56 protein-coding genes and 1 pseudogene (2 of these 57 running past the window's edge) are annotated in these 55,423 nt (G+C 70.2%); 30 read left to right on the top strand and 27 right to left on the bottom strand.

Annotated elements, in window-relative coordinates; genetic code table 11:
* Positions 1-467 carry the start of an APC family permease gene (locus tag LI336_RS06160; RefSeq protein ID WP_227131928.1) on the bottom strand. It extends 1,165 nt beyond the left edge of the window, so 467 of the gene's 1,632 nt are visible here — the first part of the coding sequence; it begins with the start codon at positions 465-467; its stop codon lies off the left edge, out of view.
* A 149-nt stretch (positions 468-616) separates the two neighbouring features.
* Between LI336_RS06160 and LI336_RS06155 the strand changes: the two genes are divergently transcribed.
* Entirely contained in the window at positions 617-1,675 is a 1,059-nt protein-coding gene (locus LI336_RS06155; protein ID WP_227131926.1) for an NAD(P)-dependent glycerol-1-phosphate dehydrogenase, read from the top strand.
* Between the two features lie 56 nt (positions 1,676-1,731).
* Here LI336_RS06155 and LI336_RS06150 read toward each other — a convergent pair whose 3' ends face one another.
* The 4 genes from LI336_RS06150 to LI336_RS06135 form a co-directional block, all read right to left on the bottom strand.
* Positions 1,732-2,610, bottom strand: a complete 879-nt coding sequence (locus tag LI336_RS06150; protein WP_227131923.1) for an ABC transporter permease — start codon at positions 2,608-2,610, stop codon at positions 1,732-1,734.
* Complete coding sequence (locus LI336_RS06145) at positions 2,610-3,566, bottom strand: ABC transporter ATP-binding protein (protein WP_227131922.1); 957 nt, start codon at positions 3,564-3,566, stop codon at positions 2,610-2,612. The genes LI336_RS06150 and LI336_RS06145 overlap by 1 nt, the downstream gene beginning before the upstream one ends.
* A 70-nt stretch (positions 3,567-3,636) precedes the next feature.
* Positions 3,637-5,460: a S9 family peptidase gene (locus LI336_RS06140; protein WP_227131920.1), complete on the bottom strand. Its 1,824-nt coding sequence runs from the start codon at positions 5,458-5,460 to the stop codon at positions 3,637-3,639.
* Positions 5,461-5,563: 103 nt separating this feature from the next.
* A complete protein-coding gene (locus tag LI336_RS06135; RefSeq protein ID WP_166040059.1) occupies positions 5,564-6,526 on the bottom strand; it encodes a transcription initiation factor IIB in 963 nt (320 codons plus the stop codon).
* Positions 6,527-6,705: 179 nt separating this feature from the next.
* Between LI336_RS06135 and rnhA the strand changes: the two genes are divergently transcribed.
* Positions 6,706-7,302, top strand: a complete 597-nt coding sequence (rnhA, locus tag LI336_RS06130) for a ribonuclease HI (RefSeq protein ID WP_227131918.1) — start codon at positions 6,706-6,708, stop codon at positions 7,300-7,302.
* Entirely contained in the window at positions 7,295-7,939 is a 645-nt protein-coding gene (locus LI336_RS06125) for a DUF7108 domain-containing protein (RefSeq protein ID WP_227131916.1), read from the top strand. The genes rnhA and LI336_RS06125 overlap by 8 nt, the downstream gene beginning before the upstream one ends.
* Positions 7,940-7,981: 42 nt before the next feature.
* Here LI336_RS06125 and LI336_RS06120 read toward each other — a convergent pair whose 3' ends face one another.
* Positions 7,982-8,341 carry a PadR family transcriptional regulator gene (locus LI336_RS06120; protein WP_227131914.1) on the bottom strand — a complete coding sequence of 120 codons (360 nt, stop codon included), beginning with the start codon at positions 8,339-8,341 and terminating at the stop codon, positions 7,982-7,984.
* A 322-nt stretch (positions 8,342-8,663) separates the two neighbouring features.
* On the opposite strand from LI336_RS06120, the gene LI336_RS06115 reads away from it, so the two are divergent.
* The 4 genes from LI336_RS06115 (at position 8,664) to LI336_RS06100 (ending at position 11,651) form a co-directional block, all read left to right on the top strand.
* Positions 8,664-9,194 (top strand): inorganic diphosphatase, encoded by a 531-nt coding sequence (locus LI336_RS06115; RefSeq protein WP_227131913.1) that lies wholly within the window; start codon positions 8,664-8,666, stop codon positions 9,192-9,194.
* A 177-nt stretch (positions 9,195-9,371) separates the two neighbouring features.
* Positions 9,372-9,521 (top strand): hypothetical protein, encoded by a 150-nt coding sequence (locus tag LI336_RS06110; RefSeq protein WP_227131911.1) that lies wholly within the window; start codon positions 9,372-9,374, stop codon positions 9,519-9,521.
* A gap of 91 nt (positions 9,522-9,612) precedes the next feature.
* Positions 9,613-10,956, top strand: coding sequence for an alkaline phosphatase family protein (locus tag LI336_RS06105; RefSeq protein ID WP_227131909.1), 1,344 nt, complete (start codon positions 9,613-9,615; stop codon positions 10,954-10,956).
* Positions 10,957-11,189: 233 nt separating this feature from the next.
* Positions 11,190-11,651, top strand: a complete 462-nt coding sequence (locus LI336_RS06100) for an SHOCT domain-containing protein (protein WP_227131907.1) — start codon at positions 11,190-11,192, stop codon at positions 11,649-11,651.
* Between the two features lie 226 nt (positions 11,652-11,877).
* On the opposite strand, the gene LI336_RS06095 is transcribed toward LI336_RS06100, so the two are convergent.
* Entirely contained in the window at positions 11,878-12,957 is a 1,080-nt protein-coding gene (locus tag LI336_RS06095; RefSeq protein WP_227131905.1) for a tubulin/FtsZ family protein, read from the bottom strand.
* A gap of 130 nt (positions 12,958-13,087) precedes the next feature.
* On the opposite strand from LI336_RS06095, the gene LI336_RS06090 reads away from it, so the two are divergent.
* From LI336_RS06090 to LI336_RS06045, 11 genes and pseudogenes are all read left to right on the top strand, one after another.
* Positions 13,088-13,714: a DUF7310 family coiled-coil domain-containing protein gene (locus LI336_RS06090; protein WP_227131904.1), complete on the top strand. Its 627-nt coding sequence runs from the start codon at positions 13,088-13,090 to the stop codon at positions 13,712-13,714.
* Positions 13,711-14,331, top strand: a complete 621-nt coding sequence (locus LI336_RS06085; protein ID WP_227131902.1) for a DUF7311 family protein — start codon at positions 13,711-13,713, stop codon at positions 14,329-14,331. Before LI336_RS06090 ends, LI336_RS06085 begins: the two co-directional genes overlap by 4 nt.
* The gene (locus tag LI336_RS06080; RefSeq protein ID WP_227131900.1) at positions 14,235-16,085 is read left to right on the top strand and encodes an ATPase, T2SS/T4P/T4SS family; all 1,851 of its coding nucleotides are present in this window, start codon (positions 14,235-14,237) and stop codon (positions 16,083-16,085) included. The genes LI336_RS06085 and LI336_RS06080 overlap by 97 nt, the downstream gene beginning before the upstream one ends.
* Positions 16,082-17,860 carry a type II secretion system protein gene (locus LI336_RS06075; protein WP_227131898.1) on the top strand — a complete coding sequence of 593 codons (1,779 nt, stop codon included), beginning with the start codon at positions 16,082-16,084 and terminating at the stop codon, positions 17,858-17,860. Before LI336_RS06080 ends, LI336_RS06075 begins: the two co-directional genes overlap by 4 nt.
* Before the next feature lie 60 nt (positions 17,861-17,920).
* Positions 17,921-18,397: a DUF7283 family protein gene (locus LI336_RS06070; protein ID WP_227131896.1), complete on the top strand. Its 477-nt coding sequence runs from the start codon at positions 17,921-17,923 to the stop codon at positions 18,395-18,397.
* Complete coding sequence (locus LI336_RS06065; RefSeq protein ID WP_227131894.1) at positions 18,375-18,806, top strand: DUF7285 family protein; 432 nt, start codon at positions 18,375-18,377, stop codon at positions 18,804-18,806. The genes LI336_RS06070 and LI336_RS06065 overlap by 23 nt, the downstream gene beginning before the upstream one ends.
* A complete protein-coding gene (locus LI336_RS06060; RefSeq protein WP_227131892.1) occupies positions 18,803-19,651 on the top strand; it encodes a DUF7284 family protein in 849 nt (282 codons plus the stop codon). Before LI336_RS06065 ends, LI336_RS06060 begins: the two co-directional genes overlap by 4 nt.
* A pseudogene (locus LI336_RS20495) lies at positions 19,639-22,686 on the top strand (DUF7286 family protein); the annotation flags it as partial. The gene LI336_RS06060 and the pseudogene LI336_RS20495, both read left to right, overlap by 13 nt.
* Before the next feature lie 159 nt (positions 22,687-22,845).
* On the top strand, positions 22,846-23,277 hold the full coding sequence (locus LI336_RS20085) for a DUF5791 family protein (RefSeq protein ID WP_264475315.1): 432 nt from the start codon (positions 22,846-22,848) through the stop codon (positions 23,275-23,277).
* Between the two features lie 84 nt (positions 23,278-23,361).
* Positions 23,362-24,261: an NAD-dependent epimerase/dehydratase family protein gene (locus LI336_RS06050; protein WP_227131889.1), complete on the top strand. Its 900-nt coding sequence runs from the start codon at positions 23,362-23,364 to the stop codon at positions 24,259-24,261.
* Between the two features lie 57 nt (positions 24,262-24,318).
* Positions 24,319-25,464: a DHH family phosphoesterase gene (locus tag LI336_RS06045; protein ID WP_227131887.1), complete on the top strand. Its 1,146-nt coding sequence runs from the start codon at positions 24,319-24,321 to the stop codon at positions 25,462-25,464.
* A 23-nt stretch (positions 25,465-25,487) separates the two neighbouring features.
* Here LI336_RS06045 and LI336_RS06040 read toward each other — a convergent pair whose 3' ends face one another.
* Positions 25,488-26,687: an MFS transporter gene (locus LI336_RS06040; protein WP_368408360.1), complete on the bottom strand. Its 1,200-nt coding sequence runs from the start codon at positions 26,685-26,687 to the stop codon at positions 25,488-25,490.
* 242 nt (positions 26,688-26,929) lie between these two features.
* On the opposite strand from LI336_RS06040, the gene LI336_RS06035 reads away from it, so the two are divergent.
* The gene (locus tag LI336_RS06035; protein ID WP_227131883.1) at positions 26,930-28,024 is read left to right on the top strand and encodes an aldo/keto reductase; all 1,095 of its coding nucleotides are present in this window, start codon (positions 26,930-26,932) and stop codon (positions 28,022-28,024) included.
* Between the two features lie 40 nt (positions 28,025-28,064).
* Here LI336_RS06035 and LI336_RS06030 read toward each other — a convergent pair whose 3' ends face one another.
* Positions 28,065-28,232, bottom strand: a complete 168-nt coding sequence (locus tag LI336_RS06030) for an HVO_0758 family zinc finger protein (protein WP_227131882.1) — start codon at positions 28,230-28,232, stop codon at positions 28,065-28,067.
* A 134-nt stretch (positions 28,233-28,366) separates the two neighbouring features.
* On the opposite strand from LI336_RS06030, the gene LI336_RS06025 reads away from it, so the two are divergent.
* Positions 28,367-29,578, top strand: a complete 1,212-nt coding sequence (locus tag LI336_RS06025; RefSeq protein ID WP_368408349.1) for an MFS transporter — start codon at positions 28,367-28,369, stop codon at positions 29,576-29,578.
* A gap of 95 nt (positions 29,579-29,673) precedes the next feature.
* The gene (locus LI336_RS06020; RefSeq protein WP_227131880.1) at positions 29,674-30,771 is read left to right on the top strand and encodes a glycosyltransferase family protein; all 1,098 of its coding nucleotides are present in this window, start codon (positions 29,674-29,676) and stop codon (positions 30,769-30,771) included.
* 9 nt (positions 30,772-30,780) lie between these two features.
* On the opposite strand, the gene LI336_RS06015 is transcribed toward LI336_RS06020, so the two are convergent.
* Positions 30,781-31,407, bottom strand: coding sequence for an AraC family transcriptional regulator (locus LI336_RS06015; protein ID WP_227131878.1), 627 nt, complete (start codon positions 31,405-31,407; stop codon positions 30,781-30,783).
* Positions 31,408-31,545: 138 nt separating this feature from the next.
* Here LI336_RS06015 and LI336_RS06010 point away from each other — a divergent pair, with 138 nt between their 5' ends.
* The 3 genes from LI336_RS06010 to LI336_RS06000 all read left to right on the top strand — a co-directional run bounded on the left by LI336_RS06010 (position 31,546) and on the right by LI336_RS06000 (position 33,367).
* Positions 31,546-31,839 (top strand): hypothetical protein, encoded by a 294-nt coding sequence (locus tag LI336_RS06010; protein WP_227131876.1) that lies wholly within the window; start codon positions 31,546-31,548, stop codon positions 31,837-31,839.
* Between the two features lie 143 nt (positions 31,840-31,982).
* Positions 31,983-32,519: a DUF7109 family protein gene (locus tag LI336_RS06005; RefSeq protein ID WP_227131874.1), complete on the top strand. Its 537-nt coding sequence runs from the start codon at positions 31,983-31,985 to the stop codon at positions 32,517-32,519.
* Positions 32,520-32,653: 134 nt separating this feature from the next.
* On the top strand, positions 32,654-33,367 hold the full coding sequence (locus LI336_RS06000; protein WP_227131872.1) for a phosphoribosyltransferase: 714 nt from the start codon (positions 32,654-32,656) through the stop codon (positions 33,365-33,367).
* Positions 33,368-33,422: 55 nt separating this feature from the next.
* Here LI336_RS06000 and LI336_RS05995 read toward each other — a convergent pair whose 3' ends face one another.
* Entirely contained in the window at positions 33,423-34,904 is a 1,482-nt protein-coding gene (locus LI336_RS05995) for an MATE family efflux transporter (protein ID WP_227131871.1), read from the bottom strand.
* A 125-nt stretch (positions 34,905-35,029) separates the two neighbouring features.
* Here LI336_RS05995 and LI336_RS05990 point away from each other — a divergent pair, with 125 nt between their 5' ends.
* Genes LI336_RS05990 through LI336_RS05980 form a run of 3 tightly spaced genes read left to right on the top strand, consistent with a single transcriptional unit; the run spans position 35,030 to position 36,826 of the window.
* Positions 35,030-35,440: a hypothetical protein gene (locus LI336_RS05990; protein WP_227131869.1), complete on the top strand. Its 411-nt coding sequence runs from the start codon at positions 35,030-35,032 to the stop codon at positions 35,438-35,440.
* Between the two features lie 55 nt (positions 35,441-35,495).
* Positions 35,496-36,350, top strand: coding sequence for an S-methyl-5'-thioadenosine phosphorylase (mtnP, locus tag LI336_RS05985; protein WP_227131867.1), 855 nt, complete (start codon positions 35,496-35,498; stop codon positions 36,348-36,350).
* Positions 36,351-36,361: 11 nt separating this feature from the next.
* Entirely contained in the window at positions 36,362-36,826 is a 465-nt protein-coding gene (locus LI336_RS05980) for a hypothetical protein (protein WP_227131866.1), read from the top strand.
* A gap of 14 nt (positions 36,827-36,840) precedes the next feature.
* Here the strand turns inward: LI336_RS05980 and LI336_RS05975 are convergent, their stop codons facing one another.
* From LI336_RS05975 to LI336_RS05940, 8 genes are all read right to left on the bottom strand, one after another.
* The gene (locus LI336_RS05975) at positions 36,841-37,125 is read right to left on the bottom strand and encodes a lipoyl domain-containing protein (RefSeq protein WP_227131865.1); all 285 of its coding nucleotides are present in this window, start codon (positions 37,123-37,125) and stop codon (positions 36,841-36,843) included.
* Positions 37,122-38,144 (bottom strand): alpha-ketoacid dehydrogenase subunit beta, encoded by a 1,023-nt coding sequence (locus LI336_RS05970; RefSeq protein WP_227131863.1) that lies wholly within the window; start codon positions 38,142-38,144, stop codon positions 37,122-37,124. The genes LI336_RS05975 and LI336_RS05970 overlap by 4 nt, the downstream gene beginning before the upstream one ends.
* The gene (locus tag LI336_RS05965) at positions 38,144-39,163 is read right to left on the bottom strand and encodes a thiamine pyrophosphate-dependent dehydrogenase E1 component subunit alpha (RefSeq protein WP_368408359.1); all 1,020 of its coding nucleotides are present in this window, start codon (positions 39,161-39,163) and stop codon (positions 38,144-38,146) included. Before LI336_RS05965 ends, LI336_RS05970 begins: the two co-directional genes overlap by 1 nt.
* A 438-nt stretch (positions 39,164-39,601) precedes the next feature.
* On the bottom strand, positions 39,602-39,805 hold the full coding sequence (locus LI336_RS05960; protein ID WP_227131859.1) for an HVO_0649 family zinc finger protein: 204 nt from the start codon (positions 39,803-39,805) through the stop codon (positions 39,602-39,604).
* A 123-nt stretch (positions 39,806-39,928) separates the two neighbouring features.
* On the bottom strand, positions 39,929-41,005 hold the full coding sequence (locus LI336_RS05955) for a segregation and condensation protein A (RefSeq protein WP_227131858.1): 1,077 nt from the start codon (positions 41,003-41,005) through the stop codon (positions 39,929-39,931).
* Entirely contained in the window at positions 40,998-44,573 is a 3,576-nt protein-coding gene (gene smc, locus LI336_RS05950; RefSeq protein ID WP_227131856.1) for a chromosome segregation protein SMC, read from the bottom strand. Before smc ends, LI336_RS05955 begins: the two co-directional genes overlap by 8 nt.
* Before the next feature lie 33 nt (positions 44,574-44,606).
* Positions 44,607-44,990: a DUF7518 family protein gene (locus LI336_RS05945; RefSeq protein ID WP_227131854.1), complete on the bottom strand. Its 384-nt coding sequence runs from the start codon at positions 44,988-44,990 to the stop codon at positions 44,607-44,609.
* A 206-nt stretch (positions 44,991-45,196) separates the two neighbouring features.
* Positions 45,197-46,276 (bottom strand): glycosyltransferase family 4 protein, encoded by a 1,080-nt coding sequence (locus LI336_RS05940; protein ID WP_227131852.1) that lies wholly within the window; start codon positions 46,274-46,276, stop codon positions 45,197-45,199.
* Between the two features lie 152 nt (positions 46,277-46,428).
* Here LI336_RS05940 and nreA point away from each other — a divergent pair, with 152 nt between their 5' ends.
* Positions 46,429-47,709, top strand: coding sequence for a DNA repair protein NreA (gene nreA, locus LI336_RS05935; protein WP_227131850.1), 1,281 nt, complete (start codon positions 46,429-46,431; stop codon positions 47,707-47,709).
* A gap of 91 nt (positions 47,710-47,800) precedes the next feature.
* Entirely contained in the window at positions 47,801-48,010 is a 210-nt protein-coding gene (locus LI336_RS05930; RefSeq protein ID WP_227131848.1) for a hypothetical protein, read from the top strand.
* Positions 48,011-48,027: 17 nt separating this feature from the next.
* On the opposite strand, the gene LI336_RS05925 is transcribed toward LI336_RS05930, so the two are convergent.
* The 3 genes from LI336_RS05925 to LI336_RS05915 form a co-directional block, all read right to left on the bottom strand.
* Complete coding sequence (locus LI336_RS05925; RefSeq protein ID WP_227131846.1) at positions 48,028-48,492, bottom strand: DUF302 domain-containing protein; 465 nt, start codon at positions 48,490-48,492, stop codon at positions 48,028-48,030.
* Between the two features lie 99 nt (positions 48,493-48,591).
* The gene (locus LI336_RS05920) at positions 48,592-49,299 is read right to left on the bottom strand and encodes a CPBP family glutamic-type intramembrane protease (protein ID WP_227131844.1); all 708 of its coding nucleotides are present in this window, start codon (positions 49,297-49,299) and stop codon (positions 48,592-48,594) included.
* A gap of 78 nt (positions 49,300-49,377) precedes the next feature.
* Positions 49,378-49,662 (bottom strand): DUF5789 family protein, encoded by a 285-nt coding sequence (locus LI336_RS05915; protein ID WP_227131842.1) that lies wholly within the window; start codon positions 49,660-49,662, stop codon positions 49,378-49,380.
* 194 nt (positions 49,663-49,856) lie between these two features.
* On the opposite strand from LI336_RS05915, the gene LI336_RS05910 reads away from it, so the two are divergent.
* Entirely contained in the window at positions 49,857-50,885 is a 1,029-nt protein-coding gene (locus LI336_RS05910) for a cell division protein CdpA domain-containing protein (RefSeq protein WP_227131840.1), read from the top strand.
* Between the two features lie 186 nt (positions 50,886-51,071).
* Here the strand turns inward: LI336_RS05910 and LI336_RS05905 are convergent, their stop codons facing one another.
* The 5 genes from LI336_RS05905 to LI336_RS05885 form a co-directional block, all read right to left on the bottom strand.
* Positions 51,072-51,542: a DUF5615 family PIN-like protein gene (locus LI336_RS05905; RefSeq protein WP_227131839.1), complete on the bottom strand. Its 471-nt coding sequence runs from the start codon at positions 51,540-51,542 to the stop codon at positions 51,072-51,074.
* A gap of 15 nt (positions 51,543-51,557) precedes the next feature.
* Positions 51,558-53,309 carry a DNA polymerase/3'-5' exonuclease PolX gene (polX, locus tag LI336_RS05900; protein WP_227131837.1) on the bottom strand — a complete coding sequence of 584 codons (1,752 nt, stop codon included), beginning with the start codon at positions 53,307-53,309 and terminating at the stop codon, positions 51,558-51,560.
* Positions 53,310-53,327: 18 nt separating this feature from the next.
* Complete coding sequence (locus tag LI336_RS05895; protein ID WP_227131835.1) at positions 53,328-53,768, bottom strand: DUF5788 family protein; 441 nt, start codon at positions 53,766-53,768, stop codon at positions 53,328-53,330.
* A gap of 89 nt (positions 53,769-53,857) precedes the next feature.
* On the bottom strand, positions 53,858-55,303 hold the full coding sequence (locus tag LI336_RS05890; RefSeq protein ID WP_227131833.1) for a glycerate kinase type-2 family protein: 1,446 nt from the start codon (positions 55,301-55,303) through the stop codon (positions 53,858-53,860).
* 36 nt (positions 55,304-55,339) lie between these two features.
* Positions 55,340-55,423 carry the final stretch of an SDR family oxidoreductase gene (locus LI336_RS05885; protein ID WP_227131831.1) on the bottom strand. The gene runs 798 nt beyond the window's last position, so 84 of the gene's 882 nt are visible here — the last part of the coding sequence; its start codon lies off the right edge, out of view; the stop codon is at positions 55,340-55,342.

Here is a 55,423-nt window from a genome sequence, read left to right as displayed (position 1 = left end):
ACCGCGTTCAGGACGACGAGGAACCCGACGAGCCCGACCGCGTACAGCACCTTCCAGGTGATGGGGCCGGCGAGCGCGCCCGAGGGCAGTCCTTCCCAGTAGAAGTGCACGAACTCGAGGAAGTTCCCCGCGAACCCGAGCGCGTAGAGCGCGCCGGCGATCATGTACGCGAACCAGAGCATCCACCCCATCTGGAACGCTATCGAGTCCCTGAACACCTCCTCGACGAACGCGTACCCGCCGCCGCTCTTCGGGATGGCGGACGCGAGCTCCGCGTACGACAGTGCGGTGAACGACGTGACGACACCGTTCAGTCCGAACACGAGGATGGCGGCTGGCCCCGCGATGTCCGCGGCCAGTCCCGTGAGAACGAAGATGCCCGCGCCGATCATCGCACCCATCCCCACCATCGTCGCGTCGAGCAACCCGAGGCTCGCCGACGGCGACCGCCCTTCGTGCTGTGCCATTCGTCACTCGCGTACACGACCATCCGCCTTAATGTCTGGTCCCGACCCCATCGCGTGGGAACTCGTACCCGTTGCTATCCGACTGGCGTCGTCCCTGCGGGACGCGTCGAGGCGAAAGGTTTCTCCGCGCTAAGGGCGACGATGCGGGTATGTTCGACAAGTCGACGTGGATTCGACTCCCGCGGAACGTCGTCGTCGGTCACGACGTGCTCTCCCAGACCGTCGAGGTCGTCGATGACATCCACCTGACTGGGCGACCGCTCATCGTCACGAGCCCGACGCCGCGCGAGGTCGCCGCCGCGCCCATCGTCGCGCAGTACGAGGAACGCGGCATCGACCCGGAGGTCGTCACCGTCGAGAAGGCGCGCTTCGAGACCGTCGAGGCGGTCGCCGAAGCCGCGGGGAACGACGACATCGGGTACGTCGTCGGCGTCGGCGGCGGGAAACCGATCGACATCGCGAAGATGGCGAGCGACCACTGCGACAAGGGCTTCGTGAGCGTGCCGACGGCGGCGAGCCACGACGGTATCGTCTCCGGGCGCTCCTCGATCCCCGAGGGCGACACGCGCCATTCGGTCGCAGCGGACCCGCCGCTCGCGGTCGTCGCCGACACCGGCATCCTCGCGGACGCGCCGTGGGAGCTCACGACCGCGGGCTGTGCGGACATCATCTCGAACTACACCGCCGTGATGGACTGGCGGCTCGCGAACCGCCTCCAGGACGTCGAGTACAGCGAGTACGCCGCCGCGCTCTCGGAGATGACCGCGGAGATCCTCGTCGACAACGCCAGCATGGTCCGCCCCGGCCTCGAGGAGTCGGCGTGGGTCGTCACGAAGGCGCTGATGTCCTCGGGCGTCGCGATGAGTATCGCCGGGTCGTCGCGGCCCGCGTCCGGCGCCGAGCACCTGTTCAGTCACCAGCTCGACCGACTCACGCCGAACGCGGCACTCCACGGGCACCAGGTCGGCGTCGGCTCCATCATGACCGCGTACCTCCACGGCGGCGACCGCGGCATCTGGCGGGACATCCGCGACGCGCTCGCGGCCATCGACGCGCCCACGACCGCCGACGAACTCGGCATCGACCCCGACGTCGTCATCGAGTCGCTCACGACGTGCCACGCCATCCGCGACCGCTACACGATACTCGGCGACGGCATGAACGAGGACGCGGCGCGCGAGGTCGCGCGGAAGACCGGCGTCATCTGAGCGCGCTCGCGACGAGGGAGGAGGGAGAGCGGTCGAGGCGTCCGATTCTCGACTGCCTACCCGAGTTCCGCGTCCTTGAACCGCCAGTAGCCGACGGCGAGCGGGACGACGAGCCAGACGAGCAGGCTGGCGACCATGACCTCGGGCGCGAGGTACCACGCCTGGTCGTTGATCCGCTCCAGCGCGCTCGTCTTCGCCTCCGCACGGAGGTCGGTCGCGTACTGGTTCAGGTACATGCGCTGGGTCACGACCTGGAGGCCCTGCTGGTACGCCATCGCTGGCGAGATCGCGGCCTGGATGAACTGGAAGATGTCTCCCTCCAGCGCCATCCCGAGGAGGTCGTTCGTGACGTACCGGATGAGGCCCGGGATGGAGATGGAGGGGATGAGGTTGAACGGGATGGTGACGAAGTAGAACCCGACGGCGCCAGCCATCGCGCTCGACCGCGACCTCGTCATCGCGGAGATACCGACCGCGACCGAGACCATCACGAGCACGAGGAGCGCGGTGAACGCGAGCGTCGGCGCGAACAGCGCAAGTTGGGGGTCGGAGTACTGGGTGGCGGCGACGACGACGCCGATGACGAACACGAGCATCGTCGCGGCGAGCATCAACCCGCCGCGCGAGAGGAACTTCGCGAGCACGACCTCCTTGCGCGTGTTCGGGAGCCCGAGGAGGAAGTTGACGGTACCGCTCTCGCGCTCACCGGCGATGGCGAGGTAGCCGGCGACGAGCGCGATGAACGGCAGGAGGAACAGGCCGACCGAGGAGACGATACTGATGATACCGAACGAGTTGACGGTCTCGGAGACGAGCGTCGGGCCGACGAAGATGAGGAGCGCGATGATGCCGTAGAGACTGAACACGCCCCAGACGAGCTTCGACCGGCGCGCGTCGAGGAAGTCCCGGCGCGCGATCGCGGTGAGGTTCTCCATCAGGCGCTCACCTCCGCCTCCTGCTCGCGGTCGCTGCGGTCCACGCCGTCGCCGGACGTGTACTGGTTGAACAACTCCTCGAGGTCCGTCTCGTCGCTCACGATGTCCGTGACGGTCGTCTCCGCGTCGACGTGCTTCACGACGTCGACCTTCGCTCGCGGGTCGCTACACGTCACCTCGATGGCGTCACCGCGGCCGGTCGCGTGCTCGACGCCGTCGACCGCGGTGAGGTCGAGCGCGTCCACGGCCGGCATCGGGTCGACCTCGAGTTCGATGGTGGTCGCACCGCCGACGTCGTCCCGGAGGTTGTCGATGGTGTCGACCGCGGCCATCGAGCCCTCGCGCATGATGCCGACGCGGTCGCAGACCGCCTCGACCTGCGGGAGCTGGTGACTGGAGAAGAACACGGTCGTGCCGCGCTCGGCCTCCTCTCGGATGATGTCGCGCATCTCCTGGATACCCGTCGGGTCCAGGCCCGACGAGGGCTCGTCGAGCACGAGGAGGTCCGGGTCGTCGACGAGCGCCATCGCGAGCGCGAGCCGCTGGGTCATTCCCTTCGAGAACTCGCCAGCGCGGCGCTCCCACGCCTCCTCCTGGAGGTGGACGCGAGAGAGGAGGTCGCGAGGCGCGTCGGTTGCGTCCTTCGTCTCGATGGCGTACTCGACGTGCTCCATCGCGGTCAGGCGGTCGTACACGGAGAAGCCCTCGGGGAGGACGCCCGTGCGTTGCCGGATGGCGATGGGGTCGCGGTGCGTGTCGTACCCGAGGACCTCCGCGCGCCCTTCCGTCGGCCGGAGGAAGTCGAGGAGGACGTTGATGGTCGTCGACTTCCCGGCGCCGTTCGGGCCGAGGAACCCGAATATCTCGCCTTCCTCGACGTGGAGGTCGAGCGCGTCGACGGCCGTGAGGTCGCCGAACCGCTTCGTCAGGTTCTCTGTTCGTATGGCGGGGGCCATACGTCGCCAACGACAGCCGCGTGCTGTAAGTTTTCTCACTCGTCTCGCCGAGACCCGCCGCGCGCGCCGGTCAGACGTGCTCGTCGAGGAACTCGGCGACCGCCGAGTACGCCTCCACGCGGTTCTCGAGCTTGCTGAACCCGTGGCCTTCGTCGTCGAAGACGAGCTTCCGGACGGGGACGCCCTGCTCGCGTGCCTCCTCGACGATCTGCTCGGCCTCGCCGACGGGGACGCGCGGGTCGTTCTCGCCGTGCAGGACGAACAACGGCGCCGCTATCTTCTCGACGTTGTTGATGGGGCTGATGGACTCCAGGAACTCGCGGTCGTGCTCGAGGCTCCCGTACTCGGCCTCGCGGAGCTTCCGACGCCACTCGCCGGTGTTCTCGAGGAAGGATACGAAGTTCGCGATGCCGACGACGTCCACGCCGGCCGCCCACAGGTCGGGGTACTCGGTCATGCACGCGAGCACCATGAACCCGCCGTAGGACCCGCCCATGCACGCGATGCGGTCCGGGTCGACCGCGGGGTGGTCGTGGAGCCACTCGACGCACGCCTTCACGTCCGCGACCGAATCCATCCGCTTCTCGACGTCGTCCAACCTGGTGTAGGTCTCGCCGTACCCCGTCGACCCGCGGACGTTCGGCTCGAAGTACGCGTACCCGCGGTTCAGGAAGTACTGCTTCACGGGGTTGAACGACGGCCGTCGCTGGCTCTCCGGGCCACCGTGGATGCTCACGACGACCGGCGTGTCGCCGTCGCCGGCCGCGCCCTCACCGTCCGCGGCGTCCTCGGGGAGCGTCAGGAACCCCGGGACGTCGACGCCGTCGAAGCTCTCGACGTGCACGAGCTCGGGCTCCCTGAAGGAGTCCTCGGGGATGCCCGCGGTCGCCGCGTACGTCCACCGCTCGGTGTCGCCCGTCTCCGTCTCGACGACGTACACGTTCGTGTTCACGGCCGCGCCCGTCGCCGTGATCGCGTACCGGTCCGCGTCCGGCCCCCACGAGACCCCGCCGGCGATGCCGCCGGGGAGGTCCGGGCTCGGGAACGCGTCGTACTCGGTCTCGCCCGTGAACTCCGCGACCGTGAGGTCCGTGTAGCCGTCGACGTTCCGCGAGAACGCGAACCGCCCGGACTCGTGGTCGATGCTCACGCCGTCGACGTTCCACTCGCCGCCGTCCTCGACGACCTCGCGCTCCAGCGTCTCGAGGTCGATGCGCGCGAGGTACAGCGTGTCGCTCCCGTCGCCAGTACAGCAGTACACCGCGTCGTCCTCCGGCCCGAACGACGGGCTGTGAAACCGGATCTCGTCGTCGTGGGGCGTGATACACTCGAACTCGCCCGTCTCGAGGTCCAGCACGTACACGTCCTGGTCGACGTTCGAGTACGCCTCGTGGACGAGCAGGCGGTCGTCGCTCGGCGACCACCCCGCGGGCGTCAACCAGCCGGAGCCCTCGTGGACGAGCTCGGCGTCGTTCCCCGTCTCGTCGCGGCCCTGCACGTACACGTCGAAGACGCTCTCGTCGCGGCGGTTCGACGTGAACGCGAACCGCTCGCCGTCGTGACTCCACCCGCCCCAGCGGTGCTTCGCGTCCGGCCGCCCCGTGAGGTTCACGACCTCGCTCCCGTCCCCGCTGAGTCGATACAGCTGCGCGCGCTCGTTCCCGCCCTCGTCCATCCCGAACGCCAGCTCGTCGTGCTCGGGCGACCAGGACGCGAACGTCACGCGCTCCTCGTAGAACGTCCGCTGAACCGGCCACGAACCCGGCTCGTCGACCGTCCACACCTGCGACGTTCCCGTCGTGTCCATCATGAACGACAGCCGGTCGCCCTCGGGCCCGAACGACGCCCCGCTCGCCGACCGCACGTTCAGATACCGCTCGATATCGTACGACATGCCATCACGTCCACGGCGCGGGACCCTAAGGCGTTGGGTCACGGAATCGCGGTCGCTCGCGGGAGGAGACTACGAAAGAAGCGGCCGGGTCGCGGGAGCCGGGCTAGCTGTGGATGCCCATCGCTTCGATCTGCTCCTGGTAGCGGTTCCGGATGGTGACCTCGGTGACCTGCGCGACGTCGGCGACCTCGCGCTGGGTCTTCTTCTCGTTGCAGAGCAGGCTCGCGGCGTAGATGGCGGCGGCGGCGTAGCCGGTCGGGGACTTCCCCGAGAGCAGGCCCTTCTCGGCGGTCGTCTCGATTATCTCGTTGGCCTTCGTCTGCACCTCCTCGGAGAGTTCGAGCTCCGAGCAGAACCGCGGGACGTACTTCTTCGGGTCGACGGGCTTCATCTCCAGGCCGAGTTCCTGGCTGATGTAGCGGTACGTCCGACCGATCTCCTTGCGTTCGACGCGCGATACCTCGCTGATCTCCTCGAGACTTCGTGGAATCCCCTCCTTCCGGCAGGCGGCGTAGAGCGCCGAGGTGGCGACGCCCTCGATGGAGCGCCCGCGGATGAGGTCCTCCTTGAGTGCGCGTCGATAGATGACGGAGGCGACCTCCCGGACCGACCGTGGGACGCCGAGCGCGCTCGCCATCCGGTCGATCTCGCTGAGCGCGAACTGGAGGTTGCGTTCCCCCGCGTCCTTCGTGCGGATGCGCTCCTGCCACTTGCGCAGCCGATGCATCTGGCTGCGTTTCTTCGACGATATCGAACGCCCGTAGGCGTCCTTGTCCTTCCAGTCGATGGTGGTCGTGAGCCCCTTGTCGTGCATCGTCTGCGTTGTCGGGGCGCCGACCCTGGACTTCTCCTGTCGCTCCTGATGGTTGAACGCGCGCCACTCCGGACCGGGGTCGATCTGCTCCTCCTCGACGACGAGCCCGCAGTCGTCGCAGACGAGTTCTCCCCTGTCCGAACTCTTGACCAGGTTGTCGGATTCGCACTCGGGGCACTCCCGAACCCCTTCCTGCTCCTCCGACTCGTCGGCCTCGAGGTCTCGCTCCCGCTGGCGGGTGGACCGTGTCATCGCACTTTTATAGTAGTAGTTCCAGGTAACTTAAAACTTCGGCCGGTATCTGACCCGTGCTGCGAGGTCAGAATCCGCCGGTGGAATCGGTCGAATCGAAAGACGGCGTCGATTTTAATTCAATTGACACTGGAACGGAATCAGAACCGTTATCACTCAGAACGGGTGACCAAGGGTCAATGCCGGTCATCGAGTGCGACGTCGACGCCGCCCGCGAGGCGCTCGCCGACGCCGGAGCGACCATCGAGGAGGGGAACACCGAGCACGAACACTACCGTGCGCACCACGGCGACGCCACCGCCGTCGCGTACGACGACAAACTCGTCGTGCAGGGCGCGAACCCGCGGGACATCGAAGCCGTCGTCCGCGACGACAGTGGCGGCCGCGCGCACCTGTACTTCGACGGGGCGTGCCGCGGAAACCCCGGTCCAGCGAGCGTCGGGTGGGTCATCGTCACAGACGGCGGCATCGTCGCCGAAGGCGGCGACACCATCGGGCGGAAGACGAACAACCAGGCCGAGTACGAGGCGCTCGTCGCCGTCCTCGAGGCCGCGCGCGACTACGGGTACGACGAGGTCCAGGTACGCGGCGACTCCGAACTCATCGTGAAGCAGGTGACCGGCGAGTACGGCGTCAACGACCCCGACCTCCGCGAGTACCGCGTCCGCGTTCACGAACTCCTCCGCGCGTTCGACGACTGGACGATATCGCACGTTCCGCGGGAGATAAACGACCGCGCCGACGAACTAGCGAACGACGCACTCGACAATGCCTGAAGACGCAAACCCCGTCCGAGACGGACACGAGGAGGGTGCAGCCGACGACGCGCCACGCGAGGACCCGACGACGGCGGCCAGCGCCGGAGAGCTCCCTGGCAGGGTCGTCGACCACGCGGACCGCCTGACGCGTCTCGCGCGCGAGGCGGTCGACGAAGACGAGGCCGCAGCGTACCGCACGGACCGCGAGGAGACGCTCGCCGAACACGGATTCACCGCGCGGGTCCGCGAGGACGACGCGGGCGAGACGCTCGTCCTCCACCCCGAGGAGTGGCTCGACGACGGCACCATCCGGCCCGACCGCATCGAGGACACCGACCGCGCGGTCGAGGTCTCACTGTCGGGTGCGAGCGACCCCGACGAGTGGCAGGACGTCGACGACCACAACCGCGCGCTCGTCGAATCGGTCCGCGAGAACCACGGCGAGGTGCACGGGACGAACGCGACCGTGCTCGCCGACTTCGCGGGGAACCACTACGCGAAACCCATCGAGGACCTGACCGCGACCGAACTCCGCGAGTTCGAGACCGAGTACGTCCCGCGGAACGCGTGGCTCGACGACGACCAGAGCACGGTGCTCCGCGAGAGCGTCCGCTACGCGTTCGACGTTGCGAAAGAACGAGTGCCCGATTGGTGACCGCTCGCGCGGTCGAGGTGCCTGTCAGTCGCCTGCGAACCCTTACTGCTGTTCGTCGACGAGGTCGCGGAGCTCCTCGGCGCGCTCGTCGTCGGTGACGAGCTTCGAGAGCGACCACTCGATCTGGTCCATGACGGCGGCGTAGCCGTCGTCGGTGAGCTCGTACTGGTTCGTGCGCTTGTCGAGCTCGGACTTCTCGACGAGGCCCATGCCGACGAGTTCGTCGAGGTTCGGGTACAGGCGGCCGTGATTGACCTCGGTCCCGTAGTAGTCCTCGAGTTCTCGCTTGATGGCGAGCCCGTACATCGGTTCCTTCCCGAGGATGACGAGGATGTTGTGCTGGAATGCGGTAAGTTCGCGTGCGATGCCCTGTTTGCCGGTCACGGATTGCGCCTCTGACATGCCTAGGTAAATGTCATCAAGCTATTTAACAGTTCTCAACTGTTCGAAGCTCGGCCGTCCGCTTCGGGCCTCTGTCGGGCGAAAACGGCTCCTAATCGGTGCGTTGGTGCCAGTAATCGCCGATGGCTATCGAGTTGCTGACCGACAGATTGGACTTTCATATTCATGCCCTCTCGACTCCTTCTCAGTTGCCGACTCGCCCTCGTACATACGAACTGACGTGTGTGCTTCCAGAGGGTTCGGCGTCGGGCGGGAACCAGTGCGCCGTCGTGCGAACGAACCGAAGGGCCTATTTCGTTCTCTCTCGCAGTCACGGCCTGCAATGACGAACCTCTGGGAAGACCTCGAGACGGGCCCGAACCCGCCCGAGGAGATCTACGCAGTCGTGGAGTGCCTCAAGGGCGAGCGGAACAAGTACGAGTACGACAAGGACGTCCCCGGCGTCGTCCTCGACCGCGTCCTTCACTCGAACGTGCACTACCCGAGCGACTACGGGTTCATCCCGCAGTCGTACTACGACGACGAGGACCCCTTCGACGTGCTCGTGCTCGTCGAGGATCAGACGTTCCCCGGGTGCATCATCGAGGCCCGTCCCGTCGCGCTCATGAAGATGGACGACGACGGCGAGCAGGACGACAAGGTCATCGCGGTCCCGACCGAGGACCCGCGCTACGACCACATCGAGGACCTGGAGGACATCCCCCAGCAGCAGCTCGACGAGATCGACGAGTTCTTCGCGACGTACAAGAACCTCGAGGAGGGCAAGGAGGTCGAGACCCTCGGGTGGGAGGACAAGGCCGCGGCGAAGGACGCCATCGAGCACGCGATGGACCTGTACGAAGAGAACTTCTGACGCCGGACGCGGTTCCGCTCGTTTCTCTCGCTGTTCTCCGCGGTCGATGCGTCCGGACTGGTGCGCGGCCGGCGGTCGCTTCGCGCCGTGATTCGTCCTGGTTATGCGTCCCGCCCGAACCCATGCGTTATGAGCATGAGTAATAATATGTGGTGGTGGGCCGTACTCGTAACCGTCATGGCCACCGCACGTCACCCGACCATCGACCCGGACGACGCCGAGTCGGACGCCGCCCCGGACGACGACCGCGACCCCGCCCCGGAACGCCCCGGCGTCGGTATCGCGCACACGACCGTCGTCCCGACGAACTTCGGTCGCGACGACTGACCGCGACGACGCACGCCCGACCCACGTCCCGGCCGATGCGACATCCCGTGCTAAAAGAAAGTTCTTGTATCCCACCCTGTAACTGGCGGGTATGGGTCTCTTCGACCGGCTTCGCGGCGACGACGCACCCCGCGTCGCCTTCTTCGGAATCGACGGGGTACCGTACAGTCTCATCCGTGACAACCCCGACGTCTTCCCGAACCTGAACGAGCTCGCGAACGAGGGAAGCGCCGGCGCTATCGACTCCATCGTCCCGCCGGAGTCGAGCGCGTGCTGGCCGGCACTCACCACGGGCCGGAACCCCGGCGAGACGGGGGTCTACGGGTTCCAGGACCGCGAAGTCGGGTCGTACGACACGTACGTTCCGATGGGGCGCGACGTCCAGGTGGACCGCGTCTGGGACCGCGTGAGCGACGACGGACGGGACGCGACCGTGATGAACGTCCCCGTGACGTTCCCGCCGCAACGCGACGTCCAGCGGATGGTCAGCGGGTTCCTCTCCCCGAGTATCGACAAGGCCGCGTACCCCGACGAACTGCGGGACTTCCTCGAGAGCATCGACTACAAGATCGACGCGAACGCGAAGCTCGGGCACAAGGAGGACAAGACCGAGTTCATGGAGAACGCCCACGCGACGGTGGATGCGCGCTACGAGGCGTTCAGTCACTACGTCGAGCAGGACGACTGGGACCTGCTGTTCGGCGTGTTCATGACGACCGACCGCGTGAACCACTTCCTGTTCAAGGACTACGAGCAAGGGACCGAGAACAAGGAGTTGTTCCTCGAGTTCTACAGCAAGGTCGACGAGTACCTCGGGAAGCTCCGCGAGCAACTGCCCGAGGACGTGACGATGCTCGTCGCGTCCGACCACGGGTTCACGAGTCAGGATTACGAGGTGCACCTGAACGCGTGGCTCGAGGAGACGGGCTGGTTGTCGTACCAGGACGACGACCACGAGGAGCTCGGTGACATCGCCGACGACACGAAGGCGTACTCGCTCATCCCGGGTCGGTTCTACGTGAACCTCGAAGGCCGAGAGCCGCGCGGGAGCGTCCCGCAGGACGACTACGAGGACGTCCGCGACGAACTGAAAGCGGAACTCGAAGCGCTTGAGGGACCGGACGGGAAGAAGGTCGCGCAGCGCGTCGTCAAGAAGGAAGAAGCGTTCCGCGGCGACCACGAGGACATCGCACCGGACCTCGTCGTCATCCCGAACCACGGCTTCGACCTCAAAGCCGGATTCAAAGGCCACGACGACGTCTTCGGGACCGGCCCCCGCAACGGCATGCATAGCTTCGAGAACGCGAGCCTGTTCGTCGACGACCCGGACGCGAACATCGGCGACACCGACCTCTACGACATCTCCCCGACCATCCTCGAACTGATGGAGATCGACTACGACCGCACCGAATTCGACGGCGCGAGCCTCGTCTAATTCGGCTACCTTCTTCCCTGCCACCTTTTTCCGACGTCGGATGCGCTCATTGCGTTCGCGCACCGCTCCTTGGAAAAACGGGGCCGGGAAACTGCCCGAGCGCTCGCGTCGCTCGCGCGCCTGCCCCAGCGCGCGCCACGCCGGTTGTCGAGAGCGCGTCGCCAGGGGTCGTGACGTGGGTCTGGGGTGGTGGGACGGTAATCCTTTTCGCGAGAGCTACCGAAACGCGTGGTATGGTCGACGTTTCGGGCGGTGGGCGATACACGGAGATCGCGTCGCTGTTGGTCCTCGGGGTGACGTTCGGAGCGTTGTTCCTGAACGTCGACAACTGGTGGCTCGGGTTCGTCATCGGGTACGGCGTCGTGGTCCCGCTCGTCTCGCTTTTGACGGGGGAGGACGACGAGAGCGAGGACGTGCACGAGGAGACGGACCGTCGGATGGACGAGGCCCTCGGGGGACGGGGGCGGGTCGAGGACGCACCAGCGTCGAAGCGCGACGCGATGGAGACGCTCCGCGAACGCTACGCGCAAGGCGAACTCTCCGAGGAGCAGTTCGAGCGGAAACTCGAACGCCTCCTCGAGACGGAGACGCTCGAGGACGCGCGCGACACCGTCGAACGCTCTCGACGCGACCGCGAACGCGACGACGCGACGATGACCGACCCGGATCGCGAGTACGAACGCGAATACGAGTGACGTGACGCGGTCGCGGTACGGTTGCGGTCGTCACCAGCGCACCCTACCGAGCGCGAGCCGGGCGAGCGCTCGGGCAGTGCTTCGCCCAGGTTCCTCCAAGTATAGCGGGACCTTCGGTCCCGCTGACCGTGCGGACGGGCGCTTCGCGCCCGTGAGCAGACGGGGGTAGCCGAGTACCGCGAGGCCACGCTCCCCCAGAAAAAGGCGGTCGGTGAAAAGGTGGCTCCTAGAAGAGGTCGTCGAGCTCGTCGTTCTGGAAGGCTTCGGTGTGGTCGACCTCGTCTCGTTGTTGGCGTTCGCGGGCTTCTTTGGCGCGTTCCATGAATTCGTCGACGCGGCGGCTGCGTTCGACGCCACCCAGGAGGACGAGGGCGGCGAGGCGGTCGCTTTCGAGTGGGAAGTCGCCGCCGCGGACCTGGAGGCTGCCGGTTTCGTCCTCGACCCACTTCCGCGCTTTCTCGACGCCTTTGCGTGGGATGAGGTCGGGTTCGCCGGCGATGATGAGGAGGGCGCTGTCGGCGGTGGTGGCGTCGGGGAGGCTGGTGCCGGTGAGGAGGGCGTTCCGGGTGATGGTGGTGACGGCGTTGATGTTGTCCTCGGCGGTGTCGCCGCCGAGGGCGCTTGCGTAGCCGAGGCACGCGATGCCGCCTTCGCGGAGGGTGTTGATGATCTCGGAGGAGTCGACGACGCTCTCGGCGACGCCGTCGATGTTCTCGCCGCTGGCGAAGAGGAGGCCGACGCGTTGAGCGATGTTCTGGTTGATGCTGGCGAAGGCTTCTTCGACGCTTTCGCCGGCGTCGTGCCAGGCGTCGTTGTCGACGAGGAGGGTGGCGTCGGCTTCGCGGACGAGCGTCTTGAGGCTGCGGCCGGCGTTGGCTTGGTACATGGCGCCTTCGCCCCGGCCGGGGAGGATGCCGAGGCCGTAGACGGGGACGCTGTACACGCGCTGGAGTTCCTTCGCGAGGACGGGTGCGCCACCCGAGCCGGTGCCGCCGCCGAGGCCGGCGACGACGAAGATGGCTTCGGCTTCGGCGGTGATCTTCCCGTCGAGGGCGTCCATGACCTCGATGGCGTCGGCTTGCATGACTTCGGCGCCGAGTTCGTTGTCGCCGCCGACGCCGTGGCCGTTCACGCGGTCCTGGCCGACGAGTTGCGTCTCGATGTCGAGGTTCCGGAGGTCGGCTTCGGCGGTGTTGACGGCGAGTGCGCCTTTGACGGCGCCGAAGCCCATCTCTTGGTCGAACTCGGCCAGGCGCTGGGTGAGCTTTCCACCCGCTTGCCCGACGCCGATAAGGACCACTTTCATACGACGCTGGTTGCCGTGGCGTGCACAAAGACCTTCCCCATACTCAAGGGGGAATTGTAGGTTCGCTGCGGGTCGTGGGTCGGTTCGGGCGGCCGAGAGTTGATAGGGGAGGGGGCGGCGACGTGGGGGTATGGCAGGTGATTTCGCGGACCGGCTCGCGGCGGTCGACGACGCGCTCGTTGACGAGTCGAGTGAGGACGATGGAGCGAGCGGTCAGGCGTCCGGCGAGGCCGGTGACGGGGCGCCGTCGGACGCGGAGGTGGCGGCGCTCGCGGATCGGGTGGCGGAACTGGAGGCGGCGGTACAGGCGCTCAGAGGGTACGCGGGGAGTGTGCGGGCGGTGAACGACCGCGTGGAGGAGCGCGCCGATGCGGCGGTGGCGACGGCGGAGGACTGCCGGGAGCGCGTCGCGGCGCTGGAACGCGAGGTCGATGGGTCGACTGGTGTGGGAGGTCGTGGTGGCCGGGGTTCGCGTGCGGGGGCGTCGGGTGACCGGGGTTCGCGTGCAAGGGCGTCGGGTGACCGGCCTGCGGTGGTCGAGGGCGAGCGCGGTGGGTCGCCCGGGCGACGCGACGGACGGGCGGTCGATGGCGATGGGTCCAGGGTCGGGGACGGGAACGCGGGGGGTGCTGGTGGTGAGTCGGGCGGGGACGTGCCGTGGCCGCCGTCGTCGCCGCGGGCACCGTACGGCGAGCCGGACGCGGACGACGACCCCGAGCAGCCCGGGCTGGTGGCGCGCCTCCGGGACGCGCTGTGACGGTTCGCGTGGTCGTCGCGGTCGCGCTCGCGGTGGCGGTCCTCGCGGTGGCCGCGCCCGGGATGCAGGCCGCTCGCGAACACGCTGCCGTCTCGGCGGTGGAGGCGGACGCGGATCGGCTGGGTGCGGCGGTCGCTGCGATGGCGGCCGCGCCGCGAGGGTCGCGTCGCGTGGTCGCGCTCTCGCTCCCCGATGCGGCCGCTGGCACGGCGCGCGTCGCCGCCGTTCGCGTGACGCCGCGCGCGGTCCGCTATCGGCTGGCGTCGGGACGTCGTGGCGGACGTCGACTCCCCGCCGAGGTCCGCCCGGCCGGTAGCGGCCGCGGTGACGGCGATGCCCACGGGGAGCGACGACGCGACGCCCTGGTGTTCGAGTCGCCGGGCACGCACCGCGTCGTCGTGACGGCGACGGCGTGTGGCGTCCGCGTCGCTGCGCTCGGAGCGCCGACCGACAGCGCGGTCGACGATACCCGGCGGGCTGCGGGCGAGGGTCTAAACGACGGGACGCGGCCAGCGTCGGCATGTTCGAACGTGGCGGCGAGTGCGGGTGTGCGACGAGCGTCGAGGGGGATGCGCTCCGCGTCGACGCGAGCGAGTGCGACGACGACGGTGACCTGACGACTGCGCCGGGGTGTCGTGCGACGGTCGTCGACGCCTGCCGCGACCGAGCGGTCGAGTCGGTGGCGGTGCGAGCGCGCGGGTTCGAGCGTCGGTACGGCGACGGCGCGTGTGCGCTGTTCGCCACGGCGGGTGCGTTCGCCGCGCGCGTCGCCGGCCGGGACGACCCGCTCGCGTCGACCGCGCGCCGCGACCCGCTCGCGGCAGCACGGCAGGCTCGCGCTCGCTCCCCGCCGGTGTCGGCGTGGGCGGCGGAATCCGGGCTCCTCGTCGCTGCGGACGGTCTCGGCACGTACGACGCGATGATCGTCCGCGAGGGGCCGGTGGTCGCACCGGCTCGCGTCAGACTCGACGCGCCCGAGGAGTGGTCGGTCGTCGACGAGCGGTCGCTCTCGACGGGTGCGACGGCGACCCGGTACCGCGACGGCCGCGGCCGCCCGCGCTACCACCTTCGGCCGCCGTGGGCGACGCTCGACCGCTCGGGCCGCGAGGCGTTCCGTCGAGCGTACGAGCGCCTCGCCGCTGGTAACGTCGGCGCGAGCGAGCGCGCCCCGCGACGCGCCGCGGCGGCGGTCGTCGACGGCGACCCGAACGACGTCGTCGTGGACGCACTCCGCCGGCAGACGACCGGGCACGGCGTCCTCGAGGACGCGTTCGCGGACTCGGCGGTGACGGACGTGTACGCGCCGAGCGCGGACGAGGGGCCGGCGCTCCACGTCGGCCTGCGGGACGCGGACTCGGTACCGACGAACGCGCGGGTGACCGTCGACGGGGCGAGCGCGTTCGCGTCCGGCGTCCGCGCGGAGAGCGGGCGGGCGTTCTCGCGGGCGTCGCCGACGGTGGACGCCGCGACCAGTATCGGCGGGACGCCGGTCCGCGTCGCGGGCGTCCGCGAGCCGGTCGCCGAGGGCGTCGGGTTCGCGTTCCGGCGCGGGGACGCTGACGCGTTCACGCTCCCCGAACTCGTCGCGAACGGGACGCTCCCGAGCGACGCGGCCGCGCTGCTCTCGCTTGCCGCCCGCCGGGCCGCGGCCTCGCTCGTCGCGGGCGCTCGCGGCGCCGGGAAGACGACGCTCCTTGGCGCGCTCTGCTTCGAGTTCGCGCCGACGACGCGGGCGGTGTTCGTCGAGGACACGCCCGAGCTCCCTGTCGACGCGCTCCGCGCGGACGACAGGGACGTCCAGGGGTTGCGGACGAGCGAGCGCGGGGACGGGCTCACCGCGGCGGCGGCGCTCCGGACCGCCCTCAGGTTGGGCGAGGGCGCGCTCGTCGTCGGCGAGGTCCGCGGCGAGGAGGCGCGCGTGCTCTACGAGGCGATGCGCGTCGGCGCGAGCAGCGACGCGGTGCTCGGCACCATCCACGGGGACGGGGCGCGCGAGATACGCGAGCGCGTCGTCGAGGACCTCGGCGTGTCCGCGTCGTCGTTCGCGGTCACCGACTGCGTGGTGACGTGTCGCCGCGTCGCCGTGGACGGCCGCGCTCAGCGTCGCGTCGCGCGCATCGAGGAGGTCGTCGGCGACGGCGCGTCGGCGTCCTTCGAGCCGTTGTTCGCGCTCGACGACGCGGGCGACCTCGAATCGACCGGACGCATCGAAGAGGGTGCGAGCGAGCTCGTGGCGTCGCTCGCCACCGCGACGGAGTCGTACGATGACGTGTGCGACGGCCTGGCGGACCGCGAGAAGGTGCTCGCACGGCGTGCCCGGGGCGGCGCGCACGACCCGGGCGTCTGGACGACGACGAGGCGGTCGACGTGACGACCGACGCCGAGTCGGGCCTGTTTCCGCGAACACTCGCGGCGCTCGCGGCGCTCGCACCACTGGACGTCACCGCGAGCCCCGAGCTCCGCGGCGCGCTCGCGACGCTCGGCGTCCCGACCGCGGGCGAGACGGTCGTGCGCGCTGGCTACGGTGCGGCCGCGGTGACCGGGGCGGTCGTCGTCCTCGTGGGGTCGCTCGCGCCGCTCCCGTCGCTCGCTCTCGTCCCGATGGCGCTCGCGGCTGCGGTCGCGGTCGCGCACGGCGTCCACGAACTCCCCGTCGTGCTCGCGACGCTCCACCGGCGGCGTGCGCTCGGTCGCGCCCCAGACCTCGTCGCCCGGCTCGCCCTGCGATTGCACGTCGAGCCCGCGCTCGAACCCGCGGTCGCGTTCGCGGTCGACGCGAGCGACGACGCGCTCGCCACGGCGCTTGCGGCACGCTGCCGGCGCACCGACCGGCTCGACGACGCGCTCCTCGCGTTCGCCGACGCGCACGCCGACGACGCGCCCGGCCTCCGCAGAGCCTGCCACCTGCTCGCGAGCGCACCGGACGCGCCCGACGGCGACCGCGGGCGGCGCGTCGACCGCGCGTTCCAGGCGGTCCTCGACGGGACGCGCGACCGTCTCCGAACGTACACGACCGCGCTCTCGGGGCCGGTGAACGCGCTGTACGCGTTCGGCGTCCTCCTCCCGCTCGCGCTCGTCGCGGTGCTGCCGGCGGCGGGCGCCGCGGGCCTCCCGGCGTCGCTCCCGGTGGTCGTCGCGGTCTACGACGTGCTCCTCCCGCTCGTCCTGCTCGCGGCGACGGCGTGGGTGCTCGCGAACCGCCCGGTCGCGTTCCCGCCGCCCAGGGTCGACCGCGACCATCCCGCGGTCCCGGCGCGACGCTGGCCCGCGTTTGCGACCGGTGCACTCGCCGGCGCGGTCGTCGGCGGCGGTACGTTCGCGCTCGCGAGCACGAACGGGTTCGGCGTCCCGCTCCTGGTGGGCGTCGCCGCGCTCGTCCCGCCGTGGCTCGCCGCCGTCCTCGGCGTCGGCGTCGGCGCCGGGGTCGCCGCCGGGCGACTCACGGCCGCCGCAGCGTCGGTCCGCGAGCGCGCGCTCGCCGTCGAGGACGGACTCGTGGACGCGGCGTACGCGGTCGGGCGACGCGTCGCGAACGGCGACGCCGTGGAGGATGCGCTCGCCGCGGGCGCCGAGGTCGGCGGGGAGACCGGCGCGGTCTTCGAGTCAGCGATCGGGGTCCGAGCGCGTCTCGGCGTCGGGCCACGCGAGGCGTTCCTCGGCGAGCACGGCGCGCTCGCGGACGTGCCGAGTCAGCGCGCTCGCGCCGTCGTCGACCTCCTCTCGCTCGCTGCCGCACAGGGGGCTCCGGCGGGGAAGGCGGTCGTCGCCGTCGCGGACCACCTGGAGGACCTCGGCGCGGTCGAGCGCGCGTGCCGCGACGACCTCGCGGCGGTCACGAGCACGCTCCGCTCCACCGGCCGCGCGTTCGGGCCGCTCGTCGGCGGGGCGACGGTCGCGCTCGCGGACGGCCTGGCGTCGCCCGACGCCGTCCTCGGCGACGCACCGGGCACGGGCGTCGACCCGGGTGCGCTCGGCGTCGCCGTCGGCGCGTACGTCCTCGCGCTCGCCGGCATCCTCGCCGCGCTCGCGGTCGTCCTCGAAGCCGGCCCGGACCGCGTCGCCGTCGGCCGCGAGCTCGCGACCGCGCTCCCGACCGCCGCGAGCGCGTTCACCGTCGGCGTCGTCTGCACGAGCGCGCTCGTCTGACCGCGACGCTCGACCGTCGAACGCCGAGGGTTGAAGGGGGATAGGGCGGCCACGCTCGCCATGCTCGACGTCTCCCTCGGAGCGACGTACTGGTTCCTCGGGCTCGCGGCCGCGAGCCTCGTCGTCGTCGGTGTCGCCGCCGACCTCCCGACGCGGCCGCCGCCGGACGCGTCCGCTGCGGCGAACACCGTGGACGCGCTCGCCGCGAGCGAGTACGCAGGCACCGCGACGCATCCGGTCGAAGCGAGCGCGGTTCGGGTGACGGCGCACTCGCTCGCGCTGCGGTCGTCGGCGGGGGCGTCCCACGCGACGTTCGCGTTCGCGCCGGTGACGCCCGCGCCGCCGGATTCGGCGCTCGCCGCGGTCGCGCGCGGGGCTCCGCCAGGCGAGGCGTTCGACTCGCCGCGAGCGCTCGCGGCGGCCGCCGCGGCTGCGCGACGGAACGCTCGCGATGCCGCCTGGCGGCCGGCGAGCGACTCGCTGCGCGTCCGCCGCGTCAACTGGGGTGATGTGCGTGTCACGCTCGTCCTCGCGTAGCGCGACGACGCCCGCCGTCGCGACGGCGGGCGAGTCGCGGGGACAGACCGGGGCGCTGCCGGCGCTCGCCGCGACCGTCGTCGTCGGCGCGGCGCTCGCGCTCTACGCGAGCTCGCTCTACGGCGCGTTCCCCGAGCGCGCCGACCCACGGGTCGCGGAGCCGACGCTCCAGCGCGCCGTGGACGCGCTCGCGACCGACGGCGTCGTCCGCCCCGGCGACCTCTCGGACGTCTCTTCGACCGCGCCCGACGGCTACGAGGCGGCGTTCGTGCTCTCGACCGACGACGACCGCTGGCGCGTCGGGCCGGCGAGTCCGCCCGACGCCGCGAGCGCGACGCGACCCGTCGCCGTCCGCGTCGCCCCCGGAGTCGTCGTCACCGGCCGCCTCCGCGTCGTGGTGTGGCGATGACGGAACGCCCTCGTCGCCGACGGCGCGAGCGCGCGACGAGCACGACGCTCGACGTCGTCTGCTGTCTCCTGCTCGTCTCCGCCGCAGTCGGTGTCCTCGCGGCCACCTCGCCGCCACCCGAGGGTCACGACGCGAGGACCGCGGACCGCGCCGTCGCACTCCTCTCGACGACGACCACCACGGTCGACGCCCCCGGCGAACGTCGCGTCCACGGGACGCTCGCAGCGCTGCTCGCGCACGCCGCGGTCGCGGACTTCGCGGTCGACGCCACCGGAACGACCGAGACGGCCGGCGGGCTCGAGTCCGCGATCGCGAACCGAACGCGAACCGCGCTCGCGGGCGTCGATGCGTCGGTGAACGTCACGGCGTCGTACGCGCCGCTCCCGGGGAGTGAAGCCTCGGGGGAGGCGACGGTGGGGCCGGCAGTGCCGCGGGACGTGGACGTCTCGGTCGCTCGCATCCGCGTGCCCGTCGGCACCGGCCCGGCCCCGGGCGAGATTCGATCTGGGGTGACCGAAGATGGCGTCCGTGGACTCGCGCGCACCGTGGCGGACGCGACGGTCGCGACCGTGCTGCCGCCGTCGCGGACGCGCTGGACGCTCCGCGACCCGGCGACGCGGTCGACGGTCGTCTCGCGGTACCGGACGCTCGGGCGGGCACTGGGCGTGGAGACGACGGGCGCGCTCGCCGGGGGACGCGTCCAGCGAGCGAACGCACTTCTCGCGGGCGCTCTCGCCGACCGCTACGTCGCTGCGGTACGCTCTCGCTACGAGACGCCAGCGGCCGCCGCGGCCGCCGCCAGGCCGCGAACCGTCGTCGTCACCGTCAGGACGTGGTCGCCGTGAGACTCGCGGACGACGAGCGCGCTCGCGTCCCGTTCGCGCTCGTCGGCGCGCTCCTGCTCGTCGCCGCCGCGGGCGTCGCCGCCACCGTCTCACGGCCGGCGCCCGAGCCGGCGCGCCCCGACGCCGCGGTCGCCGCCGAACGAGCGACCGCCAGTGCCCGCACCGCGCTCCGGACGGCGGTCGGGACCGCGCTCGCGCGCGGTGCCGCGAACCCCGTCGTCTCGCCGGCGGACACGCCCTACGGGCGCGTCCTGAACGACACCCGCCCGTACCGGGACGCGCTCCGCGTCCGGAGCTACGTCCGCGTCGAACGAGCGCTCGCCGCGACGACCGTCCGCGTCGGTGACGCCACCGCGAGGCTCTCGCTGCCCGCCGTCGACGACCCCAGCGACCTCCGCGCGGCGAAGCGACGCGTCTCGCTCGCCGACCGCCCGAACGCAACCGTCGCGGTCGCCGTGCGGAACGTCTCGCTCGTCGTCCGCGTCGACGACCGCGTCGTCCGCCGCGAGAACCGGTCGTTCACCGTGACGCTCGCGTCGCCCGCGCTCGCACTCCACGACCGCGTCGCGGCGTACGACCGGCGTCTCTCCAGGGGTGCGGTCGTCGGCCACGGGTTCGGCCGGCAGTTCGCGGCGCGCCTCTACGCGCTCACCTGGCTCCGCGGGAGCGCGCAGTACGCCGGCGGGCCGGTCGGGAACGTCCTCGCGACGCGGCACGTCGCGCTCGCCGCGAACGGCGCGGCGCTCGCGACCCAGCGGGCGACGTTCGGGACCGTCGACCCAGCCGGCGCTCGCGCGTACCGGCGCGCCATCGCTCGCGTCGGCGTCCGCGACCTCACCCAGCAGTGGAAGCGACCGGGCGCGAACGCCGACCGCTACCTCGACGCCGTCCTCGGGGAGCACCCTGGTGGAACGTTCGCGTACACGGCGCCCGACGTCCCGGCGATACCCGAACCGGACGCCGGCCCCGAGAGCGCGCTCTCGGTGTCCGTCGGTGCGACCGCCGACGACGCGTTCGCCGCGTTCCTCGCGGGCGAGGACGGCCCGGGACTCGACGCGGTGGTCGGCGCGAGCTACGACGCCGCGCTCCGGCCGGCCGTCAGCACGCGGACCGTCGAGCCCGCGCCCACGCCGACCCCGCCGTCGCCAGGCTCGAACTGGACCGCTGGCTCGACGACCACGAGCCGGGACGTCGCCGTCGCTGCCGGGCCGGGCCCCGTCCCGGCGCCGCGCGTCGGCGAGACGCGCGTCCGCTCGGCGACCCGGTCGGTGACCGTCACGCGCTCGGCGCGGACGACGTGGACGCGCGGGAACGAGACGACAGAGACCGTCGACGTCACGCAGGGTCGCGTGCGCGTCGGCGTCGCCGTTCACGCCAGTCACCGACCGAACGCGAGCGACCGCGTCGACCTCGAGGCGGTCGCCGGTGCCGTCCCGTCCGCGTTCGACGAACGCGCCGACGTCGACCCGAACCTCGTGGACGTGGCGGGCGACGCGGACCGCGCGCTCGCCGTCCACGGCGGCGTCGACCGCATCGCCAGGCGTGCTGCCGTCGGCGACCCCGGCCTGCGGACGGTTCCGGCGCGCGGGCGGACGACGAACCTGACGCGAGCGGTCGTCTACGACGCCGTCGCTGCCCTCCGCGAGGACGTCCGGAACCTCTCCGTCACCGTCGACCGCGAGAGTGCACTCACCGGCGAGCCCGCGACCGCCGACCTCCTCGACGCCGTCCGGGACCGCCGTCGCGACCTCGCACCGGCGCGAGCGGAGTACGACTCGGTCGCGGCGTTCGCGACCGTCGCCGCCGAACGAACGTATCTCGCTCGCGTCGAAGCGCACCTCGAAGCCCGGGTGCGCGCCGACGAACGCGTCCTCTCGCGTGCCCGACGCGCCGTCGACCGGACGCTCGCGGACGTGACCGACCGCGCGGTCGGCGGCGTCGCCGCCGTCCAGCGCGCCATCGACGACACCGACGACGCGGCCGCACCCGCCGACACGAACCACCTCGTCGGCGACGTCGACGTCGCCGTCACGGGGTCGCCGTCGTACCTCGTCGTCGACGGGGTCGACGCCGAACGCGTGCCGTCGGTCGCGCGCGCCAGCAGCGTGCATCCGCTCGCCGCGCGGAACGTGAACGTCTTCACGGTCCCGTCCGGGGACGCCGCCTCGCGCGTCGTCGACGAGGTCGCGCCCGGCGCCGGCGGGACGACGCTCCGCGCGGCCGTCCGTCAACTCGAGCGCGCCGAGGGCGTTCCCGCGAGCGACCGCACCGCTCGGCTCGACGGACGCGAGAACCGCGTGCGGGACGCGGTCGCCGCGTCCGTCGTCGCCACCCGGCGTCGGGTCGCGTCGACGCTCGCCACTCGCACCGCGCTCGAACGGGACGTCGCCAGCGCCGCCGTCGCGGACGCGTTCGCGACGTACCCGTCGACGGCCGCTCGCGGTCGCGCCATCGTGAACGAGAGCGCCACCGCCGCCATCGTCGCAGCGACCGCAGCGCGCGCCATCGACGCACCAGGGGTCGGTGCCGTCGACGCGCAGTTCCGGGACGTGACGCGGACGCACGTCGCCGCGGCGCTCCGGCGAGCGCGCGCGAGCAGCACCGTCCGCCCGCCCGACGACCTCGTCGCCGACCTCCGCTCCTATCTCGACGCGCGCGCCGGCGGCGTCGCCGAGAACGCAACGACCGAGTTCGTCGGCGGCGCCCTGAACTCGACGAACGCCTCGTTCCTCGGCCTCCCGCTCGCACCCGTCCCAGGGTACTGGTACGCGACCGCGAACGTCTGGGTCGTGGACGCGAACGCGACGTACCCGACGTTCACCGTCCGCGCTCGCGACGGCACCGCGGCCAGCGCCGGCGGGACGACGTACGTCCGCGACGGGTCCACGGTCGCCGTGGACGTCGACGGCGACGGCGTCGACGACCGCCTCGGCGCCGCGGACCGCGTCACCGCGCGCGCCACCGTCCCCGTCGCCGTCGTCGTCCCACCCGGTCGCGGCGGCCTCGGCGACCGGAACCTCGTCATGTTCGAGGACTCCCCCGGCTGGCCCACGCCGGTCCCCGACACCCGCCCGGGCGCCGGCGACGCGGTCGACGAAACGCCGAGGAACGAGACCGCGAACTCGTCGACCACCGCCACGTGCGGTCGCGGCGAGTGTGGTGGAGATTTGTACCCGCGGCGGCAACGACCGTCCATGTTCCACGACCAGCGACACGACGTCGACGGGCTCACCGTCGACGACCTCCGCGACGAGTACGCCCAGGACCTCGCAGCCGTCGTCGACGAGCACGGCGTCGACGCCGTCCTCGACGCCACCGACCTCGACCGCGAGACCGTCGAACGGGTCGCCGACGCCGACCTCCCCGACGACCTCTCCCTCCAGGACGCCGCCGCCGTGCTCTCCGTGCGCGACGGCGTCGCCGACCCCGATACCGTCGTCGAGATCGCGTGCGACCACCTCCTGCTCGGGATGACCACGGGCGTCATGGACGTCGACGCCGTCGAGAGCGACCTCGCGCTCGACCTGGACGCGAAGGAGGTCCAGCAGAAGATCGAGCGCCGCGCGCCCATGTCCTTCGACGAGTACGTCCACATCCAGCACGTCATCGCCAGCCGCCAGCCCTGACGGCGACGACGCCTCGCTCCTCGACGCAAGCAGTCCCGGGGCCAGACGAGAGGGTTCAAGTTCGTGCTCGCCCGACCGTCGCGTATGCGAGTGGTCGTCCTCGGCTGTGGGTACGTCGGTATCGAACTCGGCCGCCAGCTCGTCGACCGCGGGCACGACGTCGTCGGCGTCCGCCGGAGCGAATCGGGGCTCGACGCCATCGAGGGCGCGGGCTTCGACGGCGTGCAAGCGGACGTCACGGACGCCGAATCGGTGGCGGCGCTCCCGGACGCTGACGCGCTCGTGTTCGCCGCGTCGTCCGGTGGCCGCGGCGCCGACGCCGCCCGCGAGGTGTACGTCGACGGCCTCCAGACCGCGCTCGGCGAGTACGCGACGCGCGACGACCCGCCGCGGCGCCTCGTCTACACCTCGAGCACGGGCGTGTTCGGCGACCACGGCGGCGACTGGGTGGACGAGTCGACGCCGATCGATCCGACGACCGCGAAGACGCGGGTGCTCGCGGCGGCGGAAGCCGTCGCGCTCGCCGCCGACCGCCTCTACGGGATCGACGGTACCGTCGCACGCTTTGCGGGGCTCTACGGCCCCGACCGCTACCGGCTCGAGCGCTACGTCGACGGCCCCGTCACCGAAGGCTACCTGAACATGATCCATCGCGACGACGCCGCCGGCGCCGTCCGGTTCCTCCTCGAGACCGACCGCGCCCGCGGCGACGTCGTGCACGTCGTCGACGACGAACCGGTCTCGAAGTGGGCGTTCGCGGACTACCTCGCCGACGCCTGCGGCGAACCCAGCCCCGAGAAGCAGACGACGACCGAACGCCTCGCGGACGGCGACCTCTCCGCCGCCGCCGAACGCCGCATCCGCGCCGAGAAACGCGTCGACAACGCGCGCCTCCGCGACCTCGGCTACGAGTTCCGGTACCCCACGTACCGAGAGGGCTACACCGCCGCTATCGACGCGTACACCGACGCGAACGACGCGTAACGCCCCGATTCGCCTGATGGGGGAACCTTCTTTGCCTCCGACCCTATGTGGTCGGGCATGGCACTGCGGTTCGACGCGTCGCCGACGCACGTCCCTCTCCAGTTCGTCGGTGACGAGCTCTCGATGCCCGCGCTCGCCGCCGTCGCCGTCGTCGCACTCGCCGCGCTCGGCGCGCTCGCCTGGTGGTGGAAGCGACGACAGCATCCAGCACGCCGACTGAAGCGTGCGTTCGGGAGCGTCGACGGCGTCTCGATTCTCATGCACCCGAACCCGGACCCGGACGCGATGGCGTCGGCGATGGCTGCCGCGACCATCGCTCGAGAGGCGGACGCGACCCCCGTCCTCCAGTACCCGGGGTCGATACGGCACCAGGAGAACCGCGCGTTCCGGACCGTCCTCGACCTGGAGCTCGACTGCATCGAGACGCGCGGCGACCTCCACGACGACGTCGTCCTCGTCGACCACAACGAACCGCGTGGGTTCCAGGGCGCCGAGGGCGTCGACCCGCTCGCGGTCGTCGACCATCACCCCGGCGACGGCACCGGACGCGTGACGGACGTCCGGCCGGACGTCGGCGCGTGCGCGTCGCTGTTCGTCGAGTACTTCGAGGAGCTCGACGCGACCGTCGGCGCGGACGACGGGCTCTCGGTCTCCCCGCACCTCGCGACCGGGCTCGTGTACGGCATCCAGTCCGACACGAACCACCTGACGAAGGGCTGCTCGGAGCACGAGTTCGAGGCGAGCGCGTACCTCTATCCCGCCATCAACGAGGACTTGCTGGACCGCATCGCGAACCCGCAGGTCCCCGTGGAGGTCCTGCAGACGAAGGCGAAAGCCATCATGAACCACGAGGTCGAGGGGTCGTACGCGGTCTGCGACCTCGAGAACGTCCCGAACGTCGACGCCATCCCGCAGGCGGCGGACGAACTCACGCACCGCGAGGGCGTCACCGCCGTCGTCGTGTTCGGGAACCACGACGGCACCGTGCACGTCTCCGGGCGCTCCCGGGACGACCGCGTGCACATGGGCGAGGCGCTCCAGGCCGCCGTCGAGGGCATCCCGATGGCGGAAGCCGGCGGGCACGCCCGCATGGGTGGCGGACAGCTCAGTCTCGACCACATGAACGGCATCGGGCCGAGCGACGGCGTCAGTCGCGAGGAGTTCGCGGACCGGTTGTTCAAGGCGATGGCGGGCGACTACTGACTGTCCTTCCCGATGGCGGGCGACTACTGACTGTCCTTCCCGCGTCGCGACCCGACCATCGGAACGAACTGCCCGGTCTCTCGACGCACGCCAGCGAGGAGCACGAGCGCTGCCGCCGCGGGGAGTGCAGCGCACGCGACGTAGATCGGGGTGAACCCGACGACGTCGACGAGCGGGAGCGTGACGATGGGGCCGAAGCCGCCGCCGATGTCACCGAAGACGTTGTTCGTGCCGACGGCGCGCCCCATCCGGTCGTCGGGAACGAGGTCGGCGAGTAACGCCATGAGCGGGCCGCTCGTGCCGCCCTGGCCGACGCCGACGCAGAGACACGCGGCGGCGAGCGTCGGGACGGAGTCGGCGACGGCGAGCCCGAGGAAGCCGAGCGACGTCGCCGCGAGGAACGTGAGGAGGACGGGGACGCGGGACTCGCGGTGGTCGCTGACGTACCCGCCGGCGTACATCGACAGGCCGGCGGCGACGACCGTGACGCCCATGAAGATACCCGACGAGCCCTGCGCGTCGAACCCGAAGACGGTGATGGTGTTCTCGGCGAGGAAGAGCACGAGCGTCGCGAACAGCGCGCCGATGTAGACGAAGAGGACGGCGAAGTTCACGACGCCGACGGTGAGTGCGGGCACGCTCGTGTCGACGTCCCACGGCTTCGCGGACGTCTCGTCGTCGGGTTCGACGTGCGTCTCGGGGACGGTCGCGTACGCGACGACGCTGGCGAGGAACGCGAACGCGCTCGCGACGGCGAACGCGGTGACGGTGCTCGCGAGTTCGCTGACGACGCCGCCGACGACGACGCCCGTCGGGAACCCGAACAGGACGCCACCGCGGATGAGTCCCATGTTCGCGCCGCGCGACCCGGCGTCGCTGACGTCCGAGGCGATGGTGTACGCGGTCGCGAACACGAGCGCGCTCCCGACGCCCCAGAGGATGCGAGCGAGCATGAACCAGCCCTCGGGGAACGGGGAGACCATCGCGACGACGTACCCGAGCGTCGCGACGCCCTGGACGACCATCCCGACGACGAACGGCGTCCGGGTCCCGATGCGGTCGACGAGCGCTCCCGCTGGCGCGTTCGCGAACAGCCGCGAGAACCGGTTGGCGCTGAGGATGAGGCCGACGAGGAACGACGAGATGCCGAGGACCTCCCCGAGGTTCGGGAGGATGGGGTAGATGACGCCGCCGCCGAACCCGATGAAGAACGTGCTCGCGATGACCGCGGCGACGACGACGCCGTCGCCGGACCCGCCGACGCGAGCGCCGACTCGCCGCGCGAGGGCGCCGACGACTCGACGGAGCGCGCTCACCGTCGACCTCCGGACGATACCAACGTCACTGGGCGACGTACGACGGTCGCCGTGAAGACGGTTATGAACGCCGACGGTCGGACTGCGACCGCGCGTTCCCCGCTCCGGTCGAACGCGGGCCTTTTGCCGTCACCCGCGCAACCTCCGGTATGGTCACGCAGACGGCGACGTGGGACTACCGGGACCGTCACACGGACGCGTTCGGGCGGACGTACTTCCGGCGGTTCGGGGACGGCGTCGTCTCCAGCATCGGTCTCGGGACGTACCTCGGCGACGCGACGGACGCGGTCGACGACGCGTACCACGACGCGGTGGTCGAGGCGGTCGAGAGCGGTATCAGCGTGCTCGATACCGCACGGAACTATCGCGCGCAGCGCAGCGAGCGCGTCGTCGGCCGAGCGCTCGCGGACGCCGACGTCGACCGCGAGGCCGTCCTCGTCGCCTCGAAGTGCGGGTTCGTGCCGTTCGACGGCGGGCGACCGGACGACCCCGGGCGGTACGTCCGCGAGCGGTTCGTCGACGACGGCCCTCTGGAGCGCGAGGACCTCGTCGCCGGCCAGCACGCGATGACGCCCGCGTTCGTCCACGACCAGCTCGACCGGTCGCTCGAGTGCCTCGACCTCGACGTCCTCGACCTCTACTACCTCCACAACCCCGAGGTCCAGCTCGCCGAGTACGACCGGGAGACGGTGTACGACACCATCGAGGCCGCGTTCGTCGCGATGGAGGAACGCGTCGCGACCGGTGACCTCCGGCACTACGGCGTCGCGACCTGGGAGTGCTTCCGCGTGCCCCGCGACCACCCGAAGTACCTCTCGCTCGCCGAAGTCGTTTCGCGCGCCCGTAGCGCGGCCGACCGCGTCGGGAACGCCGCCACGTCGTTCCGCGCGGTCCAACTGCCGTTCAACGTCCACATGGCTGGCGCGTTCACCGAGAAGAGTCAGTCGAGCGCCGACGGCGACGTCAGCGTCCTCGAACTCGCGAACACCGCGGGCATCGACGTGTTCACGTCCGCGTCCCTCCAGCAGGGCGACCTCGCCACCGCCGACGCCATCCCGGATGCCGTCGACGCGAAACTCGACGGCGACACGCCCGCGCAGCGAGCGATCAACTTCGCGCGCTCCGCGCCCGGCGTCACGAGCGCACTCGTCGGCGCATCCTCCACCGCGCACGTCGCCGACAACGTCGCCGCCGGCACGTTCGACCCCCTCGGCGCGGACGCGTTCGACGCGACCTTCGAGTGACCGCGTCGGCCGAGCACGCTCCCGGACGTCCTCGGCGCGTTCAGAGCTCCTTCCACTCGCCGCCGCACTCCTCGCACACCCGTACCGTCCCGATCTCGTCCGGGTCATTCTTCGTCCCGAGCTTCTTCTCGCACTCGGCGCAGTTCAGTCGCTCGTACGTGTCCTTGAACAACGAGCCGTCGCGGAGCGCCTTCCTGACCGATTTCATAACCCGGCCTACGAACTCACATAATAAAACCCTGCGGTGACCCCTCCACGCGTTGACGCGAGATGTTCGTATCCGAACCAGCTCACCACTTTCGGTTCGAAATACGTAAGCGGACGACCGTCGAAGGACGCGCTGTGACACAGGGACGGACGAAACTGTTCGGGGCGATGTGCGCGATGGTGTTCCTCGTGAACTTCCCGCGCGTCGCGTTCGCACCGATGCTCGACGCGCTCGCCGCATCCTTCGACGTCACGTCCCAGGGCAAGATCGGACTCATCGCGACGCTCGTCTGGCTCGGGAGCGCACTCCCCCGCATCCCGACCGGCTGGCTGCTCACGCGCGTCCCCAGGCATCACGTCGTCCTCGGCACCGGCGTCGTCCTGACGGGCGCCGCGACGTTCACGACGTTCGCGTGGTCGCTCCCGAGCGTGTACGTCGGGTCGCTCCTCATGGGCGTCGCGAGCGGCGCGTACTTCATCGCCGCGAACCCGCTCGTCTCCGAGCTGTTCCCCGACAGCGTCGGGCGGGCACTCGGCATCCACGGGACCGCCAGTCAGGTTGCGGCCGTCGCCGCACCGCTGTTCGTCGGCGTCGCGCTCGCCGCCGCCTGGATATCGGTCCCCTTCGAGCGCTGGCGGCTCGTGTTCGCCGCCATCGCCGTCTTCGCGGCGGTCACCACGACCGCGTTCTACGCGGTCGCGCGCCGAGCGGAACTCCCGGACGCCGGCGCGGAGGACCGCGACCTCATCGCCGGGGCGCGCGCACAGTGGCCGCTCGTCGTCGCCGGCGTCGTCTTCCTCGGGTTCACCGGCTTCGTCTGGAACGGCGTCTTCAACTTCTACGTCCAGTACCTCGACGTCGCGAAGGACGTCGCGCGCCCCACCGGCCGGGTGCTCCTCACGGGCATCTTCGCCGCGGGCGTCCCCGCGTTCTGGCTCACCGGGCGGCTCATGGACCGCGTCCCGCACGTCCCCGTCATCCTCGTCATCCTCGGCGGCTTCGCGACGCTCCTGATGGCGCTCACGGTCGCGACCGGCCTGTACGCCATCGTCGCACTCTCGCTCGCCATCGGGTACGTCATCCACTCGCTGTTCCCCGCGATGGACATCTACCTCCTGGACGCGCTCCCCGACGAACACCGCGGGAGCGCGTACGCGCTCTACTCCGGGACGATGATGCTCGTGCAGTCCACGGGCAGCGTCGCACTCGGCACGATGCGCGACCTCGACGTCACGTTTACGGCCGCGTTCCAGGGGTACGCCGCGCTCGTCGGCGGCCTCGTCGTCGTCCTCGTCGCCCTCCACGTCGCCGGCCGGCTCCCGACGAAAGCGCGCGCCGTCAACTGACCCGCGACGACCCGCTGACCGCCGACCGCCGCCGGCAGCGACCGCGGGTTCTGGCATCGCGCCGATTATACAACTCCGGTCCTTATCATCACGTGATGGAGTACGTCCAGGAGCGCGTGACGACCCTCCACGATTACGGCGACGCGGACCCGGTGGCGCCGACGGAGCGTGCGGCGGTCGTGGTGCCGATGACCGAACGCGAGTACGCCGGGCTGGCGCCCGAGCACACGCTCTCGGCGCTCGAATCGGTCGATCCCGGGAAGGTCGTGGTGCCGCTGTCGGCGTCGCCCGAGCACGTCGGCGACTTCGCGGACTGGCTCGGGTCCTTCGACGTCGACGCCGACCTCCTCTGGTGCAACAGCGAGGAGGTCGACGCGGTCCTCGCCGACCACGAACTCGGCGGCGCCGCCGGTAAGGGCCGGGACGTCTGGCTGGCACTCGGCCACGCCGCGGACGTCGCCGACTTCGTCGTCTGTCACGACGCGGACGCGAAGACCTACACCGACCGGCACGTTCCGAAACTCCTCGCGCCGCTCGCCGGCGAGTACGCGTTCTCGAAGGGCTACTACGCCAGGGTCGAGAACGACCAGCTCTACGGCCGCCTCTTCCGCCTCTTCGTCCGCCCGCTCATCAGGGCGCTCGACGACGCGACCGACCACGCGTTCGTCGACTACCTCGACGCGTTCCGGTACGCGCTCGCCGGCGAGTTCGCGATGACCGCCGACCTCGCTCGCGAGATCCGCGCGCAACGCCAGTTCGGCCTGGAGGTCGGGACGCTCGCCGACGCGTACGCGCACGCCGGCTTCGAGCGCTCCGCGCAGGTCGACCTCGGCCGCCACGAGCACGACCACCGCGCCGTCTCCGGCCCCACCGGCCTCAGCGACATGAGCGAACAGGTCGGGCGCGCGCTGTTCAACGCGCTCGCCGACCACGACGTCCCCGTCGCGTACGACGCGCTCCGCGACGCCTACCGCGACACCGCGAGCGCGCTCGTCGACCAGTACGCCGCCGACGCCGCGTTCAACGACTTCGCGTACGACGCCCACGACGAACGCGACCAGATAGAAGCCTACGCGCCCGCCGTCCAGGCGCCGGACCGCGACGACCGCCTGCCCGCGTGGCACGAGGTTTCCCTCCACGCCGAGACCGTCCTCGACGCCAGCCACCGCGCCATCGAGCGCGTCAGGGACTGAGCGGCGTGGTCAGTCGCCGAGACCACCGGCGTCGGCGTCGTCGACGACCTCGAACCCGACAGCGTGCGCCGCGTTCCGACCGGTGCCCCAGTAGACGAACCGATACGAACCCGGTTCCAGGGGTCCGCAGACGCGGTACGTCGGCGTGTACTCGAACGCATCGGTGAGCCCCGTCTCCGAGACGGTGACGGTCCACTCGAAGCCGCTCCCGGGTTCGTGCCGCACCGCATTGTCGATGATACCCCAATTGTCGGGTGCGATTCCCAAGATGCTGTGCCAGCCGTCGCCGGTGGCGCGCTGGACGTCGAGCTTCTTGCTGACGCCCGTCGTCTGCACCTCGTCGCTGACGTTCGTCAACGCGAACGTCACCTCGTCGCCGAGCGCGACCCGGTCGGCGCTCGCGGTGAGCCAGAAGCCGTCACGTGGACCGGGCTCGGCCGCGGTCCAGTACGGGTCCAGCGGCTCGGTGCGCTCGCCGCAGGACGATGCCGGGTCGGCGACGCCCTCGGTGAACGCGGTCGCTTCCCCGACGTTCGACTCCAGAGTCGCCTCGCGCGACGCGAACGACTGACAACCGCCGACGACGGTCGTCGTTCCGGCGGCGAGCGCGGCGAGGACGTGACGACGGGCGGGCATCGTCGACACGACGACCAGGGTCGAGAAGTGTCTTGTGCCGCACCCGGCCCGGCCCCGCTCGCCAGCCTGTCTTTCCCCGAAGCCACGAACCGGCAACTGCAGAGAAGACTTATTCCACAGCGAGTTCGCATCCAGGACGTGACAGGTACCGTGGTCAGTTCAGTCCGTGGACTCCTCAACAGGGACGTGGCCGTCGTCTTCCTCGTGGCACTCCTCGTCTGGTACGCGTCGTTCCAACCGTACGGGTCCTGGCTGAATTCGATCATCAACCCGGTTTACCGGGGATTCTGGCAGCTCGGAATCCCGTTCTCCTTGGGTGAGTCCTTCCTCGTACAACTCCTCGAATACTGGACCCGGCGAGCCCTGTTCTGGGCGCTCGTCTCGCTGATCATCGGGAACATCGTTCACCAAGCACGCGTCCGAGTCGGCTAGCCACTTGCGGACGCGGCTACGACGGTTGAACAATTCCGGATAGGCGTCCACCGACGACGGTCGACGTGGGACCCGGGTCGCGTCGGGGCGTCGCCCTGTCGTCGCCCGAACGGTTTTGGTGTCGCGCGCGAACCGGTCTTGACGTGACCGAATCCGACGCCGCGGACGGGCGCGAGGTGCTGTCGCCGGACGAGCTCGCGGGCGTCCTCGAGCTGTTCGGGGCGCTCAGCGAGTCGGAGTTCCAGCGGGCGGTCCGCGAGGCGGCCTTCCGCGCGGGCCGGGACGTCAGCGAGGACGGTATCGCCGAGCGCGTGAACGCGGCGGCGGCGTCGTTCCACGTCGTCCGCGTCGCGGCCGAGGCCGTCCCCGAGGTCGTCGACGGTCTCGACGGGTCGGAGGCGGCGTACGTCGCCGGCCCGCGCGCGTGGCCCGAGGAACCAGAGCACGGCGAGGACCTCCCGCACATCCTCGACGTCGACGCCCGCGACGTCGACCGCGAAGCGCTGGCGGTCCGCGTCCGCAGGCAACTCCGCGCAGCCGTCGAACAGGCCGCCGCTCGCGGCGACGCCGACCGCCTCCACGACGTCGTCGACGTCACGTACGACGTCGAAGCGTGGGCGGACGTCGACCTCGCCGACACGCGCGGCCTCGCCGACGGCGCACTCGCCAATCTCGACTGACTGCCAGCGCAACGGTCCGCCAGGCTTTACTGACCGATACCGCGCACGGACCGGGCGCGAACGCGACTGCGAGCCGACGACCGTGCGCGCCGTGGGAGTAAACGGTTAAGTGTCGACGCGGCCGATTCGCGGACATGAGCGACCTGCCGGAGGACTTCAAGTGCACCATCACGAACTGGGAGTACATCTACTCGCTGTGCCGGGACGTCTCGAACGACGTGAAGCGGGACGCGTTCGAGCCGGACGTGGTCGTGGCGCTCGCTCGCGGCGGCTGGTTCGCGGGCCGGTGCATCTGTGACTTCCTCGGGTTGGACGACCTGACGAGTCTGAAGATGGAGCACTACGTCGGGACCGCCCAGAAGGCCGACGAGCCCCAGGTCCGGTACCCGATGCCGGAGGGGTCGGTGGACGGGAAGGACGTCCTCATCATCGACGACATCGCGGACACCGGCGGGTCGATCCGGCGCGCCGAGGAGTACGTGATGGAGCGGGACGCGGGCGAGGTGCGTACCGCGACGCTGCAGTTGCTGGATACGAGCGAGTTCGAGCCGGATTACGTCGGCGAGAACCTGGAGGAGTGGGCGTGGATGGTGTATCCGTGGAACTTCATCGAGGACATGATCGACGTCATCTCGGGCGTGATGGCGCGCGCCGACGAGGACGCGTTCTCGAAGGCGGACATCCGGCATTACCTCTCGGAGTACCACGACGTGGAGCGCATCGAGATGGAGATCGCGCAACCGAATCGGATGACGGAGGTGCTCACGGAGATGGAACGTCGCGGTGTCGTCGCGGACGCCGGCCCCGGCGAGTGGCTGCTCGTGGACGACGAGTCTGCTGACGACTGAGGGCGGGAGGACGGAGTCGTCGGTCGCGACGGCGGTTGGTCGCGACGGCGGTTCGTCAGTCGTCGGTCGCGACGGGGTCGTTCGGTGAGCCGGTCGCGTCGTCTGCGGTCGTCGACTCCGTCGTTCTCGTGCCGTCTGCTTCTGTGGTCTCGTCGTCGACGACGCTCTTCTTCCACGTGCCGCGCGTGAACCACGCCATCGCGGCGAGGCAGCCGACGACGTCGCCGACGGCGACCGCGATCCAGATGCCGGTCGCGCCGAAGTCGCCGGCGATGGCGAGCGCGAACGTCACCGGGACCCGTACTGCCCAGAGGGCGACGGCGCTGAACGCGAGCGCGGTCTTCGTGTCCCCGGCGCCCCGGAACGCGCCGAGGAACACCTGGAACGCGCCGACGAACGAGAACGCGACCGCCATCACGCGCAGGTACTCCGCGCCGAGGCGGACGGTCTCGGTCGCGGTCGCGGACTCGGTGCGGAGGAACACCGCGACGATGGGTTCGGCGAACGCGAGCGCGACGACGGCGACGACGACCATCACGACGGCGACGAGTTTCGCGGCGAGCCACGTCGCTCGTGCGGCGCGCTCGGGGTTGTCCGCGCCGAGGTTCTGGCCGACGACCGTGTTCGTCGCCTGCCCGAGCCCCATCGCGGGGAGGAACACGAGCGAGATGAGGCGGTTCCCGAGGCCGTACGCGGCGACGACTGCGGGCGGGAACGTCGCGATCATCGCGGTCAGGGTGACCATCGCGAGCGACGCCATCGACTGTTCGAGCGCCGACGGGACGCCGACGCGCACGATCTCGGCGATGGAGTCGAGGTCGGGCACCAGGTGCGCGCGTTCGATGGTCGGGCCGACGGTCGTCCCGAAGAGGACGTAGAACCCGAGCGCGGCGGCGATGGCGCGACTGAGCACGGTCGCGACCGCGGCGCCCTCGATACCCATCGCGGGCACGCCGAGGGGCGCGAACCCGAAGATGAGCAGTGGGTCGATGACGACGTTCACGACGACGGAGACGAACATGATGCGCATCGGCGTGCGCGTGTTCCCGTACCCGCGGAGGAGGCTGACGAACACGAAGAACCCGAAGAGCGCGGGGCTCCCGAGGAAGAACAACCGCATGTAGTCCGCGGCGAGCGGGATGACCCGCGCCTTCGTCTCCGGGTCCGCCGGGAACAATCCGAGCATCGTGTCCGTCACGAGGAACCCGAGGATTGCGAGGACGACCGAGACGCCGAGGACGAACGTGAGCGTCTGCCCGGCGACCTTCCCGGCGGCGTCGTCGCCGCCAGCGCCCGTGTGCTGGGCGACGAGGATGGCACCGGCTGCGGTGAATCCGCCGCCGACGCTGATGAGGAGGAAGATGATCGGGAACGCGAGGCTGAGCGCGCCGACCGCGTCCGCCGACAGCGCCCCGAGCCAGAACGTGTCCGCCACGTTGTACGCCACCTGGAGGAGCTGGATGACGATCATCGGCCACGCCAGCGCCACCATCGGCCCGAGGAGGTCTCCCTTGGTCAACTCCCGATTCTCGGTCATACGAACCGAAACGCTTCGGTGCCGTAAGAAGACTCGTAGCCCGTGCTAGCGCGCCTCACCGTCGACGGCGTGACGCCCCCAACCTATCGCCGGGATTTTTCGCCGAGGCGTTCGACCGACCGCCCGTGTCCCCTGGATCCTCGCCGCGCGGCCGGTCCCTGCTCGTCGCCGCCGCGCGGTTCGTCGCGCACTGGCTCGCACTCTCCGTCGGCCTCCTCCCGTTCGCGTTCGTCGTCGCCGCCGTGGACGTCGGGTACCCGTGGCTCGTCGGCGGGACGGCCCTCGGACTGGCCGCCGTGGCCGTCGACCGCGACGTCGGCCTCCGGACCACGGGCGCGCTCTCGCTCGCGGCGGTGTCGTCGTTCTTCGCCCTCCAGGCCGCGGCCGCCGGCGCGCTCGGCGACCCGTCGACGGCGTGGACCGTCGGTGCCGCGGGAGTCGCGTACCTCGCCGCCGTCGTCGTCGTGCGCGCCGACCCCGCGAGCCGCGTTCGCGCACTCGTCGACCCCGGAACCCGGGGTCGGTCGCGGGACTGAGCCGTCGACGCGGCGACTCGTCGCACTTAAATCCGCGCGGCCGGAAACCGAGTGCATGTCCATCGGCATCATCGGTGGGAGCGGCATCTACGAGGCGCTCCCGCTGGAAGACGTCGAGAAGCGAAGCGTGACCACGCCGTTCGGGGAACCGAGCGACGACCTCACCGTCGGCACGCTCCACGGGAAGGACGTCGTGTTCCTCCCGCGGCACGGCCCCGACCACCAGCACACGCCGACGAACGCGCCGTACAAGGCGAACATCTACGCGCTCAAGGACGCCGGCGTCGACCGCGTCATCTCGACGAACGCCGTCGGGAGCCTCCGCGAGGACCTGCCGCCGCGCGCGCTCCTCGTCCCCGACCAGATCTTCGACCGGACGAGCCAGCGCGAGCACACGTTCTTCGGCGACGGTATGGTCGTCCACATGGGGTTCGCGGACCCCTACGACCCCGCGCTCAAGTCGCACCTCGCCGACGCCGCCGAATCCGCCGACCACGACGCCACCGTCGAGGAGGATGGAACGTACGTCTGCATCGAGGGCCCGCAGTACTCGACGCGCGCGGAGAGCGAGTTCTACCGCGAGCAGGGCTGGGACGTCGTCGGCATGACCGCCATCCCCGAGGCGAAGCTCGCTCGCGAGGCCGAACTCGCGTACGCGACCGTCACGGGCGTCACCGACTACGACGTCTGGAAGCAGGACAGTGAAGTGACGCTCCAGGAAGTACTGGACAACGCCGCCGCGAACCAGGAGTCCATCAACGCGGTCGTCGAGGAGGCCGTGCGGACGATGCCGGAGGACTTCGAGAGCGACGCCTGGACGGCGCTCGAAGGCACCGTCAACACGCCGACCGAAGCGATTCCGGAGGAGACCAGAGAGCGCGTCGAGTTGCTCGCCGGCGAGTACCTCTGAGGTGACGACCGATGTCGTCGCTGCCCCAGCCGCCCGCGATCGTGCGCTCCGGCGTCGCGAGAGCGGTGGCCGTCGCCGTCGGCGCGTTCCTCGTCTTCGGAACCGTGACTGGCCTCATTCCGAATCCCGTGTACGTCCGGATGGTCGAGCGAACGCTCGCGGACTACGTGTTCCTCGTCGCGACCGCCGCGTTCGCCGGTGCGTTCGTCTACCAGCGCTCGCGCGTCGCCGACCCACTCGGTGACGGGTACGCCGCGGGGAGCGTCGTCGCCGGCGTCCTCGCGTTCGGGTGCCCGATCTGTAACGCCGTCCTGCTCGCGCTGTTCAGTTCGTCCGCGCTCATGACGTACTTCGACCCGCTGCGACCGTACCTCGGCGTCGCGAGCGTCGCGCTGTTCGTGGGCCTGCTCTACTGGCAGTACCGCCGGGACTGCGCCGCGTGCGAAGCGGGCGACGGTGCGGCCGCCACGGAGTGACGACGACGCGGTCGTCAGGCCGGTCGGACGTACGCGAGGGTGTCCTCGCGCGTGAACTCGTCGTTCTCGCCGAGGACGACCTCGTCGACGGTCCCGGCGACCGGTGCGGGGACGTCGATGCTGACCTTCTCGATCTGTATCTCGCAGAGCGTGTCGCCCGCGTCGACGGTCGCGCCTTCCTTCGCGAACCAGTTCGCGACCACGCCCTCGTCGACGTCGTCGCCGCCGTCGGGCCACACGGACGCGAGCGTGACCGCGACGCGCCCGTCCGCCGATCCGGGTTCGCTCGTCCCGCTCATTCTCGGACGGCGCGAACCGCAGCCTCGATGTCGTCGACGCCCGGGATGACCTCGTCCTCGAGCGGCCGCGCGTACGGGATGGGGACGTCCGGGATCGCGACGCGCTGGACGGCCTCCAGGTCGTCGAGCGCGTGCTCGGCGGCGAGCGCCGCAATCTCGCTCGTCACGCCGAACGACCGGTAGTCCTCGTCCACGACCACGAGCCGTCCCGTCTTCCGGACGGAGTCGAGGACGGCGTCGGTGTCGAGCGGGACGAGCGTCCGCAGGTCGAGCACCTCGGTGTCGATACCGTCGTCCGCGAGCGCGTCGGCGGCCGCCATCGCACGGTGGACGTGCAGCCCGAGCGTCACGACGGTCACGTCGCTCCCCTCGCGCTTCACGTCGGCCTCACCGAAGGGGATCTCGTAGGCGTCCTCGGGGACGTCGGTCTTCGGGCCGCTCGGCGACGGCATCCACCCGAGCCCCATCAGGCGCTTGTGGAACATGTACACGACCGGGTCGTCGTCCCGGATGGCGGTGTGCATCAGGCCCTTCGCGTCGTACGCGGTGCTCGGGACGACCACCTTCATGCCGGGGAGGTGCGCGAAGGTCCCGTACAGCGTCTGGGAGTGCTGTGCGGCGTCGTTGTACGTCCCACCGACGGCGGTCGTGAGGACCATCGGGACGTTCACCGACCCGCCGGACATGTAGGTGTTCTTCGCCATGTTGTTGTAGATCTGGTCCATCGCGACGCCGAAGAAGTCGACGAACATCAGCTCGACGATGGGACGCATCCCGGCCTGTGCGGCGCCGACGCCCGCGCCGATGTAGCTCGTCTCCGAGATCGGGACGTCCATCACGCGGTCATGCCCGAACTCCTCGCCGAGGTCGGTCGCCGAACTGAAGATACCGCCGTAGTCGGCGACGTCCTCGCCCATGAGGAAGACGTCGTCGTCCTCGCGCATCTCCTGGGCGACCGCTTCGACCATCGCGCGACTCATCGTGAGCTCGCGTTCGGCGGCCTCCTGGGTCTGGGCCATCACTCCTCACCTCCGTCGGTCGCGGCGGTCGTAGACGAGGCCTCGTCGACGCCACCAGTAGGTGGGTTCGCGAACACGTCCTCGTAGGCCGCGTCCGACGCTGGCTCCGGTTGCTCCTTCGCCCAGTCGATGGCGTGGTCGACGCGGTTCTCGGCCGACTCGCGTATCTCGTCGAGTTCGTCGTCCGTGATGCCGTGTTTCCGCAGGTCTTCGGCGAGGCGCTCGATGGAGTCACGGGCCTTGTGGCGTTCGACGTCCTCCTCGGGCCGGTACGCCTCGGCGTCACCCATGAAGTGCCCCATGCGACGATGCACCTGTACCTCGAGCAGCGTCGGGCCGTTCCCGTCGCGAGCGCGCCCGACCGCTCGTTCGGCGGCCTCGTAGACGTCGACCGCGTCGTCGTGGTCGACGCGCTCGCCGTGCATCTCGAACCCGTCGGCGCGCTTCGAGCCGTCGCGGACGTCCGTGACGCGCTCCTTGGGCATACTGATCGCCCAGTCGTTGTCCTCGACGACGAACACGACCGGGAGGTTCTGGACGCTCGCGAAGTTCAACGATTCGAGGAACCCGCCCTGGTCGATGGCGCCTTCGCCGAGGAACGCGACCGCGACCGCGTCCGTGTTGCGCTTCTTCGCGGCGAGGCCGGCGCCGACCGCTGGCGGACACCCCTGGGCGATGATGCCGCTGCACGCGAAGTTCACGTCCGGGTCGAACAGGTGCATGTGGCCGCCTTTCCCCTTCGAGAGCCCGGTCTCGCGGCCGAATATCTCGGCGGTCATCCGCTTCAGGTCCACGCCCTTCGCGATGGCGATGTGGTGTGGTCGGTGTGGTGCGGTGACGGTGTCGTCGTCGCGCAGGTGCGCGCAGACGCCCGCGCCGGAGGCCTCGTGGCCCGCGGCGAGATGGAGCTCGCCCGGGATGGGTCCGGCGGAGATGTCGAACGCGGGTTGTTTCCCCTCGAGGTACTCCTCCTGGAGGCGCTCCTCGTAGTAGCGCGCGGTCACCATGTCGTCGTACATCGACCGAAGCTCTGAGTCGCTAGGCATGGTACACAATAGCAATGGTCTGATGGGCGCAAAAATCGCCACTACACGGTTACTGCCGGGCACACGTCCAGTTGCGAGCACCTCGTGACCTGGTCCCGATCACGACGCGTCGGGTACCGGCGAGATGGTTCCCACTCGCCGACGGAGCCCTTCCGGCCGGCGACGGATTGGACTCGACGTCGTCGGACCGCTACCGGTCGCCGTCAGTCGCGCGGACGCTTCGCGAAGGGACGCCGCTCCGGGGATCGCTCGACGGTACGTACGCCGTCAGGGTGTGGCCGGTCTCGTCCGACGCGACGGCGTCTTCGGCGGCGTCGCGCGTCTCGTACACGGCCCCGCGTCCGCTGGAGACAGGTCGTTGGCATCGGACGCACTCCCCTGGTAGTCGTGGTGGAACCGGCGCTCGGCGTATCACTCGCCGAGCGTGACGGTCCGGATGCGGTTGTTCCCGCAGCTCGGACAGAGGTGGCGGTAGTCGATGCGGCGGCCGTTCGTCGACGCTCGCCAGCTACCGTCCTCGTCGTGGTACCCGCACTCGGGGCACGTGAGGTCGGTCCCCTCGTAGCGGTCGTTGAGTCGGTCGATGAGCGACGACCCGCCTGCGCCTCGGGACATACCGAAGAACTTCGACGGCCACGAACATAAGTCATGCCACGGTTTAACATGGCGTGGTTCTGGGTTTCGACTTTCCCAGCCACGTGGAAACTCGAGAACCACGGAAACGGCTGCCAGAGCCGATCAGTCCGCGGCCGCGCTCTCGCTCACCGTCGCGGCGTTCGGGTCCTGCACCCAGAGGTCGCCGAACAGCTCGTCCTGCTGGAGGCGGACCGTCCCGCGGTGACTCATGAACAGCACCGCGAGGAACGTCTGCACGCGCGACCCGTACGCCGCCGCGACCTCGCGGAACAGCACCTCGTCGCGGCCGGCGTCGTAGTGCTCGCGTAGCGTCGCCTCGACGTCCTCGATGACGGACTCGATGTCCTCCTCGTGGGTCGTCCCCGTCACGTCCGCCTCCGTCGGCTCGTCGTCCACGCGGAAGTCGTCCGCCGACCGATAATCCAGCGTCTGCTCGCCGCGTCCGTACCCGCTCGGCGAGTCGCTCGTGTCGTACTCGCGCTGGCGCTTCCACCAACTCCCGCGCTCGGCCTCGCGGAGCTCGCGCACGAGCTCGTCGAGCGTCTCCGGCGTCCCACGCGCCTGCTTGCGGTCCAGACGGCGCTCCATCTCGTCCTCCAGCGCCGCGACAGGGTCGAAGTCACCCGGAGCCTCGCCACCCTCACCGCCTGCCGCGGCCGGGTCGTCCGCGAACGGCTGCTCCCACGGCGCGAGCTCCTCCTCGTCCTCGTCGTCGCTCCCGTGCAGGAGCTCGTCGCCCTTCATCCGCACCAGGACGCTCGCGTAGAACAACGCCCGCCCCGACGTCCGCAGGTCCGCGTCGTCGAGCGCGTCGAGGAACTTGTCCGTCACCGTGACGACGTCGATGTCCCACGGGTCGATCTCGCCGTTCTCAGCGAGGGTCACCAGGACCTCCACGGGCTCGACCTCGTCGTCGTCGCCGTCGGCCATCGCGTCCTCGTCCGGCATGACCTCGTCCATCGTCTCGCCCGCCGCCTCGGCCGCTTCCGCCGCGTCCGGATACGGGTCGTCGCTCTCGGCGCCGGCCGCGTCCGCCTCGTCGTCGTCGGCACCGAACGGGTCGTCCGCGTCCCCCGGCCGCTCGCGGTCCTCGTGGCCCGCGATGTCGAGCATCGACGCCGGGTCGTTCCCGCCGTCCGGCTGGAGGTCCTCGCCGTCCTCCGGGCGCTCCTCAGTCATCCGCCGGCACCTCCTCGCCGCCCGCCAGGTCGATGCCCGTGACCGCGGACACGTTGTTGTCCTGCATCGTCACGCCGATCGCGCGCTCCGACCGGTCGAGCATCGCCGACCGGTGCGAGACGACGACGAACTGCGCGTTCCCCGCGAGCTCGTCCACCATCTGCCCGACGCGCTCCGCGTTCGCCGCATCGAGGAACGCGTCCACCTCGTCGAGCGCGTAGAACGGCGCCGGATTGTGCCGCTGTATCGCGAAGATAAAGGCCAGCGCCGTCAGGGACTTCTCCCCGCCGCTCATCGCATCCAGTCGCTGGATGGGCTTGTCGCCCGGCTGCGCCTTCATCGTCAACCCACCCTCGAACGGGTCCGCCTCGTCCTCCAGGTGCAGCGTCCCCGTCCCGGCAGACAACCGCTCGAAGATGTCCGTGAACTGCTCGTTTATCGCCTCGTAGGAGTCCATGAACGTCTGCTTCTTCTGGGCCTCGTAGGACTCGATGCGCTCCCGGATGCCATCGCGCTCCTCGACGAGCGTCTCCTTCCCCGACAGCAGCTCCTCCAGGGCCTCCTTGACCTCGTCGTACTCGTCGATCGCGAGCTGGTTCACGGGCTCCATCGCCGTCATGTCCGCCTCGAAGCACTCCACCATCTCCACGACCGCGTCGTGCTCCGGGACGTCCTCGGGGTCGTACTCGCCGACCTCCGCCTCCAGGCTCTCGACCTCCCACTCGAGGTCGTCGCGCTCGGCCTCCAGGTTCGCCACCTTCGACTCGACCGCATCCACCTGCTGCTGTTGCTCGTCCCGCGCCTGCCGTGCCGCCTTCGCCGCCTCGCGGACCTCCTCGCGTTCGGCCTTCAGGTCCTCGAGCTCGTCCTCGAGCTCCAGGACCTTCCGGCGTTTCTCCTCGAGCGTCGCCTCCTTCGCCTCGATGTCGCCCTCGAGGTCCGCGATGCGGTCCTCGTGCTCGGCCTTGCGCTCCTGGGCGTCCTCGATGTCGTCGTGGAGGTCCTCGATGGCGTCCTCCGCGTACTCCTTCTGGAGCGTCAGGTCGTTCAACGTCCCGTCGATGTCGTTCACGCGACCCTCGATGTCGTCGATCTCCGCCTCCACGTCCTCCATCTCCGCGGTCAACTCGGGGACGCGCGAATCCGCGAGCTCCTCCTCGAGCTCGGCGATGTCGTCCTCGATGTCCGCGATCTCGGCCTGCTTCTCGCTCACCTGCGCCTCGATCTCCTGCATCTCCGCGTCCACGTCCTCGCGCTCGCTCTCGAGCTCCGCCTTCCGGTCCTCGAGGCGCTCGACGCGCTCTCGCGTCGACTCGATCTCCGCCTCGACAGCGTCCACGTCGCTCTGGACGTCCCGGACCGCGTCCGTCGCGTCCGCCTTCCGGTCGCGCGCGTCGTCGAGCCGCTCGTCGATGTCCCGGAGCTCCTCGCGGAGGTCCTCGCGTTGCTCCTGGAGCGCCGTTATCTGCTCGGCGACGCGCTCCAGTTCCCCGCGCCCGGACTTCGCGAACGAGTACCGCGACCCCGACGACGACCCGCCCGTCATCGCCCCGGACTTCTCGACGAGGTCGCCGTCGAGCGTCACGAGCCGATAGTCGCCCTGGAGGTCCCGCGCCGTCTCCAGGTCCTCGACGACGAGCGTGTCGCCGACGACGTAACTGAACACGTCCGCGTACGTCGAATCGAAGTCCAGCAGGTTGTACGCGAAGTCGACGACGCCCGGCACGTCCGGCGGACTCGACAGCGACCGATTGTGCATCTTCGTCATCGGGAGGAACGTCGCACGCCCGGCGTTCCGCGACTTCAGGTGCTCGATGCACTGCTGGCCGACGACGTCGTCGTCCACGACCACGTTCGCCATCCGGCCACCCGCCGCGGTCTCACACGCCTGCGCGTACTCGCCGCCGACGCTCCCGAGCTGCGCGACCGTCCCGTGCACGCCGTCGATGCCCGAGTTCAGGATGGTCGTCACCGACCGCCCGTACGACGAATCGCCCGACGCCTCGGCGTTCGCCTCCAGCTCCGCGTACTCCTGTTGCTTGCGCTGGAGCTCGTCCTCCACGTCGTCCAGGTCGCTCTGGGTCTCCTGTTTCTCGCGCTTGAGGTCGTCGACGACGCCCTCGATGGAGAGCGCGTTCTTGCGCGCCTTCTCCAGTTCGTCCTGGAGGTCCTCGCGCTCGGCCTCCAGCTCCGGGATCTCCGCCTCCGCAGCCGCGACGTCGTCCTCGACCTCGCCGATCTCGTTCGACCGACGCCGCGCCTCGTCCAGGAGCCGGTCCTGCTCGCGCTGCAGTTCGTTCTTCTCGTCGCGCGCCTCCTCGAGCGCCTGTTTTCGCTCCTGGAGGTCGCCCTTGAGCTCGTCGTACTCCGTGTCTATCGCGTCGATCTCCGCCTGCAGGTCCGCGAGCTCCGCGCGCTTGTCCTGGACGTCCGCCATCAACGAGGACTTCTCGACCTTGCACTCCTTGATGTCGCCCTCCAGGTCCTCGATCTCCTCTTGCTTCTTGTCCACCTGCACGAACGCCTGCCGGCGGTCCGCCTCCGCGGACTCGATGGCGTCCTCGCTCGACGCGACCTTCTCCTCCAAGAGCTCGATGTCGTTCTGGATGGCGTTGATGTCGCTCTTGATCTGGAGTTGCTCGTCCTCGCCCTTCCGCTCGATTTCGCGGTTCAGCTCCTCGAGGTCGTCCTCGAGACGCATCACCTTCCCCTGGCGCTCGTCGAGCTCGCGCTCCAGGTCCTCGAGTTCGTCCTGTTTCCGTTCGATGCGGTCGACGACCGACTCGAGCGCCTCGCGCTTGTCCTCTAACTCCGCGGCCTTCAGGTAGCCCTCGTACTCCTCCTTCTCGCGGCGGAGTCGTCGATACCGGAGCGCCTCGCGGCGTTCGTCCGCGAGCTGGTCGAGGCGGTCGTGCTTGTCGTCGATACGGATCTCCGCCTCCTCGATGCGCTCCTTGACCGTCTCCAGTTCCTCTAACGCGTCCTCCTTCTTCGCGTCGAACTCCGCGACGCCCGCGATCTCGTCGATAATCTGGCGGCGCGCGTACGGCGTCATGTTGATGATCTCCGTGACGTCGCCCTGCATGACGACGTTGTAGCCCTCCGGCGCGACGCCGGCTTGCGCGAGGAGGTTCTGGATGTCCGAGAGGTTCACCGAACGCCCGTTGAGGTAGTAGTACGAGTAGTAGTTGTCCTCGGTCTGCTTGACGCGGCGCTTCACCGATATCTCGCTGACGTCACCGACGTCGTCGGTCCCGGCGGCGTTCTCGACCTGCGAGCGCGAGAGCCGGCCCTCGTCGTTCGCGAGCACGACCTCGACGATCGCCTCCTTCGGGCCGCCGCCGTCGTCGCCGTCGGCGTGCCCGGGATTGTAGATGAGGTCCGTGAGTTTCTCCGCGCGAATCCCTCGCGTCCGAGCGAGGCCGAGCGCGAACAGTACGGCGTCGATGATGTTCGACTTCCCACTCCCGTTCGGGCCGGTGACGACCGTGAAATCCTCGTAGAAGGGGATTCGGGTCTTCCGCCCGAAGCTCTTGAAGTTCTCGAGGACGAGTTCCTTGATGTGCATTGTTTGTCCGAATCCACCGCGGGGACGCCGACGTCAGGCGACGATGATGTCGTCGCCGACGTCGGAATCGTCCGAATCGTCGCCCGCTTCGCCCTCGGTGGGCTTGTCTCCTTCGACTGCTTCCTTCGTCGCTTCGGCGACGTCCTCCTGGCCGGCTTCGGGCGTGACGATCTCGGTGTCGGTCGCTTCGCTCTCGGGGATGTCCCCGCGGGCGGTGGTCTGCGCGGGGCTCTCGTCGGCGCCGAGGTCGACGTTCGGGTCGGCGTCCTCGACGACGGTCTGGGGGTCGGCGTCGAGTTCGGCTTCGAGGATGCGCACGCGCTCTTTGGTCTCTACGAGTTCCTCGGTGAGGCCGCGGACGGTGGACTCGAGCTCGGCCACGGTGGCCTCGAGTTCCTCAACCCGGTTCGTTGGCATACACAGTACGCGCGGGCGGAGTCTCTTAATGGTACGCAAGACAAACATAGTATTTCTGTAACTTCGTGGTGGATGGTCGCCTGGTGGCGCGAGCCACGAGTTCCTGGCCAGTAACGAGACACGATACGACACCACTCGGACGTTGATTTATAAGCCCGTGTTCGGTGTCGGCTCCGGCGGCCCGCTCACGGCCGTGACCCCGCCGGTCAGAACAGGCCGGCGGCCTCGACCTCTTCGCGGTAACACTGGAGGTAGGATTCGAGGACGGCGTCGTGGTCGTACTCGTCGAACGCCGGGTCGTAATCGAGCCGGTCCAGGTTCGCGGCCTCGCGGATGGCGTCCGCGAGCTCCTGCTCGCTCGTCGTCCGGAACGCCCGGTCGCGGTCACCGCCCGGCTTCAGGTAGTGCTCGACGAGCTCGTGCGCGCTCGAGTTCGCGTGGTACTCGACGATGCCGACGCAGCCGCTGGCGAGCGCCCACAGGAACTCGGTCGGGAACAGGCACTCGTTGGCGGTCTGCGCGAACACGTGCGCCCCACGATAGACCGAGATTCGTTCGTCGCGCGTGCACTCGCCGAGCCACGTGATGCGGTCGTCGATGCGGAGATCCTCGGCCTGCCGTTCGTACGCCGCTCGCTCGGGGCCGTCGCCGACGACGGTCGCGGTCCAATCCGTCTGCCGGAGTTCCGCGAGCGCGAGCAGGAGCGACTCCAGGTTCGCGCCCTCGTCGAGCCGGCGCGCGTACACCACGTCACCGGCGCGAGTCGGGTCGGTCGCGCGGATGCGGTCGACGTCCACGCTGTTCGGGACGACCTCGACCGCGTCGTCGGCGAGGTCGGCGTGCTCGCGGACCTCGGTCTCCACGAGCGCCGAGGGAACGAGGACGCGGTCGGGCTTCGAGAGCGCCTTCCGTTCGGTCCGCCCGTACTCGACGTCACCGTACCACTCGGTCACGAGCGGTGCGCGCGCCATCCGCGCACCCTTCTTCGCGGCCGGCACCTGACTCGCGGGAGTTCCCGCGGCGTGCACGACGTCCGGACTCCGACGCGGGATGCGGGTCGTGAGCGCCCACCGGAACGACCGCTCCGCGTCCACGTCCTCGACCACCGCCTCGTACGTCACGTCGTTCTCCGTCCACGTCTCGTCCGCGCTCGTCCACCACTTCCCGCAGAGCACGACGACGTCGTGGCCGCGCGCAGCGAGGCGCTCCGCGACGCCCCGAACCCGCGAGTTCGCCTCCGACCCACGATGAAAAGCGGTCTCCAACGCGACGAACACGACGCGCATACCCACAAGCGACACAGGACGGAATATAAACGAATCGGCTTGCATCACTCCAACCCGGCGGCGACCGGCCCGAGCCGAGCGAAGGTCCGAGCCGAGCGAAAGGCGCCGACGAGGGGTCAAGTTGATTGCCGACGACGACGAACGGGCGATAGATGCGGCTCGACGACTACATCGACGGGTTGGAGCCCGACGAGGACGCGCGGCGTCGGCGGCTCGCGAAGGAGAAGTCCTACGAGGTGACGGAGTACCTGGAGGACTTCGAGCGGGCGTTCGAGGAGTCGGTGCAGGGCGGGGACCTGTTCGGGTCGACGTCGCCGTCGGTGTTCGTCGGCCGGTCGGGGTACCCGGACGTCTCCACGGGGTTGCTGTCCCCAGTGGCGGGTGACGTGGACCCCGAGAGTCTGGTGACGGACGCGTCGTGGTACGGCGCGGTCGGTATCGACGACGTCGTCCAGCGGCGGAGTTCCCTCCTGAATTCGAACCGGCGTGCCGACGTCCGCGACGCGGGGTCGCTCTCGGGGTCCGAGAGCGTGCACGACGCGTGGAACGGGTTCCTAGGGACCCAGCGCGAGGTCGCCATCGCGGGCGACCCCGTCGACGTCGAGATCGGTCTGGACGGGACGCCGGAGCTCGACCTCTCCGGCGGCGAGATCAGTGCACCGCGTGGGCCGCGAGCGCGAGCGAACCGTGCGGAACTCGCGGAGAACCCCTACGTCCCGCGGCCCGTGAAGAAGACGCTGGAGGACGACGACTGGCAGGCCGAGGGGGCGATGACGTACCTCTACCGCAGGGGGTTCGACGTCTACGAGATCAACAACATCCTCTCGGCGGGTGCGCTCGGCCGCGGCGAGAACCGGCGGCTCGTCCCCACCAGGTGGTCGATCACGGCGGTCGACGACACCGTCGGGCAGTTCCTCCGCGGGCAGTTACGAGGGACGCAGAGCATCGACCAGGTGGAGGTACACGAGAACGAGTTCATGGGGAACCGCTACTGGGTCGTGCTCGCACCCGGGAAGTGGGAGTTCGAGCTCGTGGAGATGAAGGCGCCGGGGAGCATCTGGAATCAGGGCCAGGGCGAGGTCTGGATGGGTGCGGCGAGCGAGGGGTTCGAGGGCCGGAGCGGGTACGTCGACGAGACCGCGGGCGCGTACTACGCGAGTCGACTCGGCGTCCTCGAACACCTCGCAGAGCGCGGCCGACAGGCGAAGTGCCTCGTCCTCAGGGAGGTCAGCGACGACTACTGGGCGCCCGTCGGCGTCTGGCAAGTACGGGAGTCGGTTCGGAACGCGTTCGACGACGAACCCGGGGAAGCGGAGGACTTCGCGACCGCCGTCCGCGCCATCGAACCGCACCTCCCGGTGTCGACGAACCGCCTCCGCCGGAAGTCCAGCATGGTCTCCGGCCTCCAGTCCTCGCTCGCCGACTGGACGTGACCACGCGAGCGACGCGGACGCACCCGCTGCGATTCTCGACCCGTGAGCCCCACCGGATTATTCTTGCCGGCTGACCGCATACTGACTAGACATGTTAGCCGCCCTCCCGCTCCAGGTTCCGGGTGCGCCAGAGGTCATGATCATCGCGCTCATCCTCCTCCCGCTGCTCGTCCTCGCCGTGATCGGGTACGTGCTCGTCCGACGGTTGCTCGACCTCCCCGACCCGAGTCGCGTGAACGAACTCGAACGCGAGGTCGAGGCGCTACGGGAACGCGTCCAGGAGTTCGAAGACGAGAACTAGCGGCGGCGACGTCGACGTCAGTCGTCGACCGCGAGGACGTCGCCGTCGAGGTTCGCCATCGCCGCCTCGACGTATTCGCCGGTCTCGTCGATGATGGCCTGCCACTCGTCGTCGTCCGGCGCGATACCGACGAGGCGTGCGATCTTCATGATGGAGACGTGGTAGACGTGCTGAACGCCGGGCTCGTCCTGCCAGACGACGACGTTGCACGGGAACAGGCCACCCATGTCTTTCGTCACGGAGAGCGCCTTGTCGGCGACTGCGGGATTGCACGCACCGAGGACGTAGTACGGGTCCCGGCCCGCGTCCACCTTCTCGTTCAGCATCTCGCTCGGCGAGAACTCGGTCGCGACGCCGAACCCGGCGTCGACGAACGCCTCGCGGACGTGCTCGACGGCGGCGTCGTGGTCCATCTCGAGGACCGCGCGCTTCGTGCCGATGTCGCTCTCACTGATCTGCTCGGGGTCGATTGGGAGTGTCATCACTCTCCATTCGGCGCTCGGCGCTGAAAAGCGTACGCCGCGTTGGGCGCGACGGTCGCGCAACCGCCGGCCGTCCCCGCGCCCGTGCCCGACGAGCGCTCAGACGGGGATGGGGAGCCACCGCAGCCACTCGAGGACGGTCGCCGTCGGGATGATGGGGTCGTGGATGACGAGCCAGTCGAGGAAGACGAGGCCGGCGCCATGCGCGACGACGCTCGGGAGCAGCGAGTTCGACTTGTAGTCGACCGCGCCGAACAGGACGTCAGTCGGCCCGGAGAGCATGATCTCGATGGGTGGTTTCGACGCGTGATGGATCGCGTACACGACCGGACTGATGAACGCGGCCTTGATACCGAAGCGTTCGCCGACGCCGACGCAGAGCAACCCGCGGTAGTACGTCTCCACGGCGAGCACGAGCGCGAACTGCTTGACCGCGTGGGTCGCGAACGCGGCCGGGTCCCGAAGTTCCGCGGCGGTCCCCCACATCGGGTAGAACTCCCGTATCGACGGGAGCGAGGACCCGACGAGGTAGAACGGGAGGACGAACAACGCGAGGAGGACGGCGTTCCGTATCGCGCGACGGTCGACGCGGTACCCGATGTCGCGGCCGTGCGTCACCGCCAGCGCCATCGGGCCGACGAAGAAGATGAGGCCGTCCACGACGATGCGCCGGTCCAGTCCCGCGGGCGAGAACCGCATCCAGAGGACGGTGAGGACGAACCCCCAGAGGAGGGACTTCGCGGTCCAGGACAGGTCCCGCCAGCCGTCGCGGACGCGACCCAGGAGGTCGGCGGTGCGCGTGCTCATCGATGCGAGTCACACCCGGTGGTGTCCGCGGTCGCGGTCGTGGCTACCGGCGTCGTCGCCCGGACCACGGCCCTGGACTCACTCGGTCGCGACCGGGCCGTCGCCGACGACGCCCTGGACGGCGTCGACGAACGACTGGCGCGTGTCGAAGTACGTCGTGTCGTCCTCCTCGAGGACGTCCGCGAGCGTCCGCGGGCCCTCGGGCGTCCGGATCTCGCTGTCGCCCTCGAGTTCGAGGATGCGACTCTTCTGCTGGGGGTACTTGAGTCGCGACGCGACGCGTGCGACCGGGGCGCCCTCGACGGACGCACCCGAACCGAGTTCGACGGCGGGCTCGTCTTCCGCTTCCTCGTCGTCTGCCATGCTCGGCGCTTTGCGAGCGCCGCGATTCAACCTTTCGCTTCAATCGAGCGCTCGCCGGGCGCTCGTCGGGCGGGCAGCGGACGAGCACGAGGCTGGCGTCGGGTGGCGAGCTGGCGAGCGCGAGGCGCGCTCGGGGCTGACGGCTGCCGGTTGTCTGACGCATCCTTTTGTCGGAGGCGCTCCAAAGTGGACGCATGACGAGTCTCGCGGACGTCTACGAGGACAACGTCGGAGAGGTGGGGAGCGTCCGCCGACTGTACGCCGGGACCGGCCTGTTCGTCGTCGGCGTCGTCCTGACGCTCGCGGGCGTGGTCGCCGGCGGGACGAACGTCCTCGCGACGGTCGGTATCGACGTTCTCGGCGCGCGCAAGATAGCTGGCGTCCTCGGCGGCGTCGGGTTCCCCGCCGTCCTCCTCGGCGTGTTCACGGTGCTGCCGGCGAGCGACCGCGTCCGGGGTGCGGCGGCCATCGGCGCGAGCATCTGCGTGCTCGGCGTTGCACTGTTCTGGTACGCGTACCCGACGTACTGGGTGACCTCGACCGCGAGCACGGACCTGACGCTCGTCGTCGCCGCAGTCTACGTCTTCGGCGCGTTCACGAGCATCTGGACGCTGTTCACGGCCATCGTGAACTTCAAGACGCGGAACGACCCGGGCGGCACCATCGAACTCCGCATCACGCAGGAGGGCGAGACGCGCGTCGTCGAGGTCGACGAGGAGACCGCGCAGGCGGTCCGCGAGGGCGAGACGTCGGCGGCGGACCTCGGGAGCGGCGTCGGGATGCTCGGCCGCCAACCGGACGGGAACGTGGAGACGCAGACCGCGGACCCGTCCGCGTCCTCGTCCGCGTCGACGACCTCGAACTCGAAGGCCAGCGGGCCCGGCGACCGACCGAGCCAGCGGCAGGCGCGGCGCTCGAAGCGCGCTGGCGCCGGCGACGGCGGGACCGCAGGCGCACATCCGGCCGCGGCGAGCGACGGTGGCGCGACCACGCAGGACATCTCCTCGCCGCTCGACGACCACGCGGGCGACGGCTACGACGCGGAGGTCCTCGAGGACGAACCGGCCGAGCCCGCGTCGACGAACCACGCCGACCGCTACTGCGGGAACTGCGAGCACTTCGACTACGTCCAGACGAACCAGGGCATCCAGCCGTACTGCGGGTACCACGACGAGCAGATGGACGACATGGAAGCCTGCGACGCCTGGCAGCCGAACAACTGAACGACCATCTTCTTCCCGCTGGGGTGTCCTCGCTCGCGTCGGTCGCTGCGGACACCGCTCCCGGCAAAGACATGGGTGAAAAAGGCCGACGGGTCGGCCAATGGCCTCGCCGTCGGTGAACCGCCTCGCTTCGCTCGGCGGACGAACGATCGTGTTCTGGTGAGGGGTCCACCACGTACACCGCTCTCACGAGCCCGCGGCGTTCTCGTTCCGGCGCACGACCGAGAGCGTCTGAACCATCCGTTCGTGGTGACTACCCTTCCAGAAGCACTGCTCGCAGTCGCGACACCGCCAGACGTCCTCGTCGGCGGGGTCGGGTGCGTAGTCGGGCGTCGCGTCGTCGGCGGGGACGCGGTCGAGCTGGCCGTTGCAGCGCCCGCAGCGCTCGGGGTCGTCGGTCGGTTCGAGCGAGATGCCGGCGGCGGCGAGTTCGCGTAGCTGGTCGAGCGAGTCGCGTTCGCGGAGGAGGACTCCGTCGGTCGCGGCTGCGAGGTCGCGGTCGCGGGTGACGACGACGCGGTCCTCGTCGCGAGCCAGGGCTGCGATGGCGTCGTCCGCCTCGGCGCCGCGGTCGAGCGCGTACGCGGCGTCGTGCCCGCACAGGCGGAGGTACGCGCGGAGCCCGCCGCACATCGCGTCCAGGAGGATTCGCGTCACGATTCCGACCTCGAGTCAGTGCAGGAACTCGCGGAGCGCGTCCTCGTCGTACGCGTTCAGGACGTCGTCGGGTTCCGCCCACCCTCTGCGGGCGGTGTGGACGCCGTAGGTCACGTTCCCGTACGTCTCGGGGCGATGCGAGTCCGTGTTGATGGAGATGGTCGCGCCCGCGTCGACTGCGGCCTTGACGGCGCTCCCGGAGAGGTCGAGGCGGCTCGGGTTCGCGTTCACCTCGAGCGCGACGCCCTCGCGAACCGCGACGTCGGCGAGGCGGTTCGCGTCGACGTCCAATCCCTCGCGCTGGTTCAGGAGCCGTCCCGTCGGGTGTCCGAGGACGTCCACGCTCGGATGTTCCATCGCCGTACAGAGGCGCTCCGTCGCCGCGTCCCCTGGTTGGTCGAGCGAGCTATGGGGCGACGCGACCACGACGTCGAGCTCCGCGAGGACGTCGTCGTCGACCGAGATGCTGCCGTCGTCGTCGACGTTCGCCTCCACGCCCGAGAACGCCGTGATGCCGTCGACGTCGTCGTTCACCGCTTCGACCTCGTCGGCGAGGTCGAGGAGTTCGTCGTCCGGCACGCCCATCCCACCGACGACGCCGGGCCCGGTCGCGTGGTCGGTGATGGCGACGTACTCGTGGCCGAACGCCTTCGCGCCCTCGACCATCTCGCGGACCGAGTTCGCGCCGTCGCTCGCCTCCGTGTGATTGTGGAGGTCCCCGCGGACGTCCGCCTCGACGAGGAGGTCCGGGAGCGCGTCGTCGATGGCGGCCTGGACCTCGCCGCGGCCCTCGCGGAGCTCCGGCGGGACGAGCGGGAGGTCGAGTGCCGCGTACATCGACTCCTCGGTGTCGCCACCGATGCGTTCCCCGACGCGCTGGCCGTCGTCGGCGTCGTCGACGTCGCTGACGTCGAACGCGCCGTACTCGTTGAGCTTCACGCCCTGCTCGATGGCGTAGTTCCGGAGCGTCACGTTGTGGTCCTTGCTCCCCGTGAAGTACTGGAGGGCACTCCCGAACTCGCCGGGGACGACCACGCGCAGGTCGATACGCATCCCGTCGAAGCGCACCGACGCCTTCTGCTCGCCGGCCTCGATGACCGCGTCAGCGGGCTCCCACGCGGCGAACGCGTCCACGACCGCCTGGCCGTCGTCGCTCGCCGCGAGCACGTCCACGTCGCCGATGGTCGCACGCCACCGGCGCGTCGACCCCGCGACCGCCGCGCTCTCGACCGCGTCGTGCTCGCTCACGAACGCGCGAACGCGCTCCGCGACCGGCCGCGCCTCGCCGAGCAACTCGCGCTCGCCGGCCTGGCGCGCGAACGGGATGGCCTCCAGGATGTTCGACTCGGTCTTCGCCCCGAACCCCTTCACGTCCTGGATGCGCTCGTCCTCGGCGGCCGCCTCCAGTTCGTCGAGGTCCGTCACGCCGAGTTCCTCGTAGAGCGTCCCGATGGTCTTCGGGCCGACGCCCTCCACGCGCAGCAACGCGTCGAGGTCCACGGGATAGCGCTCGCGCATCGCTTCGAGCTCCTCGATGACGCCCGTCTCGTGGTACTCCACGATCTTCGCGGAGATCGCGTCGCCCACGTCGTCGAGCGCCTGCAGCGCGTCCTCGCCGTCCTCGGCGAGCGCTTCGAGCGACCCCGGGTACTCGCGGAGGCTCTCGACCGCGCGCCGGTAGACGTTCGGCTTGTACTCCACGCCGTCCATCTCCAGGAGGTTCGCGTACGCTTCCAGTTCGTCGGCGACGTCGTGCTTGAGTGCCATCGTAGGTGTCTCCGTCGATCAGAGCCCGGTTCGCGGGCCGTCCTCGTCGTGACCGAGCGCCTGCTGGAGGAAGTTCATCCAGCGCTTCCGGTCGGCCGCCGCCTGCGCCTGCGCTTCGCGCTCCAGGTCCGTCGGCCCGAGGTTCTCCAGTGCGTTCAACGCGCGATCCAGGCCGATTATCGCGCCGACGAGCGCCTCGCCGTCCTCGAACGACAGGTCGGGGTCGTCCTCGAGGCGTTGCTTGCGCTGGAGGCGTTCGCGCCGCAGGTTCCGCTTCGCCTCCTGCACGCGCTCGCGGTCCTCGGGCGCGACGCCGTCGACGCGCTTCATCTCGAACACGAACGACTGGAGCTCGAACGGCTCCCCCTGGACCGTAATCGTCTCGGGGATGTCGGCACCGACGGTCGCGCTCTCGCGCTCGATGCGCTCCAGGAGCTGCTTGCGCTCGTACGACTTCACGGTCGACGCTCCGGCCGCCATCGGCAAAACGCTGCGGGTCCCCGGCGGGAGTCCATCCGCGCGGCGACGGCGAGCGACGCCCCGGCGGCCTACCGGTCGTCGACGACGACGACGCGGAGGTCGTTCACGTTCGTCCCCGTCGACCCCGACCTGAGGCGTCCACCCGGGGACGCCGCGGCCGCATCGCTCGACGCGGACGCACCCGGGCCGCCCGACCGCTCGCGCTCGAATCGCTCGAGGAACCCGCTCGCGTCGTTCCGAGCGAGCGCAGCACGCGCGCCGTCGCGCAGTTCCGCGTCCGCGAGCGCGTCGGCCGCGAGTACCGCACCGGCGTCGTCAGTGCTCCCGTCCCGGCCATCGGTGTCGACCGCGGCGACCGCCACGTCGACGCCGTCGGGGAGACGAGGCCCGTCGGCGAGGTCGAGCGCGGCACCGAGGACGAACTCCTGGTTCGGGCCACCCTCGCCGTCGCCGGACACCGTCACGGTCGTCTCGCCCGCCGACACGAGGACGACGGGCGCCTCGACCGGGTGGCCGGCGGCCGCGGCCTCGCGGCCGACCGCGGCGTGGAACCGCCCGCACTCGCTGGCCTCGCCGGTCATCGTCGTCGACAACACGGTCGGCTCGAACCCGCGGGACGCGGCCGCCGCCGTCGCGCCCGCGACCGCCGTTCGCGCCGACGCGACCACGTGGTAGGGCGCACCGTCCAAACCAGTGCCGGAGAACGCATCGTCGTCCGCATCGGGCGTCTCCGCGACGCCACCCCACCCGCCGCCGGCGACGCCCGCTTCGAGGTGCGAGCGCACCGCGGGCGCGTCGACGCCGTACCGGTCGAGGACGGCGAGCGCGTCCGCGAACGTCGACGCGTCCGGTGCCGTCGGCCCGCTCCCGATGACCGCCGGGTCGTCGCCGACGACGTCCGAGACCGCAACCGTCAGCACCCGCGCCGGCGCCGCCGCGACCGCCAACCGACCGCCCTTCACCGTCGAGACGTGCTTCCGGACCGCGTTCACCTCGTCGATGGCTGCGCCCGCGTCGAGCAGGGCGCTCGTCACCACCTGGAGCGCGTCCAGCCCGACCGACTCGACGGGCGCGGCGACCAACGCCGACGCCCCACCAGTCATCGCCACGAGCACGAGCGTCCGCTCGTCGGCGTCCCCGACCAGGTCCCGGAGGTCACGCGCCGCCGCCACGCCGCGCTCGCTCGGCACCGGATGGTCGCCGACGCGCACCGACACCGGCCCCAACGCGAGCCCCGTAGCCGGCTCGTCCACGACCACCAGCCCGTCGTCGACCCGACCGTCGAGCGCGTCCACGAGCGCCGACGCGACCCGGTCGCAGCCCTTCCCCGCACCGACGACGACGACGCGGTCGACGTCCGCGAGCGCGTACCGCTCCCCACGAACCACGAGCGCATCGTCGTCGACCGAGACCGCCTCGCGCGTCGCCCGCCACGGGTCCGCGCGCTCCACGCCCGCAGCCAGACACGCCACCGCCGCCTCGACCACCCCCGACTCGCGACTGTCGTCGCCCACACCCTCGGCGGACTCAGCGAGAACGTCGAACACGACTCACGCGAACAACCGCCGCGCCAGCGCGAACAACCGGTCACGCACGCGCTTCGGAACGAACCGCGCGAGCCCCGAGTACTTCGC

This window comes from Halorubellus salinus, from assembly GCF_020567525.1.
GTDB classification, from domain to species: Archaea; Halobacteriota; Halobacteria; order Halobacteriales; family Natrialbaceae; genus Halorubellus; species Halorubellus salinus.
This window is presented reverse-complemented; position numbering and strand designations above follow the sequence as displayed.

What these genes read in the sequence shown, in the direction of transcription:
- LI336_RS05925 (WP_227131846.1), bottom strand. Translation starts at nt 48,492, where the DNA reads ATGACACTCCCAATCGACCCCGAGCAGATCAGTGAGAGCGACATCGGC.
- LI336_RS05970 (WP_227131863.1), bottom strand. Translation starts at nt 38,144, where the DNA reads ATGGCCCAGACCCAGGAGGCCGCCGAACGCGAGCTCACGATGAGTCGC.
- LI336_RS06100 (WP_227131907.1), top strand. Translation starts at nt 11,190, where the DNA reads ATGGTCGACGTTTCGGGCGGTGGGCGATACACGGAGATCGCGTCGCTG.
- LI336_RS06150 (WP_227131923.1), bottom strand. Translation starts at nt 2,610, where the DNA reads ATGGAGAACCTCACCGCGATCGCGCGCCGGGACTTCCTCGACGCGCGC.
- LI336_RS05910 (WP_227131840.1), top strand. Translation starts at nt 49,857, where the DNA reads ATGACGAGTCTCGCGGACGTCTACGAGGACAACGTCGGAGAGGTGGGG.
- LI336_RS20085 (WP_264475315.1), top strand. Translation starts at nt 22,846, where the DNA reads ATGTTCCACGACCAGCGACACGACGTCGACGGGCTCACCGTCGACGAC.
- LI336_RS06105 (WP_227131909.1), top strand. Translation starts at nt 9,613, where the DNA reads ATGGGTCTCTTCGACCGGCTTCGCGGCGACGACGCACCCCGCGTCGCC.
- LI336_RS06050 (WP_227131889.1), top strand. Translation starts at nt 23,362, where the DNA reads ATGCGAGTGGTCGTCCTCGGCTGTGGGTACGTCGGTATCGAACTCGGC.
- LI336_RS05940 (WP_227131852.1), bottom strand. Translation starts at nt 46,276, where the DNA reads ATGCGCGTCGTGTTCGTCGCGTTGGAGACCGCTTTTCATCGTGGGTCG.
- LI336_RS06020 (WP_227131880.1), top strand. Translation starts at nt 29,674, where the DNA reads ATGGAGTACGTCCAGGAGCGCGTGACGACCCTCCACGATTACGGCGAC.
- LI336_RS06045 (WP_227131887.1), top strand. Translation starts at nt 24,319, where the DNA reads ATGGCACTGCGGTTCGACGCGTCGCCGACGCACGTCCCTCTCCAGTTC.
- polX (WP_227131837.1), bottom strand. Translation starts at nt 53,309, where the DNA reads ATGGCACTCAAGCACGACGTCGCCGACGAACTGGAAGCGTACGCGAAC.
- LI336_RS06060 (WP_227131892.1), top strand. Translation starts at nt 18,803, where the DNA reads ATGACGGAACGCCCTCGTCGCCGACGGCGCGAGCGCGCGACGAGCACG.
- LI336_RS05920 (WP_227131844.1), bottom strand. Translation starts at nt 49,299, where the DNA reads ATGAGCACGCGCACCGCCGACCTCCTGGGTCGCGTCCGCGACGGCTGG.
- LI336_RS05995 (WP_227131871.1), bottom strand. Translation starts at nt 34,904, where the DNA reads ATGACCGAGAATCGGGAGTTGACCAAGGGAGACCTCCTCGGGCCGATG.
- LI336_RS06035 (WP_227131883.1), top strand. Translation starts at nt 26,930, where the DNA reads ATGGTCACGCAGACGGCGACGTGGGACTACCGGGACCGTCACACGGAC.
- LI336_RS06115 (WP_227131913.1), top strand. Translation starts at nt 8,664, where the DNA reads ATGACGAACCTCTGGGAAGACCTCGAGACGGGCCCGAACCCGCCCGAG.
- LI336_RS06095 (WP_227131905.1), bottom strand. Translation starts at nt 12,957, where the DNA reads ATGAAAGTGGTCCTTATCGGCGTCGGGCAAGCGGGTGGAAAGCTCACC.
- LI336_RS05965 (WP_368408359.1), bottom strand. Translation starts at nt 39,163, where the DNA reads ATGTACGACGACATGGTGACCGCGCGCTACTACGAGGAGCGCCTCCAG.
- LI336_RS06135 (WP_166040059.1), bottom strand. Translation starts at nt 6,526, where the DNA reads ATGACACGGTCCACCCGCCAGCGGGAGCGAGACCTCGAGGCCGACGAG.
- LI336_RS06090 (WP_227131904.1), top strand. Translation starts at nt 13,088, where the DNA reads ATGGCAGGTGATTTCGCGGACCGGCTCGCGGCGGTCGACGACGCGCTC.
- LI336_RS06140 (WP_227131920.1), bottom strand. Translation starts at nt 5,460, where the DNA reads ATGTCGTACGATATCGAGCGGTATCTGAACGTGCGGTCGGCGAGCGGG.
- nreA (WP_227131850.1), top strand. Translation starts at nt 46,429, where the DNA reads ATGCGGCTCGACGACTACATCGACGGGTTGGAGCCCGACGAGGACGCG.
- rnhA (WP_227131918.1), top strand. Translation starts at nt 6,706, where the DNA reads ATGCCGGTCATCGAGTGCGACGTCGACGCCGCCCGCGAGGCGCTCGCC.
- LI336_RS05975 (WP_227131865.1), bottom strand. Translation starts at nt 37,125, where the DNA reads ATGAGCGGGACGAGCGAACCCGGATCGGCGGACGGGCGCGTCGCGGTC.
- mtnP (WP_227131867.1), top strand. Translation starts at nt 35,496, where the DNA reads ATGTCCATCGGCATCATCGGTGGGAGCGGCATCTACGAGGCGCTCCCG.
- LI336_RS05915 (WP_227131842.1), bottom strand. Translation starts at nt 49,662, where the DNA reads ATGGCAGACGACGAGGAAGCGGAAGACGAGCCCGCCGTCGAACTCGGT.
- LI336_RS06110 (WP_227131911.1), top strand. Translation starts at nt 9,372, where the DNA reads ATGGCCACCGCACGTCACCCGACCATCGACCCGGACGACGCCGAGTCG.
- LI336_RS05980 (WP_227131866.1), top strand. Translation starts at nt 36,362, where the DNA reads ATGTCGTCGCTGCCCCAGCCGCCCGCGATCGTGCGCTCCGGCGTCGCG.
- LI336_RS06015 (WP_227131878.1), bottom strand. Translation starts at nt 31,407, where the DNA reads ATGCCCGCCCGTCGTCACGTCCTCGCCGCGCTCGCCGCCGGAACGACG.
- LI336_RS05945 (WP_227131854.1), bottom strand. Translation starts at nt 44,990, where the DNA reads ATGCCAACGAACCGGGTTGAGGAACTCGAGGCCACCGTGGCCGAGCTC.
- LI336_RS05960 (WP_227131859.1), bottom strand. Translation starts at nt 39,805, where the DNA reads ATGTCCCGAGGCGCAGGCGGGTCGTCGCTCATCGACCGACTCAACGAC.
- LI336_RS06120 (WP_227131914.1), bottom strand. Translation starts at nt 8,341, where the DNA reads ATGTCAGAGGCGCAATCCGTGACCGGCAAACAGGGCATCGCACGCGAA.
- LI336_RS06000 (WP_227131872.1), top strand. Translation starts at nt 32,654, where the DNA reads ATGAGCGACCTGCCGGAGGACTTCAAGTGCACCATCACGAACTGGGAG.
- LI336_RS06155 (WP_227131926.1), top strand. Translation starts at nt 617, where the DNA reads ATGTTCGACAAGTCGACGTGGATTCGACTCCCGCGGAACGTCGTCGTC.
- LI336_RS06070 (WP_227131896.1), top strand. Translation starts at nt 17,921, where the DNA reads ATGCTCGACGTCTCCCTCGGAGCGACGTACTGGTTCCTCGGGCTCGCG.
- LI336_RS06145 (WP_227131922.1), bottom strand. Translation starts at nt 3,566, where the DNA reads ATGGCCCCCGCCATACGAACAGAGAACCTGACGAAGCGGTTCGGCGAC.
- LI336_RS06125 (WP_227131916.1), top strand. Translation starts at nt 7,295, where the DNA reads ATGCCTGAAGACGCAAACCCCGTCCGAGACGGACACGAGGAGGGTGCA.
- smc (WP_227131856.1), bottom strand. Translation starts at nt 44,573, where the DNA reads ATGCACATCAAGGAACTCGTCCTCGAGAACTTCAAGAGCTTCGGGCGG.
- LI336_RS05955 (WP_227131858.1), bottom strand. Translation starts at nt 41,005, where the DNA reads ATGACTGAGGAGCGCCCGGAGGACGGCGAGGACCTCCAGCCGGACGGC.
- LI336_RS06080 (WP_227131900.1), top strand. Translation starts at nt 14,235, where the DNA reads ATGTTCGAACGTGGCGGCGAGTGCGGGTGTGCGACGAGCGTCGAGGGG.
- LI336_RS05930 (WP_227131848.1), top strand. Translation starts at nt 47,801, where the DNA reads ATGTTAGCCGCCCTCCCGCTCCAGGTTCCGGGTGCGCCAGAGGTCATG.
- LI336_RS06030 (WP_227131882.1), bottom strand. Translation starts at nt 28,232, where the DNA reads ATGAAATCGGTCAGGAAGGCGCTCCGCGACGGCTCGTTGTTCAAGGAC.